Below are 57,671 nucleotides of genomic sequence, written 5' to 3'. Positions count from 1 at the left end.
CTATTGGTATGAGCCCGATGGCCGTACTGCCGAGCAACAGCGTGCGTTTGAACAGGTAGAGATCAAACCCCAGGCCGTCGAGTGGTTATTGTCGGAAGCCTGTGGCCGACGTTTTTATATCAGTACGGATAATCTCGACGGCGACCCGGTTGAGGTCGCAGCCGGACGCAAGGCGTTTGCTCTCTCTGTATGGCAGCAGGCCTGCCATTACTATCACCACGGGCTTCCGGCACGCGCGGAAGTATTAAAAAACACGCTACTCGACTATTATCAGCGCCACGAAATATTTTCAGCCGACCTTTTTGTGCTGGAACGACTCTGACTGGAGACACTTTTGTTCAAGAAAATCATCAAGGCGGTGGCAGGCAACAAGAAAGCCGACACCGGCACTGCTTCCCGTTCTGTTTCAAAAGAGCCATCCCGGGCAGCCAAAACTTCCACCAATACTCCCAAGGGTGCACCAGCCCACGAAAAACATCAACGCGCCGAGCAGCCCCATGGCAGCCGTAGCGGCAGTCAGAGCAGCAAGAGACATACGTCAAAGAATAATGGTTCAGGCCAGCGTGGTAGCAGTAGACAAGCGCCTGTTGAACCCTGGGATCCTGATACCTTCAAGGTTGAGCCGATGGAAGGGAAGACCCGTTTCCACGATCTCGACCTGCCAGAATCCGTCATGCACGCCATTTATGATCTGGGTTTTGAATATTGCACGCCGATTCAGGCAGAAAGCCTGCCGGCTTCATTACGCGGACGCGACACCATTGGTCAGGCGCAAACTGGCACGGGTAAATCGGCTGCATTTTTGCTGACGATTCTGAATCGTTTGCTAACGGTTATTCCTGACGAACGTTATGCCAGTGAGCCTCGGGCACTGATTGTTGCACCCACTCGTGAACTGGCGATGCAAATCGGCAAGGATGCGGAAGGGCTGGCGAAACACAGTGGCCTGAACGTCGTGACGGTGATGGGTGGCATGGACTATGAGTTGCAGCGGCGCAAATTGCGTGACGATGTGGTGGATATTCTGGTCGCCACGCCGGGTCGTCTGATCGACTTTATGCGTAGTCAGGATGTTTTCCTGGATCAGATTGAAGTGCTGGTGCTGGATGAAGCCGACCGGATGCTGGATATGGGCTTTATCCCGGATGTACGCCGTATTGTGCGGGCGACGCCCCCTAAAGATCATCGGCAGACCTTGTTGTTTTCGGCCACGTTCAATTTTGATGTGCGTATCCTGATTGACCAGTGGACCCGTGATCCGCTGCAAATTGAAATTGAACCGGAGCAGGTGGCAACTGATCGGGTCGACCAGAGTTTTTATCTGGTCGCTGAGAGTGACAAGTTCGGCTTGCTGGAACGCTTCCTCAAGGAAGAAAATCCGGAACGCTGTATTATTTTTGCCAATCGTCGAGATCACACCCGTAACCTGTGTGAAAAGCTGATCAAGCGTGGCTTTAAAGCGGCCTTGCTGTCGGGTGAAGTGAACCAGCAAAAGCGTCTGAAAACGCTGGAACGCTTTCGTGAAGGCCAGGTGGGTATCATGGTCGCTACCGACGTTGCCGGGCGTGGTATTCACGTTGATGGGGTCTCTCACGTGTTCAACTACACCTTGCCTGAAGATTCTGAAGATTACGTCCACCGTATTGGCCGTACTGGCCGGGCCGGTGCCAAGGGTATTTCCATCAGTCTGGTGTCTGAAGATGACGCGTTTGCATTGCCAGATCTGGAAAAATACCTTGGAGCCAAGCTGTCGTTAAAACAGCTGTAAATCGAGTTGTTTGCCAAGCCGTAAACCGGTTTGGTAACCATAAAAGAGGGACGCCGTCGGCGTCCTTTTTTATGATTCGCTAATGACTTGTTCTATGATAATTCGTTCAAGGAGCCAGTAATACTGGCTGTTTGTTACGGTCGTTATCCCTCCATTTGGCCAGCCCAAGGATTTACATGGCGTCTCGTCCTGTTGTTGCTGATTCTGCTGTTTCCTCTCGTGCCAGACCCAGACCGCTGGCTATCTCCAGTTCCCGCGCCCTGCTGGCCAATCCGATTGTGCGGGCATTCTGGCAGGTGGACGGGCACGGTTCTGAGCGTAACCAGGCCGAGATACTGGGTTGGGGGCGCAAGCGTTCAGGTCTCAGGGCAGAGCAGCAAGGAGTGCGTCAGCAGCGTCAATGGTGGTTGCTGGAAGACGGTTTTGTCCGCTCGTTAGGTCGGCAAGATCAGGCACTGTCGCTGGTGCAGGATAATATCGGTATCTATTACGATGCCACCCGGCCTTCGCGGTTGGAACAACTGATCCCACAACCTCTGACGACGGCTCAACAGCAGCGCAGTTTCGACTTGATTCAGCGCTGGCAACAGGCCGGTATTTCCAAATACAACGCCGCCCCTGACTATAGCGGGGAGCTGCCGTCGTCATTTGTGCTGGTGGTGGATCAGGTGGCCGGGGATGCTTCCATTCCATTTGGGCTGGCCAGTGCGGCGTCTTTTACGCGGATGCTGGAGGCTGCCCTGGCCGAAAATCCTCGAACAACGGTGGTAGTGAAAGTACACCCGGATGCCTTTACCCGCTCCCGAGCCGGGCATTTTGATCTGGCAGCGTTACAGTTGCATCAACGGATTCGACTGATTGCAGAAAACTGTCACCCAGAACGACTGTTAGCCAATGCCGACAAGGTCTACACCGTAACGTCACAAATGGGATTTGAAGCCTTGTTGTGGGGAAAACCGGTGCGCTGTTTTGGTATGCCGTTTTACGCCGGATGGGGGTTGACCGAGGATGATCTGGAAGCACCCGAGCGCCGCCGTCTGGCGATTGCACTGGCCGGAGCACCCGTGACGCTGGAACAGCTGGTGCATGCCACACTGGTAGGTTACAGCCGTTACTGGGATTCGGAACTGGACGCAGAAACCGGGATTGAAGCCACGCTGGATTATTTGTCGGCACAGCGGCAGCAATGGCTGCGTAATCATCAGTTCGGGCCGGTACATGCGCTGGGTTTTTCGCGTTGGAAAAAACCGATCTTGCGTGCCTTTCTTAATGGCACCGAGGTGACTTTCTGTAAAGACGCCAGCCTGATACCGGCTCAGGCTACCGTCGCCTTGTGGGGGGTGCGGCCGTTGCCGGTAGTGTTGCAAGCACCAGAGCGACAACCGGCTCGGGTGTTGCGTATTGAAGATGGTTTTTTGCGCTCATCCGGGCTGGGAGCGGATCTGATTCGGCCACTTTCCTGGGTGCTGGATGACGTGGGCATGTATTACGATGCCTCAGTACCCTCTCGTCTGGAGCAGATTCTGGCGACGGATGAATTTTCAGCCGCCGACTGTGCCCTGGCAGAGCAGCTGCGCGAGACTATCGTCGCGAACCGCATTTCCAAATATAACCTGACCGGACAAGACTGGAAGCCAGGGTGTGCCGTGGCTGAACCATCTCGCCGCGTGGTGCTGGTGCCGGGCCAGGTTGAGTCGGACGCCTCCATCCGTATGGGGGCCAGCGGCATCAAAACCAATCTGGCATTATTACAGTCGGCGCGCGCCGCAGAACCGGATGCCTGGCTGGTGTACAAGCCGCATCCGGACGTGGTGTCTGGTTTGCGCAGCAAGGATTTGCCGCTTGCTGATTATCAGGCGTTGTGTGACGAACTGGTATTGGACGGTGATTCCTCGCAAATGCTCGAGCATATTGATGCCGTGTTTACCATGACTTCATTGCTGGGGTTTGAGGCATTGCTGCGCGGTAAAGAGGTGACTTGCTACGGCATGCCGTTTTATGCCGGTTGGGGCTTGACCCAGGATACCTTGGCTTGCCCACGACGTGTTCGCCAACGTTCGTTGAATGAGCTGGTGGCAGCCACGCTGGTACGTTATCCCTGCTATGTGAGCGCTACCACCGGAACCTTCAGCACGGCACAACGTATTGTGGCGGAATTACAGTGCTGGAAGGCATCTGGCCCGTCGGTAATGCCGCTCTGGCGACGGGCGTTACGGGTGGTGCTGCGTTTATGGGTTGCCTCCGGATTACGGAAAAACGCCTGACCGGAGATTATCCGCCCGGCGCTTTCTCTGCCTGGCGTTAGCGCAGCAAATAACCAACGGTTGTTTGAATCAGCGGTTTTGCAGTCGGTTGTAGTCCAGAATCCCGGATCTGAGCGGCCATTGTTGCTGATAAAACTGGCCAATCGTATCGCTGACCTGCCAGAAATCCTTGCTGCTGCGACGTACCCCAAAGCGGTCGAGCAGGGCGCTGTAGTCGGCACTGGTTTGCATGTTGGTGATCTGTTTGACCAGTTCTGGTAATTGCTCTTCTTCAACCCGGAGCAAAACATTAGGGTAATCACCCACGGCGCCTCGCGCCAGTGTCAGGGTGTCTTCTTCCGGCCGCAGCGCATCTTCCTCATCCAGCAGACTGGAGATATTGGCATGGGCCCGGTTGTGGACAAGGCTGATCAGTTCCAGCGGTTGTTGCTGACGTGTCACCAGCAGCAGGCTGAGCTCAGGCAACTGATGCAGGCCACTGCCGCGCAAATTTTCCAGGCTATTGAGTGTGGTTAATGCTGCGCCCGACAGTGCGCCGGATTGCGGCTGATAGTCCCGGTTTAGCACCGGTGCCAGTTTGTGCTCCAGTAGACGATATAACTCCATCTGCGGCTGGTTGCTGCGATAGGGGATGGCGCTGTTAATATCGAGGCTGATCAGATCACTGAAAATGTAATCCTTGATGGTGGTGCTGGTGTCGCGATACCAGTACCGGCGCACCTTTTCGCGTTCCTCTTTGGGCAGCAGCAGCAGAAAGTTCACTTCTCCTTCCATGCGTAAGAAATCCATATACAGACGCGTCACCAGCTGGTGACCGACGTTGCCATACACATCAAAACCGGCCACCAGAAGATAGTGGATACGTTCCAGTAACGGGTAGTCAATCAGCCAGGCAGTTTTAGGGGGCTTGCCCAACAGACCCTGAACCACGGTGGCATTGTCGAAGTGGCGCATCACGGTGAGTGCGGCATTGGGATTGTTGGTGCCTGTTTGCTGATCGCCGTCCCACACCAGTTGGGTGTCCAGCAGGATATGGTTGGCCTCCATTTCCTGGCGAATAAAGGCGGATTTGGCACTCAGGTACTCTTTTTGCTGGTCTGAAAAGGAAATCCATGAACTGATTGGCAGGCTGTTACTGCTGTTTTTGGCAGGCAAGTCGAGATGATGTACCTGGCTCTCAAGAAAGTCTGACGCCTCGCTGCCGTAGTGCAGGTTCGGATTGACAAAAAATACCCAAAATTGTTCGTTAATGACATTAACAGCAACCTGGCCGTGACAGACCGGCCCCTTGATAAACGACATGATGGTTTCTAATGAGTGTTCCAGCAAAAAGCGATAGCGGGCATCAGCCGGAATATCGTGAAAGGTAATGAAAGGGTTGGAGGCAATTTCTTCATCGTAACCAGGCAAGGAGGTGACTGCGTATGGGTGGCCATAAAACAGCGAATGCCAGTTGTCCCAGCGGGCTTCATTGAGCCGGAACGGGATATAGGTTTTGGCGACACGGGACTCCTGATCGACAACCAGACGGTAGTAAGGTATGGCCACACCGGGATCATCGTAAGGCCGGCGTGTGGCAATAATGTCAATCGGTTCGCCGGGAGCCGTACGCGATCTGACCAGATGAAAGCGAGTACTGGTGTCATCGCCGAGGTACAGGCTGTAAAGGTAGATATGTTCATAAATATAGCGACTGACCAGTGCCTGGCGTTTGTACGGCTCGCTTTCCGGATCACCCTGGGCATTAAAGCGTTGTTCCCACTGTTGTAGCTGATCCTGCAGGTTTCCGTTCAAAGGTGCCGGTCGTGGTAACAGTCCTCCGCGTTGGATCCAGTCTGTCAGTGTTGAGTATTCGCTATCGGACAGGGCAGGCAAGCCGTAAGGCATGCCCCAGTCGGGATACTGGCTGGCAAAGGTCTCGTATTGTTCGGCGGTCGGGCACTGTTGATCCCGCGACAGGCCAAAGTCATAGCTGTCTGGCAGCACGGTCTGATGGAACGCTCCCTGAGTCTGGCGCTGGGTGATGGCGCGGAATAGCAAGCTGGCCTGAAGGTTGGCCTCGCTGGTATTACGGCGTTCGTTCAGGACGGGTTGAAAACCTTTTGCACGCCATTCTTCGGTGTTGTGAGCATCCAGATACAGTCGTTTGGGTGCGGTGGCCAGCAGGCGGGTACCATCGTAGACCAGCTCGGAGTGCATGCCGCGATCAATGCCCTGGGGCGACGTCAGCTTCAGCTGGCAAGGGGCATCGTAACAGGCGTGGCAATGAACGCAGCGTTGTTCCAATAGTGGTTGAACGTCCTGGTGGAATACCCGGCCCTCGAAACTGTCGGCTTCGACCCAGCGACTTTTGGGTGATGACTCACCAAACAGGTCTTCGAATTGCTGGCTGGCGAGGGCGGCGCAACCGGTCATCATGGCGGCGATGAGCCAGATCAGCGGCTTGATGGCCAAGCGGACGCGGGCAGGTGTAGTCCGATTAGCAGCTTGGTTTGTTATAGGCATTGTGTGCATCGCGGTATGGAAAGCGCCGATAATATCGAATACCGCTGGCGGCGTCAGTGAAAGCGGTCAGGATAGCGACTGGCTTTCTTGCGCTATTCGACCGGATGGGCGGGATTGTTGCTTGCAAGTCTGGTGTTTTAGCCATGCTGCCAGGGCGAGGGTAACGGCCAGCACCAGCAGGGATCCCAGTACAACACCCAACCAGTATTGCCATTGCCAGAACAGGTTAAGGTACAAGCCACCGGTGCTGGCTCCGAGATAGTAGAACACCAGATAGAGTGAGCTGGCGCTGGCTTTGGCGTGTTGAGCCGTACGGCTGACCCAGGCGCTGGCGCTGGAGTGGGCGAAGAAAAAGCCGAAGGCATTCAGCAGAAATCCGAGAACAATCGTGGCTAGCCAGGGAATCAGGGTAACGAGACTGCCGATCATCAGCAGTCCACTCCCCACCATCATACAATTGGCCTGGCCATAACGACGGCTGAACTTGCCAGACAGGGTGGAACCCCAAGTGCCGCTCAGGTAAGTGAGGAACAGCATGCCGAGAAACTGTGGCGATAATGTGTACGGATCGGCCTCCAGGACGAAGGTGATAAAACTGTACTGGTTGATAAATACAAAGAAATTCAGGCCACCAAACAGAAAGGCCGGGATAAGGAGCGGATTGGTCAGGTGACTGATAAGGTCTTGCCCCATGGATGGCAGATTGAACGGCCGTGCGATAAAACGGCGAGGGGCCGGTAACAACCAGGCGACCAGCATCCAGGTACAAGCGCCAAGCATTCCCACTACCAGAAATGCATTGCCCCAGCCCAGATGTTCGCCCGTAAAACCACCCATCAGACGACCACCAATACCACCGAGTGAATTGGCCGCAATATAAAGTCCAATGGCTGACATCAGCGCATCAGCATCAAATTCATCGGCCATATACGCCACTGCAATGGCTGGCAAGCCGCCGAGAAACACACCCTGTAATCCCCGTAGCCAGAGCAGTTGCTCAAAGGTGCTTACCTGGCTGATTAACAGTGCGGTGAGTGCAGCACCGCACATACTGCCAACGATCAGCCCCTTGCGGCCAATAACATCCGATAGCGGCCCATACACCAGCAGTGATAATCCCAATGTCAGCGTCGACAAAGTCAGCGAATAACTCGCTTGCAGTGGCGTGACACTGAATTCCGTCGCCAGCATGGGTAGCAGTGGCTGGGTGACATACAGGTTTGAAAACACCATAAAAGAGCCAAGACACAAGGCAATGGTGATTCGCCACCAGGCAGCGGTACCGGTTGTAATCATGGAGGTCTCGCAACAATGGAACGCAAAAATGAAGGAACAGCAGAACGACAAGCACTATAAAACGTTGTTTATTATCATAAAAATATATGTTTGATATATATTGTATCAATAAATATTATGATCTGGTTGGGACGACAGATTTCCAATGAGCTGAAAAAGGATCGCCGATGGACTACAAGGCACTGACCTATTTTTATCACGTGGCCACTCAGCAAAGCTTCACCCGTGCAGCCGAGGCGCTGGAGGTTGCCCAACCGGCCGTCAGCATGGCGATCAAGCGTCTGGAGCAGCAACTGCAACTGACACTATTCCATCGACATGAACGCCAGATTTCACTGACCGATGAAGGCGAGCGGCTGTACGTACAAGCTCAGCGTATTGTGCAGGTGATGTCGGATGCCGATCTGGAAATGGAAGAGCTGCGCGGGCTGGAGCAGGGAGCTGTGCAGCTGGGGACTCCCAGTATGCTGGGTTCCTATCATTTCCCGCCGATTATTATGGCGTTCCGCCATCGCTACCCGAACCTGACCTTTTCGGTTTACGAAGGCGGTGCCTGGCAACTGCAACAAATGCTGGAAAAAGGCGAGCTGGATCTGGCTGTGATTGAAGCGGAAGACATCCCCGACACGATTGAAGCGCGTACCCTGATGCGTGAGGAAATGCGCGTCGTGGTCGATAAGGATCACCCGTTTGCCAGCCGAACGGCCGTTACCTCGGCAGAGTTTCTGCAGGAAGATCTGGTGCTGTTCCGCAAAGGCTACTTTCACCGCAAGGTGATTGACCGACTGGCGGAAGAATCCGGCATCCAGCCGCGTATTAACTTCGAAACCAACCTGTTACCGCTGATACGCGCTATCGTCAAACAGGGTTTTGGTATTTCAACACTGCTGAATATGGCCACTGAAGACAACCCGGAGCTGGTTACCTTGTCGTTCGATCCACCCATTGTGCTCGATTTGTGTTTGGCCTGGCGCAAGGATGGCTACCTGTCGAAAGCCAATCAGGCATTTGTGGATTTTGTGCTGGAGCATGGGGGAAACAACGAGGCGGTATAGGCTTCTGGCAGTGGCTTTTTTGCCGCCGCCAGAAACCTTTGCTGAATAGCTGCTGACGTTTTATTTATTCAGCAAATAGTTCACCAGCAGGCTGACCGGGCGTCCGGTGGCTCCTTTCGCCTTGCCACCCACCCAGGCGGTACCGGCAATATCCAGGTGCGCCCAGGGTGTACCTTCGGTAAAGCGTGACAGGAAGCAAGCAGCGGTGGTTGCGCCTGCCAGCGGGCCACCAATATTGGCGATGTCGGCAAAATTGGAGTCGATCAGATCCTGATACTCTTCTTCCAGCGGTAAACGCCACACTTTGTCGTTGCTGTATTGTGCAGCTGTCTGCAGTTGTTCCGCCATGGCTTCATCGGTGGTGAACAGGCCTGAGTTGACTTCGCCCAGCGCGGCCATGCAAGCACCGGTCAGGGTGGCGATGTCGACGATGGAGGCAGGCTTGTAATTGTTGATACCGTAGGTGAGCGCATCACACAGCACCAGTCGGCCTTCGGCATCGGTATTGAGGATTTCAATGGTTTTGCCAGACAGACTGGTCACCACATCGCCAGGCTTGCTGGCGTTACCGGCGGGCATGTTTTCCGCACTGGTCACGATGGCCAATACGTTGACCTTGGGCTTGAGGGCGAGAATGGCTTTCATGGTGCCGAGCACGGAGGCTGCGCCACACATGTCGTATTTCATCTCATCCATCTTCAGGCCGGGCTTGAGGCTGATGCCGCCGGTATCGAAGGTAATACCTTTACCCAGAATCATGTGTGGTGCGGCGTTTGGATCGTCGGCACCACGGTACTGCATAACGATAATCTTGCCTGGCTCGCTGGAACCTTTGGAGACAGAAACAAACGCTCCGGCACCCATTTCAGCCAGCTGGTCTTCGTCCAGAATGGTGGTTTCGAGGGCTTGATCCTGAGTGAGGGTGACGGCGTTTTCGGCCAGCCAGGTAGGGGTGCAGATATTGGGTGGCATGTTGGCCAGCTCTTTGGCGAAGCTGATGCCGGCACCAATCGCTGCGCCTTTAGTGAAGGCGGCGTCCACATCACTGCCCAGCCAGATCACGCTGTCGGGCGTTTGGGTATCATCGTCTGTGGTGCTTTTGGTAGCTGTAAAACGGTACTGGGCGCTGGCGTAGGCGATGGCGGTTTGCTCGGCCAGCCAGGATTCTGTCAGTACGTCGGTTGCCATTTCTGTCAGCGCCAGGGCAATGTCACCACGGATTTTGCTGGTAAGCGTTGCAATAGCAGTCAGTACTTTCTGGGCGCTGGCGGGTTTCAGTGTTGCTTTGCCGGTACCAACCAGTAATACGCGGCCAGCGTTGATTCCGGCAACGGCTGGCAACAACAGGCTTTCTGCCAGTTTGCCGGAGATATCGCCCTGTTCGTAACGCTGGCTGATAAAACCCTGGCTGGCCTCATCAAGCTGTGAGGCGGCGTCAGACAGCTTGCCTGACTGGTCGAGAGTGACCACAATACAGCTCGCCTGAATGTCGGCGGCAGTTTGTTGGGATACCTGGTAAATCATGTCAGCTCCTGGCGGAAGGCATTGGTGGCAGACGGCCTGCTATTTGTTCTCAGCGGCTCGTTCTGAATAATGAGTCGCCCTATAATGTGACGCCATATTCCTGAAATACAAGGGCCGCACAGATAACAAAGCGTTTTGTCGTCGTTGCAGAGCAAACCGTCTCTGGGTATGGTGCGCGACTCTTGCTCCGGCTCAATCAAGGTCTAAGTCTTTTGATCATATTTCGCTACTTGGCCAGGGAGCTGGCTGGCTCACTGTTTGCTGTGACCATCGTACTGTTGATGATTCTGATGAGTGGTCGTCTGATTCGTCAACTTGCTGCGGCTGCAGCCGGTGAAGTCTCGCTGGATATCGTATTTTTTACGCTGGTATTACGTTTGCCGTCGTTTCTCGAAATGATTTTGCCACTGGCGCTGTTTATCTCAATCCTGTTGGCGTACGGGCGATTGTACGCCGAAAGTGAAATGACGGTACTGACCGCAACCGGATTTTCGCATACCCGCCTGTTGGCCTATACCGCTGTACCGGCTTTCGGGCTAATGCTGGTGGTGGGCAGCTTCAGCTTGTACCTCAGCCCCTGGGGTGCCCAAAAAATGGAAGGCTTGTATGAAAAACAGGCACAGCTGACTGAGTTTGAATTACTGGCTCCGGGACGGTTTCAGAGTATGAAAGGCGGTACCCGCGTTACCTATGCCGAGTCGCTTTCAAATGATAAAACCGAAATGAACAATGTGTTTATTACCGATGGCAATAGCTTGTTGCTGGCGCAAAAGGGCACCCAGTACGTCAGTGACGAAACCGGCTCCCGTTATCTGGAGTTACACCGCGGTAAACGTTACGACTGGACGCCGGGGAGCCTCGAATTCCAGGCGCTGGATTTTGATTTATATGGCGTCAAGATTGCCGATGAACCGGAAGAGCGCAGCAAGCTGCGCAAAGAAGCGGTGCCGACGCTGGCGTTGTTCGGTTCCGATGACCCCAAGCAACAGGCACAGCTACAGTGGCGTATTTCCATGGTACTTATGGTGCCTATTGTGACTCTGCTGGCGGTGCCTCTGTCTCGCGTTAATCCCCGCCAGGGGCGTTTCGCCCGGCTGTTTCCTGCCATTATATTGTTTATGGTTTACATCTCGTTGCTGATTGCGATGAAAGGCATGCTGGAAAAAGGAGAGCTGAATCCTGATGTGGGTTTGTGGGGTTTGCACTTCGTTTATCTGTTGATCGCCATCGGCTTGCTGATGGTACCCGAGTGGGTGCGTCAATGGCGGGTGAGGGCGCTATGAATCGTCTTGATCGCTACGTTGCTCACAATGTGATGGTGGCTACGCTGATTGTGGCTGTCATCATTGTTGGGCTGGATGCTATTTTTACGCTGGTGGATGAACTCGACCAACTTAAAGGTGAATATCAGTTTCTCGATGCGCTGCAATTTATGGGCACACGCTTGCCTCGTCGGCTGTATGAATACATGCCGATGGCGTGTCTGATCGGTTGTCTTGCAGGTTTGGGTGGTATGGCGGCCAGCAGTGAGTTGACCGTGATGCGGGCGTCGGGGGTATCGGTCGGGCGTATCGCGGTGGCGGTGATCAAACCGATGATGCTATTGATGGCGCTGAATATGGCGCTGGCCGAATACGCGATTCCGGTATTGGAGCGGATTGCCCAGTCGCAGAAAGCGGTGGCTCAAGGCAAGGGGGATTTGCTGTCTAACAAGGGGAAGGGATATTGGCATCGTGAGGGTAATACCTTTATGCGCTTTACCGCCGTCGAACCCAACGGGGTATTGCATGGGATAACCCTGTTTGATTTTGATAACGACAGCAACCTGCAACGGATCCGGTCGGCTGAGCGGGCAATTTATCAACGCTCCAGCTGGCAAATGCAAGCGGTTATTGATATGACGATCACTGACTCTGCGACCAGCCAGCAACAGCTGGACAGTCTGGACTGGCAAACTGAACTGACCCCACAAAGTCTCAGTGTGGTAATGATACAGCCACGGGATATGTCAATATCCAACTTGTTCAACTATACCCGTTATCTGGAAAAACAGGGGCTGAATGCAGACAACTATCTGTTGTCGTTCTGGCGCAAGGTTACCCAGCCACTGGGGACGCTGGCACTGGTGATTCTGGGAATTTCCTTTATTTTTGGCCCGCTGCGGGCGGTGACGCCGGGTTACCGGATTTTCTCCGGAATTCTGGTTGGTCTGGTGTACAAATACGCAGAAGAACTGCTGGCCCCCGCCAGTATTGTGTTTGGCTTTGAACCGCTGTGGGCCAGTGTGATTCCGATCGCTGCCTGTATGGGCGTTGGGTTGCTGCTGTTGCGGCGCGCCGGTTAGCAACATAATGAGCAAGCGGGGCGGCGTTAATCACCCGTTTTCGGGATAAACACAACACGGGTCAGGGATGCCATGTCATGCCAGCTGCGGCCGCGAGTATCCAGCACAGCCCAGAAGAATCCCAAGCCGAAAGCCGCCAGCGAAAAAAAGCCAATCGCGGTACGTAACATACAATGGGATAGCTTGATTGGCCCGGTATCTTCTGTGACCAGTTTGAGTTGCCAGGCTTTCATACCGATGCTCTGGCCACCACGCCGCCAGGATGAACTGAAATAGAAGAAACAGATGCAGAACATAACGGACAGGTTGACCGACGCGGGAAAGGCGCCAGGCGGTTGTCCGCCGTGGGTGGCTGCTGCAATCCCTACCAACACAAAACCAACCACGATATACAATGCGAGCAGTACCAGACTGTCATACGCCAGTGCTGCCAAGCGGCGCGTCAGGGATGCAGTGGGGTAGTTATGATCGGACATGATTGTTGCCTTTGGGTTGTGTCTGTGACAATTCGTCTGTTTGAGTGGTGTGGCTTATGTCTATGCGAATCGCACCCGGAAGCCGGGAGATGCATGCTGGGGTAAAACCGGCCGGGATGGTAGCAGATTTGGCCATGGCTGGCTTTGATGGTGGCAGGTCAATGCGGCGGCATCGAGCTGGTGACACACTGTTACTCACGGCACTTTTAATAACAGCACTTCGAATAGTAATGGCAATTGTGCCGGTTTGGATAATTATTGGAGCACATACAAGATGGTTGATCTCAGTGACATTCGCAAAGAATACACTCAGGGACGACTCGACGAAGCCAAGGTCGCCGAGCACCCGGTGGCACAATTTCACGCCTGGTTTGAGCACTACCGTACAACCGCACCAGAAGAGCCGACGGTGATGACGGTGGCCAGCGTTGATGAGCATGGCCAGCCCTGGCAACGAATATTGTTGCTCAAGTCATACGACGATGGTGGCTTTGTCTTTTTTACCAATTATGAAAGTAACAAGGGTCGACACTTCGCTACTAACCCGAAAGCCAGCCTGCATTTCTTCTGGATGAAGGTCGAGCGTCAGGTGCAGATTCAGGGCGAGGTCGTGCCGATGAGCAGGGAAGAAGCGCAAGCCTACTTCCACTCCCGCCCTCGAGAAAGCCAGCTTGGAGCTTGGGCATCACAACAGAGTAGGCCATTGGCGAGTCGTTCTGAGCTGGAAACCCGCTTTACCCAATTGAGTGTGGAATATCAGGATAAGGAGGTTCCCTTGCCGGATTACTGGGGCGGATATCGATTGGTTCCTTCCCGGATGGAATTCTGGCAGGGAGGCGAGCATCGCCTCCATGACAGAGTCGAATACCAGCTGGAACGAGAAGCCTGGACTATTCAGCGGCTGAATCCCTGACCCATTATGCAACCCGGCACCTTGCCGGGTTTGTATGATTTGCAGATACAAAAAAGCCCACGCTGAGCATGGGCCTTTTTTATGAGGGCTGGCCTCGAATCAATGGTAGCTATGGACGGACTTGAACCATCGACCCCAGCATTATGAATGCTGTGCTCTAACCAACTGAGCTACATAGCCACTGCATACTTGAGTCGTGCTGGCACATTTCAGTACTGTCTCGATCAAGTGGCGCGTATTATGCCAGTGTAATATTCTCTGTCAAATATTTATTTGCGATTTATTTCAACGGCTTAGCCAGAAGGCACGGTGGAGTGGTTGTGGTGCTGTTCGCAGGTTTTGAAGCAGTGGTGGCGTTTTTCAGGCTGGACAGGCTCTCTCTGCTGTGGGAGGCTTCGCAACAATGTAAATGTATCGGTTTTTTTTTGTGAAAGCGTTTCTGACTATCCCTATTTTTCTGGTGTTTTTTCTGGCGGCTTGTGGTGATGTCATGGGAGATCTCAGTGATCGTGACCTGAGGCATCGTCATTATGAGTGTCAGGTGGCTACCAGATCATCCGCGGCTGAGTTGCAGGTGTGCGCAAACGTGAAACGTGAGTGTGATCGCCGTGCGAAGTCTGGACATTATGCCTGTTAGGCCTTGTAATCAGCGCGCTGGGTATCTCTGCAGTGGTTTTGATTATGCAGTAATTGAAACTTTTCGACTTTAGAGTTGCCTGTCCAGCATTCATTTCAACAAACGTGAGAGACAAGCATGAGTTTTATTAAATCAGTACCTGCTGTATTGGCAGGTACTCTGTTGTTGGCCGCATGTGGTCAGGAGGAAGCTGTGAAACTGGAAAACCACATTGACCAGGCAAGCTATGGCGTGGGTCTGAATATTGGCCGTCAACTGTCTCAGGAAGATGTTGAAATGAACCCGGAGGCGATTGCGGCGGGTATCAAGGATGCGCTGTCAAAAGCGGATCAGCGTATTACTGATGAAGTTATTCAGTCTGCATTTGAGAAAATTCGGGAAGAGCAGACACGTAAGCAGGAAGCATTGAGTGATGCGGTTGCGAAGGCGGGAGAGGAGTTCTTGGCTGAAAATGCCAAGCGTGAAGGTGTTGTGGTTACTGAAAGTGGCTTGCAGTACGAAGTCATGACGGCTGTTGAAGGTGATGCGGCGAAGCCGACGGCTGCGGATACGGTGAGTGTTCATTATCACGGTACATTGATTGATGGCACTGTGTTTGATAGTTCGGTTGAGCGTGGCGAGCCTGTTCAATTCCCGCTGGGTAATGTGATTCCTGGTTGGACCGAAGGCGTGCAGCTGATGAAAGTGGGTGAAAAGTTCAAATTCTTTATCCCGGCGGAGCTGGCGTACGGTGCGCGTAGCCCGAGCCCTAAGATACCAGCCAACTCTGCACTGGTGTTTGAAGTTGAATTGCTGGAAATTGCCGACCAGTAAGTAAGGGGCGGATGATTGAAGATAAAAAAGTCGCCAGTGGCGGCTTTTTTTGTGTTTTGTTGCGGTCGGCCCTGTTTGCTATGGCCTATGTTGTTCAGGCGATGGTGTTATTTTTGGCGGTGGATTCTTCTTCTGCCAGTTCTGGCAAAGAGATGTAGTCGGCCAGGTCGGTAAGTGCCCGATTGACTCTGCGCTTTAATTGTTCATCAATGTTGAATTGGTGGTTGCAATGTCGGCAGGTGATTTTTTTTGTGTTGATCAGGTTGTCAAGGGTGTGGGCTGTGTTCGCGCCGCACTCGTGGCAGGGTACCGGATATTGTACAGATCGGGCCAGACGACTCATGTTTTGCCACCGCGCTTATCGCATTGGATTTATTGGAATGTGGCGCTATAGGCTAATAGAAAAGTATGAATATAAGAAGGCTCATTTGTTACATCTGGCACTTGAAGATGTAACAAATAAATTTTAATAACAGATAGCAGATTATTTTCGATCGTTCAGGAAGGCCCTGAAGAGTTGGTCGGGGTAGAGAGATTCGAACTCCCGACATCCTGGTCCCAAACCAGGCGCGCTACCAGACTGCGCTATACCCCGAAGTGTTGAATTGGCTCCCCGAGCTGGACTTGAACCAGCGACCAATAGATTAACAGTCTACTGCTCTACCAACTGAGCTATCGGGGAACTTCTCAACAGCGAGACGCATAATACGGACAGGTTATCTTTGTGTCAACGCCTTTTCGTAAGAAATTCCGAGCGTTGTGCTGGTATGAGAGCGATCCTTCGGGGAAGCCCCGAAGGATCGGCTGATCAGGACTTCTGGAAAATATTCTGATAGACGTAGTTGGTTGCTTCGACGAAGCCATCGATGCTGCCACAGTCAAAGCGGCGACCACGGAATTTATAGGCGATAACTCTGCCTTCTTGAGCTTGTTTCAGTAAGGCGTCAGTGATCTGGATTTCACCATTGATGCCTGCGCCTGTTTCTTCGATTTTAGGGAAGATATCTGGCGTCAGAATGTAACGGCCAATAATGGCAAGGTTGCTGGGTGCTTCTTCCTTGGCTGGTTTTTCGACCATGTTGCTGACGCGATAAACGCCCGGCTCAATCTCTTCTCCGGCGATAACACCGTATTTGTGAATGGTGTCTTCAGGCACTTCCTGCACTGCCACAACGGAACAGCCATACTTCTCGTGAATTTTGACCATCTGCGCCAATACGCCTTCGTCACCTTCATCGGCAACACAAAGGTCGTCAGCCAGTACGACACCAAAGGCTTCGTCGCCCATCAGATACTGTCCAGTCAGGATGGCGTGTCCCAGACCTTTCATTTCATTCTGCCGGGTGTAAGCAAAGTCATTTTCATTCATCAGATTACGAATGGACGAAATCAGCGTTTCTTTGCTGGTGCCCTGAATCTGATGTTCCAGCTCGAAGCTGATGTCAAAATGATCGGCGATGGCGCGTTTGCCACGGCCAGTGATAAATCCCATGAAGTTCATGCCAGCTTCGCTGGCTTCCTCTACGCCGTATTGCACCAGTGGCTTGTTAACGATCGGCAGCATTTCCTTGGGCATGGCTTTGGTCGCCGGAAGAAAACGGGTGCCGTATCCGGCAACTGGGAATAAACACTTGCGAACCATATTCGATCCTTCTTATTAACAATTAAACAAAAATTTCCGTGAACACTAAGGCTGGTTTATGTCATTTGTGAGTCATGTCACAGATCGTCAGTGATCATGTCTCAAAGGTAACTGATTGTAAACGCCACAATATCCGGGAAGACATCGACCGTTGGTCTCACGTTGCACGGCCAGTATGGGGTTCTTGGAGATGCAGATGCCATGCCTGATTGTTATGTTTATGCAGACCGGCACGATCTGTACCGGATGGCTTCCGATTGCTGCGTCGACCGAAGTGGTCATTTGCGGGCAGGTATTTGATGGTTGATTGTCGCATTGCAATCAACTTGTGGCACTCTGCCTATACTTTTTGTGCAGTCACTGCTTTTGCCTGAATTTCAGCTGAAGCGGCTGTGGTTCTGGTTTCCATTACGTAGATAGGGATCGGGGGATGTATGCAGATCAGTGCACCGTTTGAATTGGTACTCTTTGGCGGAATGGGCGATCTGGCACAACGGAAGTTGCTGCCAGCACTCTACTTGCTTCAGCGTGATGGTCGTTTGCCTGAGGGCAAAATCATCTCTGTCACCCGAAGGGAACTTGAGCACGAAGACTACATGGAGCAAGTGCGCAAGGCATTGACGACGCACGTTGCCAAGGAATATCTCGAAGAAGCTGCCTGGACTGAATTTGCCACTAAACTGCAGTGTGTCAGTCTTGATGCAACGGATGAGTCCGCTTATAGCGTGTTAGCCGATGTTTTGGCGAAAGGGGATCCCAACCGGGTTTTTTATCTGGCGACGGGGTCTGCGTTGTTTTCGCCTATTTGCAAGGGGCTGAAGCAGACGGGTTTGATTGGTTCGCGCACCAATGTGGTGCTTGAGAAACCAATAGGGCACGATCTTGAGTCTGCCCAGGCGATCAATCGTTCCGTGGGAGAGTATGTTGATGAGTCACATATTTACCGGATTGATCACTATCTCGGTAAGGAAACGGTGCAAAATCTGTTGGTGTTGCGGTTCGCCAACTCCTTGTTTGAGTCTCAATGGAACCAGAAGTACATCGATCACATCGAAATTACTATTGCAGAATCCATTGGTGTCGAGAAGCGGGCCGAGTTCTACGAACAGGTAGGCGCGATGCGCGATATGTTCCAGAATCATCTGCTGCAACTCTTGTGTATTGTGGCTATGGAGCCGCCGGCGAAACTGGAAACCGATGCGGTCAGGGATGAAAAAGTAAAGGTACTCAAGGCACTCAAACCCATTGTCGGGGAAGCCATTAACCGAAATGTGGTACGCGGTCAGTACGATGCAGGTGTGTCGGATGGTAAACCGGTTCCACCGTATCGTGAGGAACCTGGCGTGCATCACAAAAGCAACACCGAGACTTTTATTGCTGCCAAGGTTGAAATTGATAACTGGCGCTGGGCTGGGGTGCCATTTTATTTACGCTCGGGCAAGCGTTTGGCGGAACGGGCGTGTGAAATTGTCGTCAGTTTTAAAGAAATACCCCACTCTATTTTTCCGTTACAGCACAAGAGCACCATGGCCAACAAACTGGTGTTCCGCTTGCAACCGGATGAGGGTGTACGTCTTATGCTATGTGAGAAACGGGTGGGGCCCGGTATGAGTGTCCGGCCAATGAACCTGAGCCTGAATCCGGCTAATCATCGCAAGGCACGGGTGCCTGAAGCTTACGAACGGTTATTGTTTGATGCCTTGAGTGGCAATGCCACCTTGTTTTTACGTGATGATGAACTGCATGAAGCCTGGCGTTGGGTGGATCCGATTCTACAATACTGGCAAGACGTGGATCTCCGTCCAGAGCCCTATACATCGGGTACCTGGGGGCCAGCGGCATCGACCTTGCTGCTCGCCAAGGATGGACGTTTATGGGTCGAAAACAGCTAGGAGTGTATTGCATGAGCGACAATCGTTTTGAGTCATCCACTGTTCTGGCAAAACAGTTGGCTGATGCGGTCAGCCTTTGCCTGAAAGAGCGGGTTGAACAAAAGGGAAGGGCTTGTTTGGCGGTGAGTGGTGGTAACACCCCGAAGGCTTTTTTTGAAGAGTTGGGCAAGCGGCAACTGCCTTGGTCTCATATTCTTGTCACGTTGGTGGATGAGCGCTGGGTGGGTGAGTCTGACCCGTCCAGTAATGCTGGGCTGGTGCGGGAGCATCTGCTGAGAGGCCCGGCCAAGGCGGCCTATTTTCTGCCGCTCAAAAATTCGGCATTAACGCCAGCGGCAGGATTTATGGCCTGTGAAAACAGCCTTCACGAGCAAATATCACGACTGGATGTGGCGGTATTTGGCATGGGGTCGGATGGCCATACCGCGTCCTGGTTTCCGCACTCGACGGCGCTTGACCGGTGTCTGGATGAGAGTGGATCTGCCTGGAGTTGCCCGGTTATGGATACCGAACTGGCGATTCCACGCATGACCTTGACCTGGGCAATGCTGAGCCGGTGCCAGAAAATATTTTTACACTTTGAGGGTGATGAAAAAAATTCGGTGTTCAATGCTGCCTGCGATCCGGGTCAGCGCCAGAATATTGCTGCCATGCCGGTTCGAACCCTGTTGTTTCAGTCTCAGGTACCACTGAGTATCTTTCGGACTTCCTGACTGGGTTTGGGGTCGGCTACTGGTGTTGGAGAGTATGCGGGGTCTGAGGCGTTGATTTGCTGACCTGTTTCGTTGTTACTGACCGATAGTGTTTTGTTGAGCCGATCTATCATCGTATATGTCATTACGGCACAAAAATGGCAGTAAATTCAGTCTATTGCGACAGCTAACCAGGAAAGTTTATGTCAAATGACCTGATTACCAGGCTTACCAGACGTCTTCAGAATATTTATCCCGATGTCACTATGGCCGCCGATGTGGCTGCTGAAATTGAACGTCTGTGTATTAATTTTATGGAAGGCCGCAAAAACCGGTGCGGAAAAACAGCCGCTGAACAGCGTTGGAGCCAGGAAGACGTCATACTGATCACCTATGGCAACAGCGTTCAGCAAGCGGGGGAGGTACCGTTTCAGACGCTCAGTCGGTTTCTCAAGGAACACGTTGCAGATACCCTGAATGCGGTTCACATCTTGCCCTTTTCCCCTTACAGCTCCGACGACGGCTTCTCGGTGATTGATTACCGCCAGGTGAATCCAGACTGGGGTAACTGGGATGATGTCGCCAGTATTGCCGAAAATTTTGATCTGATGGCTGATCTGGTGGTTAATCATTGTTCCCGTGAAAGCTTGTGGTTTATCGACTATGTGGCGAACTGTGAGCCTTATAGTGACTACTTTATCGAAGTGGATCCGGGTACCGATGTGTCAGCGGTTACCCGTCCACGAAATACCCCCTTGCTGACTCCCGTCCATACCCACCGCGGTGTTCGTCATGTCTGGGCGACGTTCAGTGAAGACCAGATCGATCTCAACTACGCCAATCCCAAGGTGCTGGTTGAGATGATGAACATTATGCTGTTTTACGTTGAGCAGGGTGCTCGGTTTATTCGGCTGGATGCCATTGCCTACTTGTGGAAGCAAATCGGCACCAACTGCATTCATCTGCCTCAAACTCACGAAGTGGTCAAGCTGATGCACGATATTGTTGAAGCCGTTGCACCGGAAGTGGTGCTGATCACTGAAACCAATGTGCCAGTCGCTGAAAATCTCAGCTATTTTGGCCATTCAGACGAGGCGCACATGGTCTACCAGTTTGGTTTGCCGCCACTGGTATTACATGCGCTGAATCGTGGCAAGTCTGATTATCTGGCCGATTGGGCCAGTAAGATTCCGCCGTTGCCAGAAGGTTGTACCTACCTTAATTTTACTGCATCCCATGACGGTATTGGCGTTCGTCCGGTGGAAGGTATTCTGCCGGCTCACGAGGTGGAAAACCTGATTGACTGTATGCACAAGTTTGGTGGTTTCGTCAGTATGAAGGCAAACTCCGACGGTACGGAGAGTCCATACGAAATCAATATTGCCCTGTTTGATGCCTGTATGGGCACCCGCCGTGGCCCTGATCATTTTCAGGTACAGCGGTTTTTGTGCTCACAGGCAATTATGCTGGCGATGCAGGGGATCCCGGCTGTTTACATTCACAGCCTGACGGCCAGTCCGAACGATCTTGCTCACGTTGAACAAACCGGGCGCACCCGATCCATTAATCGACGCATCTGGAATCGTGAAGAGCTGGGTGTGTTGCTGGGTAACCCGGTGACTCCCCAGGCCGAGGTCTTTAATCGCTTGCGTGAAATGATCCAGATACGTCGGCGTCAGCCTGCGTTCCATCCTGACGCCCGGCAGGAGGTGATCCGCATCAATTCAGATCTGTTTATTCTCAAACGCAGCTGTGGCGATAGCGGCCAAACTGTTTTTGCCATCTCGAACGTGACGGAGCGACAGATGGAGTTGCCGTTGGCCAGTCTGGGTTTCCTGGTATTGGGGATGAGTGATTTGCTGGCGACCGGGGCCGGGCCGCTGGGAGAAACCCTGATGATGGGGCCTTATCAGACGGTGTGGTTAACCAGCGAGTGACGCGTCAGCAGCCGCTGTAGCACCAGTCACCCGCAGGCAGAGATTTCGTCGCACGGGTGACTGGTGCTGCCAAAGAGCGTCAGGCGTTGTCTTCTTCAACGGCTTCGTAAAGACGATCGAGAATATCCGGAATGGCCGATATCACTCGATTCCAGCTGGGAATAAAGGGTGTTTCCATTGGGTTTTCAAGAAAATAATCGCCCGCATGCATGATGTTTTCTGCAAACAGTTCAACGGCTTCTTCTTCCTTGTGGCGATCCAGAGCCAAGCCGTTCATGCGGGCGTCGTTATAATAGGTTTCGACAAAATCCAGTGCCACGCGAAAATAGGTTGCCTTGATGGTGCGGAACGTTTCATTGGTGAAAACCTCGCCCTGAGTGGCCAGTTTACGAAAAATGGCCTTGCAGATATCGGTACTCATTTTGGAAAGGCCCAGCGCCGCATCTTCGGCTGATAGCGGCTGATGCTTGTGATCATAGTTGTCACAAATATCCACCTGACAGAGCCGGTTGGTGCTGTAGTTGCGATTCATCTCTGACAACACGCCGATTTCCAGGCCCCAGTCACTCGGAATTCTCAGATCGTTCAGAACGTCGACGCGCATGGAAAACTCACCGGACAGCGGGTAGCGAAAGCTGTCCAGAAAGTCGAGGTACTCTTTATGCCCAAGCACCTTTTTTAAAGCCCGGATCAGAGGGGTTACCAGCAGTCGACTGACGCGTCCGTTCATTTTGTTATCAGCAATGCGGGCGTAGTAACCTTTGGCGAATTCGTAGTTGAACGACGGGTTGGCGACTGGGTAAATCAGTCGCGCCAGCAGGCTGCGATCGTAGGTGATGATGTCGCAGTCGTGCAGTGCAACGGCTTCCGCCCTGCCAGAGGCGAGTATATAGCCGTAGCAGTACCAGACGTTACGGCCCTTGCCCATTTCTTTGGGAGCCAGACCTTTTTCTTCCAGCAGTGAATCAATCTTGCGCAGTCGTGGGCCGTCGTTCCAGAGCACCCGGTGATGTTGTGGCAGGCGAGAAAACTCATCCTTAGCGTGTTTGTATTCTGCTTCATCGGCCTGATCCAGACCGATGACAATTTCATTAAGGTAAGGAACTTCACAAATTTCGTTAATGATGTGGCCGAGAGCAGGCCCTTGAAGTTCAGAGTAAAGCGAGGGCAGTACCAGAGACATCGGACGTACGCGGGAAAAGCTCAGTAGCTCTTTTTCCATTTCTTCCAGCGGACGATCGACCAGGTTGTGCAGGGTGGTGATCGTTCCGTTCTGGTAAAAGTCAGCCATGACCAGGCTCCTTGGATAATTGTTCTAATAATGTGAGTATTTCAGTATTCCAGCCGGCTGGCCCTTTGTGGGTAGCCGTTCTGGCATCGGGATGCTGCAGTGTCAGGGTCTGGTTTTCACCCGGAATAACAATCGGGTAGTCGGCAGCTTCCAGCATGGCGCGGTCGTTTTCCCCATCGCCCAGAGCAACGAGAAGGGGAGTGGTCTGCCATTGGTGTTGATAATACTGACGGAAAAACTCTAACCCGCTGGCTTTGTTGGTGGTGCCCATCACATGGTAAAAACGTCCGCCCTTGGTGAGGGTCAAATGATACTCCGCCAGTCGTTGCCGGAAGCGGTCGAGTGCCTCGTCACTGTCGTGCCACAGCAGTGGTTCAGAGGCCGCCCGTTTCTTGGCGAGCCAGGCGTTATCTTGTGTCAGTCCCGTCATTGCTGCGACTTCGGCGGCGGGCATGTCGTTAAATCCCCGGAAGCGAAAACCTTCTTTGTGCAGCTGGTGCAAGGTCTTGAGGATGTCAACGTAGCTAACGCCGAGCACTTCGCTGTTAAGGCCGCTTTCATCGGGTTTGGGGATATGGATCACGCTGCCGTTTTCGCAGACAAACGGATAGCGGTTATCCAGCTCGTGGCGCAAGCCAGTGACTTCGTCGCAGGTTTTGCTGGTATTGAACAGCACGGGTATGTGTCGCTCCCGTAACTGCTTCAGGGCCGGTTTTGCGGCCTTGGCACTGTAGCTATGATGATCGAGCAGGGTTCCATCAAGATCGGTCATAACGACCAGTGGTAAAGTCGGAATATCAAATTTGCTTGCGTGGGTTGACATAAAGCGCTCCCGGCGATGGCAATCAGTTGATGTGGTTAACAGCATGCTGGTTATTCAGTTCCAGTACCAGATCAGCATGCTCTGGCAGATCCCGCAAGGCATTTTCGGTCAGGCGTTGGTAATGCTGGATAAATCTTACCAATCCGGCGTGATCCAGGCCGCGGTCGTGATCTCCTCTGGCGTGCTTGCGGTTTTCTACTTCCTGTTGTCCACGCCAGTTTAATACGGCTTGCATACCAGGCACCTTGAGCATAATCAGTCGATCCATCATGGCAAACCAGTCGGCGTAGTCACTGGCCAGCCGTTGGTTAACCCACCGACGCCAGTGGCCATCGGGATCTTCTGTCGCTTCGAGTTGGTTGGCGGGCTCGTCGAGCTGACTGTCTGCAACGGCATGACAGCCGACGCACCAGCCCTCAAACAGGATCAGATCAACCGGGCCGACAATCTGGTGCCAGTTGGATTCTGGCAGCCGGTCGTCGGAGACCTTGTCAAAGGCAGGAATGGTCAGACACTGTCCAGGCTCCAGTTGTTTCAGGTCGGCAAATAATTGTCGACCCAAGGCGCTGTCGTGAGTGCCGGGGACACCTCTTGTGGCCAATAGCGGGTGGATAGACTGGCCCAGCGCCTTGCGCTCGTCATGACCCAAATAGAGGTCGTCAATCGATACAATGGCACAGTTCCAGCCCAGGGCGGCTTTGTATAAGCTGGCCAGTGCCTGACTCAGGGTGGATTTACCAGACCCCTGGCCGCCATGAATACCAATGACGGGTACACCACCGAGGGTATTTTTTTGCTGGGCAACCCAGGTTGCGACCGGTAGCCAGACGTCCGGCCATTGCTTTAACCATGGCTCAGGTAACGACTTCAGGGCTGAACGATTGCTGGCGAATGTGGTGCGCAGGTGGTCATCCAGAGGCCGTTTTGCGGGCCAGAGTGTCGTGGTCATGAGAGTCCTCGCAAGTCGGTCATTCGCTGACGAGTCAGCGTCTGGTTATTGGCCCCTGCTGTGGGTTTATGCTGAGATATCAGGGGCTTGCTGTATGCTTTGTTGCAGAGACCGTGCCAGAACATTTGTCAAACTGGCCAATGTCTGAACTTCGGCCCTGGTTCGGGGAAAAGTCTGTCGCTAGCCGAGTAGCACAGTGTTCTGTCTTTCGAGCTCTGTTGGGCTGAATTTTTGACAGGTCAACAGATTAAGATGATGTTGTATTTAATTGGTGCGTAAAGCGCTCTTTTTTGGTGCCAATGGTCGTCATTGGTGCGAAATATCGGGTTTCGTCTGTGATGGCCGGAACAGGAATTCAGGAGAAAATCATGGCTGGCCGTGTCGCTTATCAAGGTACTGCGGGTGCTTATTCTCACCTTGCTTGCAGTCGGGTTTTTCCGGATTGGGAAGCCGTTGCCTGTGAAGACTTTCAAACGGCATTGGAGCTGGTCAGTGCGGGCCATGCCGATCGTGCAATGATTCCGCTGGAAAATTCCACTGCGGGTCGGGTGGAAGAAATTTATCGGATTATTCCCCGTACCCGTCTGTGCGCCATTACCGAGCACTTTGAACCAGTGAATCACTGTTTGCTGGCATTGCCGGGCGTACAGCTAATGGATATTGATGCCGTCGCTTCTCACCCTCAGGCGTTGGCTCAATGCCACCAGCGTATCGTTAATCTGGGAATGAAGGCGTTGCCAACGATGGACACGGCCCAGGAAGCCCAGCGTCTTGCCGCAGGTAACGATCGGCATCGGGCGGCGATTGCCTCCGCTTTGGCGGCAGAGTTGTATGGGTTGGAAGTCGTGCATGAAAACTTTCAGGATGTGATGGGTAATACTACACGTTTTCTGGTTTTTGCCCGTGAACATGAACACGAAGTGCGTCAGCCGGATATCACCTATATTACCAGCGTGTTGTTTACGGTACGTAATATTCCTGCATCGCTTTACAAGGCATTGGGCGGGTTTGCCACCAACAGTATTAACCTGTTGCGGCTGGAAAGTTATATGGATGGTGCCAGCATGGAAGCCAGTTTGTTTCATGCGGATATTCTTGGTCATCCCGAGGAAGCCAATATGCAGCGGGCACTGAATGAGCTGGAATACTTCGCCCGCGATATCCGAATATTCGGTATTTATCCATCACACGCTTATCGTGACCAGTTGTTTGCAGGTCAGCGCTAAGCGGTTCATGGCGCAACCGAGGCCCGGCGCGGAAAGTCCGGGCTGATTTCCAGTATCAGTGCTTGTAACGGTCGGAGTAGCAAGGATCCGTTGCGAAAGAGCGGGGCGTCCAGCTGGCTGTTGGCGAGACACTGATCAATCGCATGGCGATGTAGGTTAATTGGCTGTGCCTGGCTGGAAAAATTCAGCAGTATCAGCAAGCGCTGCTGATCGCAGCGCTCATAGGCCAGTACCTCGTCGGGGCTACCGATGAGTTTGAGCTTGCCCTTGTGTAAGGCCGGGGTGCGTTTGCGCAGCCACACGAGCTGCCGATACCAGCTGAGCAAGCTGCTGGGGTTGTGGCTCTGATCGGCGACGGTCACTCCTTCCGAACGGGTTTCTGGCAGCCAGCTGGTGACGTTGGAAAAGACGTTGGGCGAGTCCCACATCATGGGACGTCGACAGCCATCGCGGCCAGGGTGCAAGGGCCAATAACGCTTGCCAACCGGGTCTTGTAATTGGCGTCGGGAAACCGCTTGCTCCGGCATGCCGATTTCTTCACCGTAATAAAGAAACGGCGTACCGCGCAGCGTTAACAGCATGGCAGCCAGCAAGCGCGCCCGATCAAGGGTTTGTTCATGGGTGGCGTAACGGCTGATATGGCGTTTGACGTCATGATTGCTGAGGGTGTAGTTCGGCCAGTTCTCGTGGCCGAGCAAATCGATCCATTTACGAATCACACTTCTGAAGGCGGCTGCCGAAAAAGGAGCGCGCAAAAATTCCAGGTTAAACGCCAGATGTAATTCATCCCCGTTACCGCAATAGCTGGCGGGCAGGCTGGCGTTATCGGAATCGGCGATGAAAATCTCTCCCACCATCATACGGTTTGGATACTGATCAACCCACTGACGCATCTGTTTGAGCAGGGTATGCATTTCTGGTTGGTCACGGTCATGGATATGTCTCTGACGGTCGTAAGGGCGGGCTGGTTTGAACCAATCAGTGGGGTTGTTTTTGAGATCGATCGCCTTGTAAAACAGATTGACCACATCAAGGCGAAAGCCGTCTACACCACGTGCCAGCCAAAATTCCATGACCTCCCGGATCGCTTGCTGAACCTGCGGATTACGCCAGTTCAAATCGGGTTGTTGCGGCAGAAAGGAGTGGTAGTACCAGGCTTTACGGCCTGGGTGCCAGCTCCAGCCGGAACCGCCAAAACAGGCTTGCCAGTTATTCGGGCGGGTGTTTTCCTCATGCCAGAGATACCAGTCGGCTTTGTCTGAACCGGGTTGGCAGCTGTCGATAAACCAGGGGTGCTGATCGGAGGTATGGTTCGCCACCAGATCAAGAATAATACGAATATCGCGCTGGTGGGCCTGTTGCAGCAGCTGATCAAAATCGTCGAGGGTGCCAAATACCGGGTCAATATCCCGATAGTCCGTGATGTCGTAGCCGAAATCGGCCATCGGCGAGGGATGAATGGGGGACAACCAGATGGCATCGATACCCAGTGACTTGCTGGTACCATCGTTAAGGTAGTCGAGCCGGTCGATCAGACCTCGCAGATCGCCAATGCCATCGTTATTGGAGTCCTGAAAACTGCGTGGATAGATTTGGTAAACGACTCCATGTTGCCACCAGTTCATTCCGTTGCTCCCATCGTGAAAACCTGAAGGTAGATTCCTGCCATGACAGCGGTGTGACGACAGTTGTGCGAAAGGACGGAGTGAGAGAGAGGTCGAATAATTTCTCTGTATCACTCGTTAGATACCGCCATCGTGATTGCTGTGTCGAACGGCGAGCAATAGACCCTTTATTCCGAGGATGGTTTTTCATAAACCTGAATAACATGATCCGGGTCGGAGTGCTCGGCCGGAATGACACTTTTGGCAGCGTCAAACCAGTGGGTGACGGTGGCAAATCCTGGCCAGGCTCGGGCAATTCCGGCGTGAAGGTTGACACTGCTGTGATTGCTCATTTGTCTTGCTAGCATTTTGCGCACCCGTTCGGCAAAAAAACGGACGTCGCCCTCATCACTGGCAGGTAATAATACGGCCAGATGCTGGTCATCAATGCGGGTCGCCAGGTCGGTTTGCCGTAACGTTTTCGTCAGTACCTGAGCGATGTCCTGGCATTGCTGTGGGGTGGTTGTGCCAGCCGGGTGCCGCAGCAGGGCAATGCAACTGGGGGTTCCGGTGCGCTGGCTGCGCGATAATTCCCGTTCAGCTTCGTTGTTCCAGGCATCGTGCTTGAGCAATCCGGTATCTGGATCAATCCGGGTCAGTTTGGTTAACTCGGCACTGAGACGATGCGACTCTTCATTACCGAGTGCGGTATCGGTAACGTCATAAATAATCACACAGATATGGTCGATACTGCGGTTCACCGATTCCAGCGGGATAATGCTGGTGTTCTGGTACATGAAGGTGGCGCGCCCGGTAATAGGACGGTAGTTCTTGAAATGAAACAGGTAGGGGCGTTGTTCCCAGATGGTAAAGGTGCGGGTTTTTAATTGAAAAACCGGCTCTGCTTTCTGGCGAAACCATTGCTCGGGAATATCCGGAAACAAGCTGAACAGGTTCTTGTCTTTGGCCAGCTGGGGGCTGATGCCGCTGTGGCTTTCCATAAAGCCGTTCCAGAGGCGAATCTTGTACTGCTGATCCAGCACCACCAGACCCACATCGATGTTTTGCAGGATATCCATCAACCAATGAATATCGCCCATCTCAATATTGCCATTGCTCATAGTTAATCCAGCAGATAGTCGATTTTCTGATTAAGGCGTACGACTGAGTCTTCGGTGAACAGCAGCAGCAGATCGCAGTCGATATTGACGGCTTCCATGGTGTAGTGAATTTCAATTGCCAGCGTTCGACGCCAGTTCTGATGGCTGATCTTGAGAATGTCACTGACGTTGCAATGTTGCCCGAGGATCACCGGATGTCCCTGATTAAAGTGAATTTCGAGTTGCTCGCCAATGCCCTGAATACAGGCACCAATCAGGATCGAGCTGACATCCATCAACAACTCCAACTGGGCTTGATGATTCGGCTCACCTTGATAACGTGTCAGTCTGGCGAGGTCAGAAAAACTGGTGTCGTTAAACAGCAGCAGGGCTTCACCGGCGATGCCCGAGCCGATAAACCCCTGGCATACTGCAGAAATAGCGTCGTCGTCGCGGGCTCCTTCGATGGCCATGCGCAGGTCACTGATTTCTATCAGATTGACCTTGGGAATAGGAAGTACCACATAGGAATCCAGCAGCCGTGCCAAGCGATCGGCGGCCTGACCCATCGCGACGTTGGTCAGCTCCTGGTAACAGTCACGTTGATCGTCGGTCAGTGATACGAGTGTCAGAGGAATAGTCATATCAGGTCCGGGTCATAATGCCGTATTCGGTCAGTACGGCGGTGGCTTTGGCGGCGTCGATCGGTTTTTTGACAAAGGCCATGGCGCCGAGGGCCATGACGCGTTGCTGGGCATCAGGCTGAATGTCGCCGGATACCACAATCACCATCGCTGGCAGGTCTTCCTTGCGGATCGCCTCCAATACGCCATAGCCGTCGAGGTTTGGCATGGTCAGATCAAGAAAGACTACCTCACCCTTGCCTTCGCGGATGGCTTTCAGTCCCTCGGCACCGTCACTGGCAAAGTGAACATCCACTTCCCAGTCGGAAGGAATCGCACGGGCCATTTGCTTGCGGGCAAAACTGGAGTCGTCACAGATCAGTATATGGGTGGCCATAGAGTCAGGTCGTCAGTTGGCGGAATGGAAATAATAGTTTTAAGTAATAGTCGCCATCTGGCCATTGAGCAAATCGGCATGCTGCACGGGACCCCGGTGGGACGTACGATGTTACGGCAGCAAATGGCAACCGGACGGCGCTTGCGCGAAAACACAGCTTGGGTATGATTCCAAAAAGTTAATTATAAAAAATCACGAGTGAATTATGGGCAACAATGAAACTCCCGAGCCAATTTCCGATCTCGAACGCTGTGAACGTGCGACACGTTTTATCTCGGTGCTGCGGCATTGCCAAGTATTGGGGATCTCGTTGGTCTCCGCAGATGCGGATGGCCTGGTGATGAAGTTGCCGTATGCGCCGGAGCTGATTGGCAACCCGGTCACGGGGGCCTTGCATGGCGGCAGTCTGACCACCCTGATGGATACCGCGTGCGGCACGGCGGTGGTAAACGCCTTACCCGGCTTTGAGTTGTGTCCCACGCTGGATTTACGGGTCGACTACATGCGCTCTGCCCGTAGCGGTCAGAATCTGTTGGCTTATGCCAGTATTCAGCGGGTGACGTCTACCGTCGTGTTTGCTGATTGCCGGGTAATGCAGGAAAACGACGGTGAATTAATTGCCAAATGTTGCGCTACTTTTATGCGTTTGACGCATCTGCAGCCCGCCAGTGCCTTGGCCAGTGGAGTTCGTGGAGGTAGCCTGTGACGGCCTTGTCTGTTTTACAGTTTGCCGATGTTGTCCAGCGTGCCCGGATACAGGGTGACTATCAGGCATTGATGTCCAGCATTCCTTATGCCGGTGTTATTGGTGCCGAAGTGAGTCTGCAAGAGGGGGAATTATTGTTCCGACTGCCGCAAAATCCGGACAATATCGGTAACCCGTTATTACCTGCGATCCATGGCGGCGTCATCGGTGGTTTTATGGAACTGGCGGCCTCGATTCAGGTGCTGGTTCGGTCAGAACCGATGGGATTACCCAAAATGATCGACTTCTCGCTGGATTATCTGCGCGCCGGACGTGATCAGGATACCTTTGTGGATTGCCAGATCTGGCGTCAGGGTGCCCGTGTCGCCAATGTCGCTATCACCGCTTGGCAGAATGACCGTCAACAGCCGATTGCCACTGCCCGTGCACATTTTCTGCTCAGTTCGTCTTTTGGCGATGAAGGCTTGTCGGCGCAATAAATAGCGTTTAATCTGCTTGGGTAAACATTCTGTCGGGGTGCCTCACTGGAGGCTGAGATCGCAATTGCGGATCCCGTTGAACCTGATCTGGTTAGTGCCAGCGTAGGGAACAGAAAAGTCACGTAATGCTGGCCTGCGGATATTCTTGTCCTCGTTGGTGCAAGGCAATCAGCCAATTACTGGCTGAGCGGTCGGACGCCAGATTACGTGATCGGCAATTTCCCGCCTCTTTTCTTTCTTGTACTGCTTGCCCGCCTGATCCTTTCCCTTTTCAAGAGAGGTATCAAGTATGGCTTCCGCCAATAATAATTCGACTGACATCGCATCCAGCACTGGGTCACCACTGACTCAGGCTCAGCTTGATCGTTTGAGTTACCCCGCATCCAGCAAGGTCTATATCACCGGTTCCCGCGCAGATATTAAGGTGGGGGTTCGTGAAATCGAACTGACGCCAACCCAGTTGACCAATGGTGAAACCGAGTATAATCCGCCGGTGCGGGTATACGACATGTCTGGCCCTTACAGCGACCCGGCGTTTACTCTCGATCTTACCCGTGGCCTGCCTGCGTTGCGTCAAGGCTGGATCGAAGAGCGTGCAGATAGCCAAGCACTGCACCAGCCCAGTTCCCATTTCAGCCAGACCCGCGAAGTTGATTTACGGTATGAACCATGGCGGATGAAGGTTGAACGCAAGCCACGTTGTGCCATGCCAGGAAAAAACATCACTCAGCTGCATTATGCCCGTATGGGCATTATTACTCCGGAAATGGAATATATCGCCATTCGTGAAAACCTGGGGCTGACTGAACCGTCGTTAGAAGAAGCGGTGCGGCAGCAACATCCGGGGCACAGTTGGGGAGCCAGTATTCCTGCTGCCATTACCCCGGAGTTTGTGCGTTCTGAAGTGGCCCGTGGTCGCGCCGTGATCCCGAATAATATCAATCATCCAGAAAGTGAACCGATGATTATCGGGCGCAATTTCCGCACCAAGGTAAATGCCAATATTGGCAACTCGGCCATCACCTCCTCGATTGCCGACGAAGTAGAAAAACTGGTCTGGGCAACCCACTGGGGAGCCGATACCATTATGGATTTGTCGACCGGGCAAAATATTCATGAAACCCGCGAGTGGATTTTACGCAACTCGCCGGTGCCGGTCGGAACGGTGCCGTTATATCAGGCGTTAGAGAAGTGTGGCGGCGTGGCTGAAGACCTGACCTGGGAGTTGTTCCGCGACACGTTGATCGAACAAGCCGAGCAGGGCGTGGACTATTTCACCATTCATGCCGGGGTGCGACTGGCGCATATTCCGCTGACCGCCAAACGGGTGACGGGGATCGTCAGCCGGGGCGGCTCCATTATGGCGAAATGGTGCCTGGCGCATCACCAGGAAAGTTTCCTCTACAGTCATTTCGAAGACATCTGCGAGATCATGAAAGCCTACGATGTCTGCTTTTCTCTGGGGGATGGTTTACGTCCCGGCTCAATCGCCGACGCCAACGATGCTGCCCAGTTTGCCGAATTACGGACTCTGGGTGAGTTGACTCAAATTGCCTGGAAGCACGACGTCCAGACTTTTATTGAAGGGCCGGGTCATGTGCCGATGCATATGATCAAAGAGAACATGGACGAGCAGTTGAAGCACTGTCAGGAAGCGCCGTTTTATACCCTGGGGCCACTGACCACCGATATTGCACCGGGTTACGACCATATAACCTCCGGTATTGGTGCCGCCATGATTGGCTGGTATGGCTGCGCCATGCTGTGTTACGTCACGCCAAAAGAGCATCTTGGCTTACCCAACAAGGAGGATGTCAAACAGGGAATGATGGCCTATCGCATTGCCGCCCATGCGGCAGATCTGGCCAAGGGTCATCCCGGTGCTCAGCTCCATGATAATGCAATGTCCAAAGCGCGGTTTGAATTTCGTTGGCAGGATCAGTTTAACCTGGCGCTGGATCCGGAAACTGCCCGCGCTTATCACGATGAGACAATGCCAAAAGAAGGCCATAAAGTGGCGCATTTTTGCTCCATGTGTGGCCCCAAATTCTGCTCCATGAAAATTTCCCAGGAAGTACGGGACGCCGCCGCAGCCGATGAGGCGCAGCAGGCGATGGTAGAAAAAGCCAGGGAGTTCCGTCAGCAAGGCAGCGAAATCTACCACCCGGCAAGCAAGGGGGAGGCGTTGGACAATGCATGATGGGGCCAAGGCAGGTTTGCTGGCGTCACTGACCTCCAGCGACGAGATATGTATTGCCGGTGCCGGGTTGATAGGGAGCCTGATTGGCTGGCGGCTGGCCCGTCAGGGCTATCGTGTTTGTCTGTTCGAGGCCGACGCTGCTGAGGTGTCGACAACGATGTCGCATACGACGGCGGTTCATTCTGCAGCGGCCTATACGGCGGCGGCGATGGTCGCACCGTTCAGCGAATTGCCGCTGTGCAGCCCGGCTGTCTTTCGTATGGGCAAGCAGTCGTTAGCATTGTGGCCAAAGCTGCTGCAGGATCTGGCGGCCGATACCGGGGCAAGGATAGACTTTCGTGCTGATGGCACGCTGATGGTCGCGCACCCAGCGGATAACGGGTTGCTGGACGAAATGGAACGGTGTTTTACGCGCCATAATATCGGCGTAAAACAGGGTATTGTCTGGCAAAATCGTCAGAAAATAGCCGCACTGGAGCCCTTGTTGGCGGAGCAATTTCAGCGTGGTATCTGGCTGAAGCCGGAAGGGCATCTGGAAAATCGGCGACTGCTGGTTTTGTTGCACCAGGCCATTATCGCTGTGGGTGGGCAAATTCGCGCTAACAGCCCGGTGAATTACGATGCCTCTGACCCTGTGTGTGGCTGGAGAGTTAACCAGCAACGCCACCCTGCGACCTTGTGGATTGACTGTTGTGGTGTCGGTGCCCGTCCCTGGCGTCCGCAGTTGCGTGGCGTCAGAGGCGAAGTGATCTGGATTGAAGCGCCGGACGTGGTTATTCAGCGGCCAGTGCGGTTGCTGCATCCCAAATATCACCTGTATCTGGTGCCTCGGGAGCAGGGCCGCTACATCCTTGGCGCCACCGAAATAGAAACACAAGATCGCTCACCGGTCAGCGTCCGTTCCGCACTGGAAATGCTCAGTGCCTTATATGCCTTGTCACCGGCGCTGGCGGAAGCGCGGGTTCTGGAACTGTCGACCAATCTGCGTCCGGCATTGAGTCACCATGAACCTGAAATTACCGCCACCGCAGGGAATCTGGCCATTAACGGCTTGTATCGCCATGGTTTTCTGTTGTCCCCGGCGTTGCTGGGCAGCTTGCAGCAAGAGCATCAATTACCGTTGGGTCTGGCGCTGCCATCGCCCTCTGACGCTGGGCATATGGCCTGGACGACAGCTCGCCCGGAGGTCTGCTGATGCAAGTGTGTCTGAACGGTGACTGGCTTGAGGTGGCGGTATCACGACTGGATGAGCTGTTGCAGCAGCAGGGATTTGGCCCTGCGACTGACGGCAATTTTGTGGTCGCGGTTGAACAGTGCTTGATCCAGCCAGCTCAATATCATGAGCTGGAACTGGCCGATGGCATGCGTATTGATGTGTTGGGCGCAATGACAGGAGGTTGAATCATGACAGCGCGAACAGAAGCAGAAGGACAAACAGTGGCATTGGCCGGGGAAAATATTGCCGGGCGATTGTGGTTGGGCAGTTCCCTGTATCCGTCTCCAGATGTAATGGCACAGGCGATCAGGTCTGCCAGTCCCGGTTTTGTGACCGTGGCTTTACGCCGCCAGACGGCACGCAATATTGAAGACAATGGCCACTGGGCGCTGCTGCAGGAGGCGGTAGCGACAACCAAAGCACGTTTGCTACCGAACACCGCCGGGTGTTTTTCCGCCAAGGAAGCCATTTTGATGGCCAATTTGGCCCGTGAGTTATTTGCGACCTCATGGATCAAGCTGGAAGTGATGGGCGATGACTACAGCCTCCAGCCGGATCCGTTTGAGTTGCTGGACGCGGCGCGGGAATTGGTGAGTCAGAGTTTTAAGGTTTTGCCCTATTGCACCGAGGATCTGGTGTTGTGTCAGCGTTTGCTGGACGCCGGTTGTGTCGGCGTCATGCCCTGGGGAGCACCGATTGGCAGTGGCTGTGGTTTGCAAAACCTGGAAGGTCTGAAACGCTTGCGCCAGCGCTTGCCACAAGCCTTCATGGTGATTGATGCCGGGCTGGGCAAACCCTCCCAGGCAATGCAGGCGATGGAACTGGGGTTTGATGCGGTGTTGCTGAATACCGCTGTCGCCAAGGCGGAGCAACCCGTCGCCATGGCCGCTGCCTTTGCTGCAGCGGTGCAGGGTGGGCGTATGGCCTATGACGCCGGTTTGATGGCAGAACGGCCACAGGCCAGCCCGTCAACACCGCCGGTTGGTCTGCCGTTTTGGCACCAGCCAGAGCCTGCCGTGCCGCACACTACGTTATCCAGGGAGGTAAACGAGTCATGAAAATGCTTTTTTCGGCGGGTGACTGCGATGCGCCAGCAGACCCCCTTGAACGTGTCAGACTCTGGTCACTCACTGCGTCCGATTGTTCGGCTGGCGCTGGTATGCAGGCGGATGTGGCGGTGGCGCAGGCCATGGGCGTGGATTGCGCCACACTGGTCATTGCGATGACCGCGCAAAGCAGTCTGGGAGTTCGGGCTATTGAGCCGATGACGCTGTCAATGCTGGATGCCCAATGGACAGCATTGCTGGATGATGGCTGGCCACAGGCGGTGCGGTTGGGCTGGATACCGCCCGATGTTGACCTGTTTCGCTGGCTGCTACAACGACTGAGGTTGTTGCAGCAACGGGCCATTCCGATAGTCTGGGATCCGGTGTTGGGGGCAACCGGGGGCGGGCTGGCGAGCTGGCATCGCCTGGCAGACTATGCGGCGTTGCTGGCGCTGGTCGATATTGTCACTCCCAATAGCACTGAACTGTTACGACTGACCGGCAGTGTTGATCATAGTCGGGAGGGGATTTTTGCTGCGGCTCAAACGGTGCTTGCAGCGGGTGCGAAAGCGGTATTGATAACAGGTATTGATGCTGCGCAACTGGATTTGAAAGACAGTGATGGTCAATGTTACCGTCAGGCTGATCCGCCGTTGGTCGACTGGTATATCTCACCGCGTGCGTCCTCGGTAGGGGGGAACGGTGACGAGGTAACGGATGATATGATCATGGATGATGTGATCGTGGATGAAACCGATCCTGAACAACAATTGGCCCCCTCGTTTATGCTGCTGCACTCACGGTTGCCCTGGTCTGCGCACGGTACGGGCTGCCATCTGGCGGCGGCGCTGGCTGTCGGGCTGGCTTCCGGATGGCGTCGATACGACAGCGTTGTGCTGGCGGTTGCCAATACCCTGGCCAGCCTTGCTACGGCCAGTCGTCGCGCCTCTGGCTATCACCAGTTATTCGCTACTGATGTCCGTCACCGTACGTTTAAGCAACAGGGAGTGCGGTTGTTACCGGTAGCCACGGCCAGCGCGTCGCCCGTAGTTTTTACCCGGTCTTTTCCGCCGTTGCCAAAACAGCTCGGTTTATATGGGCTGGTTGACAATCTTCCTCATTTGCGTCGCTTGCTCAAACTGGGCATTGACAGTCTGCAGTGGCGGGTGAAGGAGCCGGGGCCGGATTACCACGCCGATACCTGGGAAGCCATTCGTGTGTGTCGTCGTGCCGGAGTGATGTTATTTATCAATGACGACTGGCAACTGGCGCTGGAACTGGGTGCCGACGGGGTACACCTGGGCCAGGAAGATTTGCTTGAAGCCGATCTTGAGCGGTTGGCGGAGGCTGGTCTGATGCTGGGCATCAGTACTCACAGCGAGTGGGAGATACTGCATGCGTTGCACTATCAGCCGTCTTATATTGCGTTTGGCCCGGTATTCAAACCACTCTCCAAAATACTCAAATATCCGCCGCTGGGATGCACAACACTGGCTCGCTGGGTACAGCGCAGCGGCTCGGTGCCGTTAACCTGTATTGGAGGTATTACCCCCGAGACCATTCAGCAGGTTGCTGCCACGGGCATACGCTCGGCGGCGATCGTCACTGCGCTGGCCGATGATGCCGAGCTGGAGCAACGGCTGCAGCAACTTCGTTGCTGGTTTCCGCCTACTGTTCAGCGCTTTGGCCTTGAAATGCGTCGTACTGTCCCCACCTTGTAGCCATGACGTGTTGCGACTGCCAGAGATAATCGGTGGTCGCCGTTTTTTTGATACAGGTAACGAAGTGCACCAGGTTCGGGTGTACTGAGACAGGAGACAGACATGACCGTAGCCAGCAAAGAAACGCTTGGTTTTAAAACCGAAGTAAAACAACTGTTGCATTTGATGATTCACTCCTTGTATTCCAACAAGGAAATTTTTCTGCGTGAGCTGATTTCTAACGCCTCGGATGCGTGCGACAAATTGCGTTTTGAAGCGTTGCAAAACGATGCGCTGTTTGAAGGGCAGAGTGAGCTTGCTGTTCATATCAACTTTGATACCGATGCCCGCACCCTGACCATTGAAGACAATGGTATCGGTATGAATCGGGAAGACGTGATCAGCCACCTGGGTACGATTGCCAAATCCGGCACCGCTGAGTTTCTTGGCAAGCTGACCGGGGATCAAAAACAGGACTCCCAACTGATCGGTCAGTTTGGTGTGGGGTTCTACTCAGCCTTTATTGTCGCTGACAAGGTGGTGGTTGATACCCGTCGTGCGGGCGAGTCGGCTGAGCAAGGTATTCGCTGGGAATCCGCTGGTGAAGGTGAGTTTTCACTGGAAACCATCGACAAGCCCGAGCGTGGCACCCGTATTACCCTGCACCTGAAAGCGGATGAAGCCGAGTTTGCCGACAACTACCGTTTGCGTTCGCTGATCAAAAAATATTCTGATCATATTGCTGTCCCCGTGTTCTTGCCGCCAGAAATCAGCGCTGATGACGACGCCGATGAGACTGAAACCAGCAAGGCACCAGAAGCCGTCAACCAGGCCAAGGCGATGTGGACGCGCTCGCGCTCGGAACTGACTGACGAAGAATACCAGGAGTTCTACAAACACATTTCCCACGACTGGAATGAGCCGCTGACCTGGATGCATAACCGGGTGGAAGGCAAGCTGGATTACACCAGCCTGCTGTATATTCCGTCGAAGGCTCCGTTTGATATGTGGAATCGGGATACAGCCCGTGGTCTGAAGCTGTATGTGCAACGTGTCTTTATTATGGACGATGCCGAGCAGTTCCTGCCGCTGTACCTGCGCTTCGTTAAAGGTGTGCTGGATTCCAATGACCTGTCTCTCAACGTCTCGCGTGAAATCCTGCAGCAAGATAAACAGGTCGACAGCATGCGCTCGGCACTGGTCAAACGTATCCTGGATACTCTGACCAAACTGGCGAAAAACGACAGTGACAAATACCAGCAGTTTTGGGATGAATTTGGCGATGTGCTGAAAGAAGGCCCGGCTGAAGATTTTGCCAACAAGGAAAAGATTGCCGCGTTATTCCGTTTTGCCACCTCAACCAGTGGCAGCGAAGCCCAGACGGTTGGTTTGGCAGACTATGTTGCACGGATGCAGGAAGGCCAGAAAAAAGTTTATTACATCACGGCTGAATCCTACGCCGCTGGTATGGGTAGCCCGCACATCGAGTATTTCCGTAAAAAGGGTATCGAAGTCCTGTTGCTGACGGATCGGGTAGATGAATGGATGGTCGGCCATCTGAATGAATTTGATGGCAAATCCTTCCAGGACATCACCAAGGGTGAGCTGGATCTTGATGAGCTCGCCGATGAAGACGAAAAGAAACAGCAGGAAACGCTGCAGGAAAGCCACAAGAACCTGACCGAACGGCTGGAAAAGGTATTGCCTGAGGTTAAATCTGTGCGTGTAACCTCTCGTCTGACGGATTCACCGGCCTGTTTGGTGGTTGGCCAGTTTGATATGGGCGGTCACATGCGGCGGATGCTGGAAGCGGCTGGCCAGAAAATGCCTGAACCGGAAATTACTCTGGAAATCAATCCGACCCATCCGTTGATCGAGCGGCTGGACAATGAGCCGGATGAAGATCGTTTTGCCGAACTGGCAGGTCTGATCCATGCTCAGGCCCAGTTGGCGGAAGGTAGCCAGCTGAAAAATCCGGCTGAATATGTCGGCAAGCTGAACAAGCTGCTGCTGGATCTGATGAAATAAGGCTGTCAGAAAGAGCGTCTCGACACCATACCATCGTGTGGTGTCGATCTTCCCCGTATTCCGTCAGTTTTTGTAATCAGTGCATGTTACCGATTGCCGGGCACTGCTAAGATGCCCGCACTTGTTCTTTGATGTCCCGGCCGCCGTTCTGCGGCTCGGGTTTTACTTTTTTCGGGGGAATTATGAAGGGAATTGCTCAGGCCATGCGTCGGGTTATTACTGGTTCCACATTGGCATGTCTGGCGGTCTCTGCCCAGGCTGGTGGGGCGTTGGATCTCAGTTTGGCAGACGATGCCGTACGGGTTGCTTACGATGCCACCCAGGCCGGTTCCGGTTTGCACATCAACCTGTCAGCACTGCATCACATGGATGATGGCAATATGCTGGGAGCCGGTGTGCATGTGGTCGATTTACGTAAACCTCACAGTAATCTGTATATCGGACTGGGCACCAAGGCGTTCGCCTTTGATACTGATGACTACAGCGGTGCCGCGCTGGGTGTCGGTGGTTTCTTCCGTGCAGCGCTACCGACTCAGCCGGATGTCAGTGTTGCCGGTTATGCCTATTACGCGCCCCCGGTTGTCTCTTTTGGCGATGCGGAAAATCTGATCAGCAGTGACTTGCGTGCCCAGTACGCCGTTATTCCTACCGCCCGTATCTATACCGGTTATCGTTACAACGGTATCCGGATGGAGGGTATGGATAAACGTTACAAATTGGGCGATGGCTGGCACTTTGGCCTGACTCTGGACTTCTGATCAATGGCCGCAATCAACTGGGTTGGCCAGACCAATCAGCGCTTGTATCAATGCCGACTGTTGCAGGAGCAAATCTGTACCGGGCAGGAGCCTGCGTTGCAGCAGGCGCTGGACGATGCGGCCTTGCTCCAGCTGTTCGCGGCTTATCGTTGTTATCTTAATGAGCTGGCGCTGGCTGCCGGGGTAACAAACCGGGTTGACTCGCTGACTCAGTTATTGCAACAAACCGCGCTGGTCACTGGGGATATGCGTCAATGGCAAGCATTGTCAGTGGATACGTTCAGTTGGTTTTGTCGTTTTTTGCAGGTCGTGGAGCAGCTCGGCTGGCCGGATACGCAGGCGGTGGATTCGTCGCTGGCGACGGAAGTGTCCGGGTTGATTGCGTCGTCAGCTAGCAGTGATGAAGACGATAGTGTGTCTCACTGGTTGGCAAGTTTTCATCGGTTGATTGATGAGCAGCGCGCCAATCAGCGCGAATCCTGATCTTTACTCGGTTTCCACGGGTGTAGTCTGCCCGGATTTCCTGTTTGATGTGATGCTTGTAACGACGAGCGAGTGTGCCGCAATACAAGGGTGGCACGCTATGTTTCGCGTGTGTTCGCTCCGGTTATGTTAAACTCGTTGGCCATTTTTCGTGAGACGGTATATGGCACGCTTTTTCGAGATTATTGAGCTTTCCAATGGGGATGTTGCGTTGCGTCGGGCTGATGAGCAAGACGGCGATGCACTGATGCGGATTCACTTTTCAGAGGATGCCAAGGCCAGCTTGAGTGAGCACCATATGGATGTTGCACGTGTCATGCTGGAAGCGGGTGTCCGCAAGGTCAGTGAGCTGTCTGGTATGGATGTCGACGATGACTTTGATGTAGCAGAGCATACGTATTCGCTGCATTAAGTCACGTGCTGATGATCGACCATAAAACGGGTAGCCTTGCTGCCCGTTTTTTTTTTGCGCTGAATAATCTCAGGGGTTTTGGCGAATCTGTACCAGCACGACATGACTGCCACTCTGGCGTGCCAGCTCACGGAGTTGTCGACGTTGATGTTGTTTTATATTACCTTGCCATTCGATGATCAGATGGCTGTTGCCGCTGGCGAGGATCCGTTGGCACAACACTTTCTGGGTATCTGCACACAGATCAATATGAACCACGGGTGCCTTGTCGAGATTCATACTGGCCAGCCATTGTTTGTTCAGCGTCCGGTTCGGGCTTAGCCACATCAGCCAGCGATCGCTGGAATTGCAGTGGGCCAGCATGGGCAGTAACTGCAGCGGCTGAATGGTGCTGTCATCCGATACAATCACCTCGGTCAGGCTGCCAGACGGTCTTGGCCTGGTCTCCACTGGTGCGGCATTCGTAAACGGCAAAGCGGGCTGACGATCGACTGGCAAGCTGAGTTGACGCATACAAAACCTCGTGAATGGTGACTACCCTGTGGTATCTGGCTGGGATGTACAGTTAGTGATTGCGACGAATAACGCCGACATACAAACCTTCGATATAAAACTCTTGCTGGCGCAGGTCGACGATAATCGGGCCGTAATGTTCATTTTCTGGGTGCAACAGCACCTTGTGACGATTTTTTTCAAGACGTTTGACGGTGACTTCGTTTTCGACTCGGGCGACGACGATCTGTCCGTTGCGGGCGCTTTCACATTTGTGAACGGCAATCAGGTCGCCATTAAAAATACCGGCGTTTTTCATACTGTCGCCTTGTACTTGCAGCAGATAGTCAGCGGCCGGTTTGAAAAAATTGGCGGGCAGGTTGCAGTACTCTTCAATATGTTCCTGGGCCAATATGGGCTCACCCGCTGCCACGCGGCCAACAATAGGCAACCCTTCCTGCTCGGAGCTGAGGATCCGAATGCCTCTGGACGCGCCAGGCATGATATCGATAGCGCCTTTGCGAGCCAGTGCTTTCAGATGTTCTTCCGCCGCATTGGGGGATTTGAAGCCAAGCTCCTTGGCGATTTCTGCTCGGGTAGGTGGGAAGCCGGTTTCCTCCAGTGCGGATTTGATCAGGTTGAGTACCTGCTGCTGTCTGGCGGTGAGCTTGATCATAAAGTTTCCATGTCTGTTTATCTGTACAGTGGGTGTGAATATATACAGTAAAAAATACTGTGTAAACCCACAGTGGTTGATATTTGCAGTGCCGGCTTGTTGTCGGCGGCATCGGCTGTGGGTCATTCTGAGTTCCTCTGGCAACTGCTGGGTTCCAGTGGGAGTGACCCGGCAGGCTTGCAAACCGGCTTCGTGATTCGACCCCATCCGAAAGTCCCAGCGGGCACCGAATTAAATAGATGGCACCTTCAGCAACGCTCGCGCAGCGCTGTGCAGGATTAAATAGATGGTTCCAAACGGCTGCTGATTAGGTATTCCCAAATTAATTCTCATTTTGCGAATCAAAACTGCATTTTCGGTTTGAATATGAAAAGTGAATTTGAAAACACGCAGGCTTGTTACGAAATAATATCTTTGGAATCTCTCTGGTTAAATATTTATCTAATTTTTTTATTCCTTATAAATCAATTAGTTATAGGGGTTTTAAAGGTTTTTTTGTCATTGAATTTAATGCTGTTGTTGTTTTTTTGAAAGTTGGCACACCCACTGCAATACCTCTTGTAACCCCGAAACAAATGCTGATTGCAAATCGGTCGTTCATGGGGGGTGGCTCAAGATGAAATGCTTTAATGCTTTTCCCAGCTAATAAAAAACTAATATTAAATGCACTGAGGATTACCTTATGACCACTTCAATCAAGTCGCGTAAAACCAAGCAAGGAGGTTTCGTTATGACCTCGGAACTGGTACTGCTGGTGACCACCATGGTCGTCGGTTTGACGGTTGGCCTGGTGACGATGCGCGATGCACTCACCGCAGAAATGGAAGATGTTGCCGAAGCCATTGGCAGTCTGGATCAAACCTATGCCTTTAATGGCATTGTCAACGGTGAAAAAACGGCCGTAATTGAAGGTTCTGTTTATGGCGATGCACCGGATGTAAATGCTGGCGACAATACCGAGTTCACCTTTGTGACAGCAACACCTCTGGAAGGTGGTACCACGACTGCCAGCACCGGCTCGAGCTCTTCCGCTTCCGCTGCGACGCTGACCGCACCTTGATCATCTGACCTGTCTGGCTCTGGTCTCCTGACCAGGGCCAATGTTCATTCGGCTATTGCTGAGGAGATTGGTTATGAAACGTACATTAAATGGCAGTGCTATTATCGGTCTGACGGTGTTTGCAGTATCGTCCCTGCTGACAGCAGTATTAGGATATCGGCAGGTTGATAAACTGAATTATCACGCGGTTCTGGTGGCTAATACTCCCATGGTTGCTGGCACCTTGATCACAGAAAAAAAACTGACTTCCAAGATGGTTAAAAAATCGGATCGGCAGGAGCTGGATATGAGTTTTGTGCTCGGAAAAGTTCTGACGGTCGATAAAAATAAGGGGATGCCTTTCTACTTCGGTGAGCTTGCTGACCCTGAAGTGCCTACTTTGTCGGAAAGACTGGATGATAATCGTGTCTTATATACATTAACGATCAGTAGGGGATCGATTCCTGTTTCTCAGATAAAAGCAGAAGATCGCTTTGATGTGTTGGTGAAAAACTCCCAGGGTGTTCGCAAGGCGGCTACTAATATCCGTATGGTCGGATCAATGAAGGCGATTCGGTCAACCAATGGCAAACCGGGTACGCAGTTGTCTTACCATGGAGATACCACTTTGGTGATTTCGATCTTGCCGGAAGAAGTGTATCCACTGGCGGCCATCAACCCGTCTGATACGGTCAGTCTGGTATTACATAACCCTGACACCGCAGCGATGACAACCCGTGCCATACAGATGCCCGCCGCCCCCCAGGATCATTCCATCGATATCTATTCGGGGTTGTCGAAAAAAACCATTATTGTGCGCCGTTAAGCCGGAGCCTGACTCCGGTTCCTCTTGGTTCTTTGTTGGTTCTTTCTTGCTCATTTTTTCTTGACCGTCTCTTCTCCTCTGCTTTCCTCTGCGGTGATTTCCTCCTCGCGACAGCTGCCTGTAACGCTACTGGCGAAGACCGTCACCGGCGGCCAGATCTTGCGGCGGCACGTCCAAACCAGGCACGACCAGGACGAAGAGCGGAATATGATCGATAGTCTGGTGCAACCGGTGTTCGTTTTTGTCGACGTTGTGGATCTTTCCCGGTTTTGGTTGGTTAGCCCCATATGCATATTGCAACTCGGTCTGAGAGATTTCGCATTTTGCAAAGCAATTCGAGTCGTTGCCGAGGATCAATCTTTTTTTGTTTTCAAGTTGTTGATTTATATGAATAAAAATAATTTTCCAAGTTGGTATGCCAAATGCAAAACAACCCCTGACTACATTCAACAGAAGGGGGTTGATGTGCCGAATTTTATTCAAAGGGCGATGGTGATCGGGTTAGGCGTTTTCTCCGCCAATGCCGTCAGTGACAAGTCCTATTCTCATTATCCTGCGACGGTTCCGGCTACCGGGCATCGCGACATGGTGTCTGTACCGCCACATGAACTGGATTGCCGCCGTTCCGAAGGGTTGCAGATATGTGACGTCCGACTGGACGAGGATCCCGTGACAACGCCAATGGTTTATTGCTCGGTACATTTGCCTGGCCAGGAAAATCCATCGAGAACGACCGCGGTAGAAATACAACGGCTGGTGTATCTGGGCTACGACGCATTTGCTACGGCGCAGACCGAACTGAGGGCTGCGGAGGTTGAGCATTTGACCGCTTGGGCCAAGCGCAACAGGGCTGATATTGAATCGATATTGATTGTTGCAACTACTGATGTGCGTGGCGATAAACAATACAACCGGGAGCTGGCGTATCAGCGCGCCTTATCGGTCTATCGCCACCTGTCTGCATTAGGGGTATCTCGTCTTCAAATCAGCATTCAGGGTAAGTCATTTACGAGCAGCGATGATTACTATTATCCGCAACAACATGCTCGTTTACGCCGGATTGAACTGTATCAGGGCGGGGCTTCCTGTCATTCACTCATGCTGCCAGGAGGCTCGTCATGAAATTTTTCCCCATTCTGTTAACCATGCTGGTGCTGGTTTCATTACCCGTTAATGCCAATACCGATAATCCATTAAGCTATATTGAGTTGGCCAATGGCGAGCGTTCAGCAGATGTCGATGAATTACTGCGCTGGACTCATGTCCGGTTTGTATTTAACCGGAAACTGCGCCGTGTTGCGGTGGGACAGGAGTCGATTGCTGAGGTCGATGTACTGAACGAAAAAGAGTTATTGGTACTGGCTAAAAATGTCGGCAAAACCAGCATGATGGTGTGGTTTATGGATGGAACCAGTCACGCCTATATGTTGAGTGTTGCAGCGGATCTGTCGTTTCTGGAATCGGCGTTAAAAACCATCGATCCCTATATCCGTATTGATTCGGCACCGGATCGTCAGGTGTTATTACTCACCGGTAGTGTCGGCTATCAGCATCAGAAGATAGCGGCGGAACAGGCGGCATTAAGTTATTTGCAACGACAAGGCAAGGGTGTAGCCAGCAGAAGCACGGCCAGGGATGTGCTGAAGTCGTTATCGACCCCTGACGATGTCAAACCGGGTCAACCGCCGTTGATTAATCTGATTCGTGTGCGTCACCAGGCTGAACGCATCGAAGACCGTATTACCCGTGCCTTGAACGAGATAGGAACCGATACCGTCAAGGTACGCCGTATCCGCCAGGAAGCTACTCTGAACAGCAACGCCGACACCTTGATGCTGGAAGGCGAGGTGCAGACCCAGGCTGAACTCTCCCGAGTGCTGGCAGTCGTTTCCCGTCTTTTTGTTCAGCCTGGTGCGGATGTGCCGTTGAACAGTCTGGTTCAGGTCTATGCCGATGAAGCAGGTCGGGTTGTCTCTTCAGCGCAGGGCAGTGGATCCGGACAGCGGGCGGTGCAGGCCAGTACCGCCGAGCTGTCCAGAGCGAATGTTTTGTCGATCGCCGGTGGAAGCGTGTTGTCGATGATCAGGGTGAAGGATATTCCGCAGTTGCGGGTGTCGGTACAGATGTATGAAGTCAGCCTGAACCGTCTGAAAGAGTGGCAGCCAGGTGTTGGATTGAGCACCAATGCGGCGGGTTCTGCTTCCCTTGGCAACAATAATCTTGAAGCTGCCCTGAGTTTGTTTAATGGCGCACTGGCGGGGCAATTACAGATTGCCGGTCAACAGGCATCACTGAATGCGCTGTTTTCGATGCTGGAATCGGAAGGTATTTCCCGCACCTTGTCGAAGCCGACCATTACGCTGATGTCCGGTGATTCCGGCACGATTCAGGTTGGTGGCGAAGTGCCGATCCGCTCGACCTATACCCGCCTGGGGCAGGAGTCGGATAATCCCGATACGTTGGGCGATACCTTGCTGAGTCGTACCGAATTCAAGCCTTATGGTATTCAGCTCAAAGTAAAAGCGGTCGTCGATGAAACTGACCATATTGCACTGCAGCTGAACCCCCGTGTCTCGACCCCGGATACCCTGTTGTCCAAGCACATCACTGACAGTACCGGTTCGACGTTGGCTACGACCGCGTTTGACGTACGCAGCATCAATACCTCGACCCGACTGCGTGATGGTCAGCCGCTGATCATTGGCGGACTGGTGTCGCGGGATCAGTCGGAAAGTAATCAGGCGTTGCCGTTTCTGGCCCAGATCCCTTTTATTGGCAAACTGTTTCGCTCGGATTTGTCCAGTTATCGCGACCGCGAACTGGTGATTGTCGTCACACCAACGATCGTGCGTGAGCCGTTGCATCAGACGGCACTGTGGGAGTTTGCCGACACCAACGAGTTGCTGCGCTGGTCGGTTAACCCCCGTCCGCTGAGAAATCGCTATTCTTTCACTGAGGAGGCACGACCATGAAGCATTGGAAGCCTGTTATTTTGGCCCTGAAGCTGGTGATGATCGGTCTGCTGCTGACTGGCTGTGCGTCGCTGTCATCTGGCCCCCAGACAGAATACTCACCGGAAGAGGCCTTGACCCGGCAATTAGACGCGCTGCAGTCATCGGCTGATTTCAGCAGCGGTTGTATCGATCCAGCGCGCCAGCATGTCGGTGTGAGTGATTGCTTGCGGCACTTGCGAGCATTGGACGAACTGGTGCTGATTCATCCTTATCATGAACGCATCCGTATGGCCGCAGCGGTAATGCACTACCGCATCGGTGATGTGAATAAAGCCCAGGAATTACTGGATCAACTGGTGTGGCTGCCAAGCCCTCGGCCTGAAGCCCGAGTGCTGCGCAGTCGTATTGCGCTGGAGCAGGGAAATTTGCGACTGGCGGGCAGCCTGCTGGAAGAGGCCCTGGTACAGTCGCCGGATTACCCGGAAATACGCGAGGGCCTGGCGGCAGTACGTTATGTCTCCGGTGATTATGCACAGGCTGAAATACTGCTGGAGCAGGCCGATCGCCTGGGGTCTCCGGCTTGGCGTATCCAGTATCTGCAAGGTCTGGTGCAGGAGGCGCAGGCGCATCCAGACCTGGCTTGCAGCCATTACAGTCGGGCATTGGCCATCAATCCGGGTCACAAGGCATCCAGCGGCAGGCTGATGGGGTTGGCATATCATCCGGTCTGTTACCAGTATTTGCAGGCGCAAAGGGAGCAGGAGGTACCATTATGAACCGTGCCGAGGTTATGAATGAGCCGTTGATTACGCTGGAGTCGGAGGAGTACAACCACCTGCGTCGCCGTTTGCATCGTCGGGTGCTGGAGGGTCTGGAAGGCGTTACTGAACACTCCATCGTTGACCGGGCCGTACTGGCCGGACAGCTGGAACACCATCTGGATGACTTGCTTAATTGCCATAGCCGCGCCTTGGCCCCCGAACTGCGCAAACGGTTACTCAATGCCATTTGTGATGAAATTCAGGGGCTGGGGCCGATTGCTGAGCTGATGCTGGATACGCGGGTATCCGATATTTTGATTAATGGCCACGACGATATCTGGGTTGACCGCAGTGGTCGTCTGGAACGTACGGACGTGGCCTTTGATGGTAACGATCATCTCCTGCGTTTTCTGAACCGGATTCTGAGTCAGCAGGGCCGCCATATCGATATGGGCAACCCCATTGTTGATGCCCGGCTGAGTGATGGCAGTCGGTTGAATGCTGTTATATCGCCGCCTTCGCCACGGGGGCCGGTGATCTCCATTCGGCGCTTCCGCGCTGACCCCTTTAACCCCGGAAGATTTGATTGAGCAGGGTTTTATGACGGCGGAGATGTGGCGTTTTCTGGCGGATTCTGTTCGTCAGGGGGCGAATCTGGTGATTGCCGGTGGCTCTTCTGCCGGTAAAACCAGTTTGCTGAACGTGCTTTCCAGCCAGATACCGTTAACTGAGCGGGTCATCACCATTGAAGAGACTCAAGAGTTGAGACTGAATCATCCCCATGTGGTGACGCTCGAATCCCGCCTGGGTAATGGCGAGGGACTGGGCGTGATTACCCTGACAGATTTGCTGAAAACCGCGTTACGGATGCGGGCGGACCGGATCATTGTCGGTGAAGTACGAGGCGATGAAGTGTTCGACATGCTGCAGGCGATGAATGTCGGCCATGATGGCAGCATGACCACGGTTCATGCCAACAGTCCCAGGGATGTTCTCAACCGCTTTGAATACCTGGCACTAAAAAGTCTGCCGACCATGCCACCGTTGATGATCCAGCAAATGATCGCTTCTGCCATTGATGTGATTATTCATCTGCAGCGGGGCGGGGATGGTCGCCGCCGTATTGCCAGTATCGCAACATTGACCCAGTCGGATACCCGTACCGAACTGGATATCCGGTTTCAATCATCACAACCGAGGGCTGATGAGGCGGTAGCAGCCCAGCGGTCGAGTATCTAGCGGAGGTGGAAAGATGATCGATTATCTGGGCGTGTTGCTGGCGGCATTGGTCAGTCTGATCTCTGGTGGTCTGTTTTTCTTCCTGCGCGATCGGGTTTGGGCCGAATCCTATCTGGAAATTCGGGCAACCGAGCAACGTTCTGGCTTCAAGCGCTGGCAGCAGCGGATGAATCAGCGCCTGAGTACATTAGGCATACGCTTTGGCATTATTTTGCTTTGTGGTGGTATTGCCTTGGTCGCTGCGGCTGTTTTTCTGGCAGTGCTGACGTTGTTTCCCGAGCGCTACCTGACCGCGACAGGATCGGCCACCGGCGTGATTATTCTGGCCGTGATCGTGACCAAGGATGGTTTGGCCTTCCAGCAAAACCGCTTTGAACAGCAGTTGTATGAAGCGATGGAGCTGATGGCGGCTTCGCTGATGGTCGGGGTACCCATTACCGACAGTTTGCGTACGGTGGCTCAGTCGTCCAAGGGAGCTTTTCGGTTGGAAATGCAGCGAGTGTTACACCGGCTGGACGGTGGTCTCAGTGCGGATCAGTCATTCAGTCTGCTGAATCAGCGCTACCCCAATGAAGGCGTTCGGGCATTTACAGCCGCCGTCGAATCCAGCTGGAATACCGGTGGTGACCCGTTAACCCTGATTCGGTCCGTCCGTAATTTGCTCAAGCGACGGTTGGATACACGGGCTGACGTTCGGGCCGGGCTGTCCAGTATGTTGGCGGCGGCGGTTTTTATCGGCCTGTTTCCCTACGTACTGATTGCTGTTTTTCAATGGAAAGATCCTACCTGGCTAACACTGCTTGCTGAGCACCCAAAGGGGCCAGCCCTGGTCGTACTGGCGGTATTGACCCAATTGCTGGGGTTCTTCTGGCTGCGTTATCTGGCGAGGCAAAGCACATGATGGATGTTAACCTGATCGATGGCTTACTTTTTGGCCTGTTAATGATGCTCTTGCTGGGTTCTGTGGTGATTTGGGGTATCCCCTTTCAGAGTAGAACCAAGCCTGATATTGATCACTCCCTGACGTATACCAATACTTGGCTGGCACCCCGCCAGTTGGTGCTACAGGCGGGGTTTTCGCCCGATAGTGTTGCGCTCTGGTTTTTACCGGCCAGTCTGATGCTGATACCGATGACCTTCTTGCTGGCCATCAGTGAGTTTCATCTGGCCTGGCCGATTGCTCTGGGGGCCGGGCTGCTGATGGCCTGTTTGCCATTGATCGTGCTGTTGCTGCTGAGAGGTCGACGTTTAGCGGAGGTGCGGCAACGGTTGCCCTTTTTTATCGACATGCTGGCAGCCTATTTGTCTGCTGGTGTCAGCCTGCCGGTGGCATTAAAAACCAGTATCGATGTCTGCCACCGTAGGGACGATGTACTGGTGCTGGAACTGGGGCTGGTGATGCGGGAAATAGAGCTGGGAGTCGCTCAGGAAGAAGCCTTTGATGCACTCAAATTTCGTTTGCCATGTCATGAAATTGAACGGCTGGCCGCCCTTATTCAGATGGGTAGCCGTATGGGGGTGCCCTTGTGTGAGAGTCTGCGGGCCTTTGCTGAAGCCATGAGTACGCGTCAGCAGCAGTGGGTACGCAAGCTGATCGCCCGGCGCAGTCTGGTGTCTTTGTTTCCCATGTTGCTGGTCGCGTTTCCTGTGTTTGGTGTACTGGTGGTCTTTCCCGCCGTGCATAAAATCTACGGCCTGTTTCAGGAACTGGGCTTATCTCTTTAATTACGCAAACATTGATGCGCCATGATGACATGGGCCTGATGAATAGGGAGCGAGTTATGAATCAGTCATCGTTAAATCGGCAACAGGGTTTTGTGATCACGATGGAGTTGTTACTGATCACTACCATTTTGATCTTGGGGTCTATTGTTGGGCTGGTCGCAATCCGCGATGCAATGTTCAAACATAAAGTCCAACAGCAAAACCTGACCCCGAAAGTCCTCGACCAGCAGGGCCGGGTATTGGGCGAACCCGTCAGCTACGACGAACATGAAGCGCCGCTACTGGCTTATATCGACCGTTCATCAGACCCGGCAGGTCGAGTACTGATCGGCATCCGCGATGATCGTTTTTCAACCCGTGAAGCGGTCTACTTCAATACCGCCAGCTGTCAGGGAGACCCCTGTATCAAGGGGGTCAGCGACGAACTGAGCGACAGTCAAGGGGCTTCGCGGTTGGTCGCAACCGGTAATGTCAGCTATTTGAATGCGCTGCAGGGTGGGCCAAATTACGCCGTTGGGCCTGGTACTAACGGCCTGCCGGGCTTTTTGTACAAGGAAAGCCCGCAACAGTGTGGTTTTGATGTTGATGAGGTGCAATCACGCTGGCATTCCCAGAGTGTGGTCAGCGGGTTGCCGTGTGAATCCATAACGGTGGACGATTTGAGTGTGCCAGCCTATACCGGGTGTTTGTTGAATGTAGCGCCAGTGCTGGATGATCCTCGCTTATCCGATGATCCATTCAGAGACCCCAGAGACCACAGAGACCACAGAGACCACAGAGACCACAGAGACCACAGAGACCACAGAGACCACAGAGACCACAGAGACCACAGAGACCACAGAGACCACAGAGACCACAGAGACCCGCGATTCTCTGATACGCTGACGGATCCGGTAAATACCAATCTCAACTGCTCCTGTCCCACTGGCACAACGGATCAGATTGATCTGATCCAGCAGGTTGCTCCCCAGGTGGGGGTTGTGTACGAACAGACATTAGCCACGCTGGGGTTGGTTGCCGCGCCATTTGACAGTCAAAGTCTGGGCACCATCTGCTGTCAGAACACCACCGCGCTTAATGAAAATGACCTGGTAGAGACATTGGCCTATCTCGCCTTGAACGAGCAATTGACCCAGCTGGGACTGACGGCCCTGCAGCAGGCTGAAGTGGAATCCCTGCTGACCTCCTTGCTGAATCCTGCTGAGTTAAATTGCAAGCCGACATTACCTTTACGTACCGCCGAATCCGTTGCCAGTGCCGACGATTCAAATCTGAATGCGCTGGAACCGTTTCAGCCGCCATTTCAGGTAACCCGACCAACGGCAGCTTCCGATACCTGGATCAGTACACCACCGGATGGGGTTGAAGGACGTCCATAACCCTGTCTCGGCGTGTAGTTCTGCTTGGCATTTTGATTTGCATTATGCAAAGCAAGGTAGGAGTTGTAACAGGCGTACATTGATATTTTTTAATGAAATCAATATCTTATGTTTTTTGGAGTGGCAATTGCAAAGCAAGAACATATTTCTAAAAGAGTAAAAATCATGGAACAGTTATTCCGCTGCTGGGTGTTATGGCTGATGTCCGGTTTCTTTGCCACAGTCGCCGCTGAGACACTGACCTTTGGAGTGGTGCCGCAACAGTCGGCGGTTAAGTTACTGCGGGAATGGGCGCCTTTGCTGGATGCCGTCAGTCAAAAGTCGGGCATTGAACTGCATTTCGCGACGGCACCCAATATCCCCACGTTTGAGCAGCGGGTGCGTGATGGCGTTTACGACATTGCTTATATGAATCCGTATCACCTGACTGTATTTGCCGATGATCCCGGTTATGTTCCCTTGGTCAAAGCAGAGCACAAGGTGATTAAAGGGATTATGGTGGTTCGTAAAGACGCAACCTTGGCTCAACTGGATGAGCTGGATTCTCAGACATTGGCGTTTCCTGCCCCGGGGTCGTTTGCGGCAACCCTGCTGACCCAGGCTAGCCTGACTTTGAAAGGCGTCCGTTTTACGAGCCAATATGTCGGTTCGCACGATGCTGTTTATCAGGCCGTGGCTGCCGGGCTTTACCCTGCTGGTGGTGGAATTATCCGCACTTTCAATTTGCTGGAGTCACCCATCAAAGATCAATTACGGATACTGTGGACCTCACCAGGCTATACCCCGCATGCCATTGCGGCTCACCCGCGCTTGACTGGTGAGCAGCGGCAACGACTGACAGACGCTTTTTTCCAGTTACGGCATCAGCCAGGTATTGAGACGATTCTGGCCAAGCTGGGTATGCAGGGTTTTGTACCGGCAGACTATGCGGATTGGGATGACGTCCGGGCGTTACATATTCAACCTTCCGGCGAGTAAATGACGATGTCTTTTAAAATGAAAACGATTGTTGGTGTCGCTGCTATCGAAGCCGTCTTCCTGATGCTGCTGGTATGGCAGGCCATGCACATACTGACGATCTCCAATCAGCAATCACTGGAGGCGCGAGCTCAAGAGACTGTTGGTCTGTTTGGCACCCAGATTGAGAACGCCCTGATTGCGACTGACCTGGCGACGTTAAATGAAATGGTGAACCAACTGGTGCATCAGGGAAGGGTTGCCTACGTCAGAGTGCTTGATAAACGAGGTGTGCTGGCCAGCGCCGGTGTTCCAGCTGGCAATGACTGGTCTTATCAGCGGGATGACAACTTTGATGATATTCGCGATGGGATGTTTGATACCGACTACCAGGTGATTGAAACAGGGATTTATCTGGGTACCGTGCAACTGGGTATTTCGACAGCAGGGCTGGATTTTCTGATTATCGAATCCAGAGTGCGGCTGGTGGGTATTGCTCTGGCTGAGCTGATCATGGTGGCTCTGGTGTCATGGATGTTGGGTTGTTATCTGACTCGAACCTTGTCGCGACTGACTCAGCAAGCACGATGCTTATCAAGAGGTGAGGCGGTAAAACCATTGCCAGTGAGCGGGAATGATGAGCTGGCCGTAACGGCACAGGCGTTTAATGAAATGGTTAACAAGTTGTCTCAGGCCAGGGATATAGACGCGATAAAATCTGCCATCTATGACGCCAGTCTGGATGCCATGATTACGCTTGACCAGCAGGGTAATATTATTGAATTCAGCAGTGCCGCCGAGTCCATTCTTGGCTGGAAACGAGATGAAATCATTGGTAAAAAAGTAGAAGAAGCTCTTATTCCCGAAGAATTGGTGGCCAGTCATTTGGCGCGTCGTAATGCATTAATGAATGAACGGCAATTTTATGGCCAGGAAGCCCGGCGTGAAGCTGTGATGCTCACCCGGCAAGGTACACGAATACCGATTGAGGTTTCTTCTGTCGTTTTTAATAGTCAGGATAAAACCTATTTTACGGTCTTTTTCCGCGACATTACCGAGCAGAAAAATAATCAGGCTCAGCTGGTGGCGGCCAAAGAGGCCGCTGAAAATGCCAGTCAGGCGAAATCGCGCTTTCTGTCTCATATGAGTCATGAGATACGCTCCCCTTTAAACGCTGTGATGGGCGCACTACAACTGTTATCGAGTGACACTTTATCTGTCAATCAGCGGCGTTTGATGGCAATTGCTGATACCGCCGGTGGCAGCTTACTGTCTGTCATTAATGATATTCTGGACTTTTCACGGATCGAATCGGGTAACCTGCAAACCGTTTACGACACGATCGAACTGGACGACACGATCAATCGGTTGCTCACAACATTGGGTAACAAACTGAAGGACGATAACGTTGAGCTGCTTTGTCAAATAGATGATACGGTGCCCAGTACGGCAGAGTTCGATGTTGTTCATACCATGCAGGTCATCCGTAATTTGATGGATAACGCCATCAAATTCACAGACAAGGGGCTGATTTGTCTCCGTATCGACTTTATTGCTGACGCTGGCCAGCAACCCTGTCTGGCGATATCGATCACCGATACTGGTCGTGGTATTCCACCGTCACAACTGGAACAAGTATTCCAAGAATTTGAACAGGTGAACGCTCGCGAAGATACCAAGGCGGGCGGAGCTGGGCTGGGGCTGGCGATTGTCAAGCGGCTGGTGGACTGGATGGGCGGCACGCTGGATGTTAGCTCGACTTATGGCCAGGGCTGTGTCTTTCGTTTTACTGTGCCACTGCGTAGCTACAGCGAATCAATCACAGAGGTTATGCCAATACGCTACCAAACGATCGCGCTGGTCTCTGCCAATCAGGCGCTGCTACAGGCATTCGGTGACTATTTGGGGCTAATGGATGTCTCACTGCAGACGTTTGATTCATTAGCTGATTTCAAAGCAAATGGGCAAGCAATCCAGCAAAACAAGGATGCCATACTGCTGATAGATGAAATTGAATTACTGGCAGCAGATGCAGATTTTTATTGGTATCGCTGTTTGGCCATGCCAAAAGTGCGATTGGCTCGATTAGGTAATAATCGGGACGCCATTCCAACGGCTAATAATGAAACCACGCTTTATAAGCCCTTGTCCTGTAAAAATATTAAACAGCTGATATGCGGTCAAAAAGACGGAAAACCTGCAGCGATCGACTATTCTATCAAACCCGTGAACAATAACCGGATTCTGATTGTAGAAGATGTCGGCGTCAATCAGGCAGTCCTTCGTGAAATACTCACAAAGGCGGGCTATGTGGTCGACAGTGCTGAAAATGGCGCTCAGGCTTTGCAAATGCTTGTAGCACAGCCTTACGATGCTGTGTTAATGGATGTACATATGCCTGTTATGAATGGTATTGACGCAGTAATTCAGCTCAGAGCCAGCACTGGGTTAAATCAGCATGTTCCTGTGATAGCGTTAACGGCCAATGCAGAAAAATCAGAAATGGAGCGCTGTCTGAACGCAGGCATGAATGACTTCATCAGTAAACCGTTTTTTGCCACTAATTTACTGACTGCCATCGGTCGACAAATTGACAAAGAAGCGGCACATGCAAAACAAGCAGCCCTTTCTCAGGGGTCAAAAAACCCAACGGATCAACGGCCAAACGCGAATGAATTGTTAAATGAAGCCGCGTTGCGGAAGCTGGTTGCAGAAACCTCAGAGCAGGCGCTGCCCAAAATGCTCGACAGTTTTATTGCCGAGCTGGCACGTCGGGTCGGTGATCTAGAGGATGCGGTGGAGCATGAAAATACACAGGAACTCGGGGGCCAGGCTCATGCGCTGAAGAGTAGTTCAGCGTTGTTTGGTGCCCTGGCGGTACAACAAGCTGCTCAGCAACTGGAGCAGATGTGCCAAGTTGACAGCCCTGTCTTGACCGATGTGACAAAGCAGGCGCAGGAACTCATACTGCTGGTCAGTCAGACCCTGGAACGTTATCGCGCCTATACGCAGTCTATGGCGGCAGAACAGAGAGAACATGAATGACCAAGTCGACACAGCTCGCCAAACTGTTATTAGTGGAAGACAGCCAATCGACAGCGATGGTTTATGCCGCATATCTCGATGGCCTATTTGACGTGACGGTGGTTTATACCGGTAACGACGCCATTGAAGCGTTGAGTTGTCATCATTTTGATTTAGCCGTCCTGGATGTGCAGTTACCTGATATCTCCGGGCTCGAAGTCTTGAAAGTTCTACGTGCTCAGGATCAGGCTCTTCCTGTTGTTGTTATTACTGCCCACAGTACGGTTGAAGTCGCGGTTGAGGCCATGAGGCTGGGCGGCAATGATTTCTTGACCAAGCCGTTTGATAAAACCCGTTTTCAGCATACATTGCGCCAGGTGATGAAAACCGTTCAGCTCAGTTCACTGGTTGAGACCTATGAAAAGACCTTCGAACGGAACCATTTTTACAGCATGGTGGGCTCGTCTCTGCCGATGCAGGCTGTTTACCGGATTATCGAAAGCGCTGCATCCAGTAAAGCGACCGTATTTATTACCGGGGAAAGCGGTACCGGTAAAGAGCTGTGTGCCGAAGCGTTGCATCGTGAAAGCCCAAGGAACCAGAAGCCTTTTATTGCCCTGAATTGTGCGGCGATTCCGATGGAACTGATGGAAAGTGAGATCTTTGGGCATATCAAGGGTGCTTTTAGTGGTGCCAGCCAGAGTCGGGAAGGAGCCGCCCAGCGCGCTCATGGCGGAACGCTATTTCTTGATGAAATCGGTGAAATGCCGCTGGCCTTACAAAGCAAGCTGTTACGGTTTATCCAGCTGGGCACCTTTCAGGCGGTTGGCTCCAATCAGGAAGTCACTGTCGATGTGCGTTTTGTCTGCGCCACCAATCGTGATCCACTGGAAGAAGTCAGAGCGGGTCGTTTTCGTGAAGACCTGTTTTATCGTCTGAATGTTATCCCGATACATATGCCACCTCTGCGGGAGCGTGGGCAGGATATCTTGCGTATTGCCAATGCTTTTCTGCAGACGTTTAACGAAGACGAAGGCAAATCTTTTCAAGGCATCAGCCGTGAAGTAAACGATCGCCTGATGAGTTACCAATGGCCGGGTAATGTGCGAGAACTGGCGAATGTGCTGAGAAACATGGTTGTTCCAAACCAGGGACAACAGATTGAAACGAGCCATCTGCCTGATTTTTTTCAAAAACAGGAAAATGCACCGGCTCTTGCAGCAGTACTGAAGCCAGTGGTCGTGGTTGCAGACGAACCGGTGGCTGCGGATACCCCCATTTTGCCGTTATGGCTTGAGGAAAAACGGATTATCGAAAGAGCAATTGATCACTACCAGGGCAATATTCCCAAGGCGGCTGCCATGCTGGATATCAGTGCCTCAACGATTTATCGCAAGAAACAATTCTGGGCGGCGCAGGACGCAAAGCAAGCAGGCCGTTAATACGCCTGCGCCCTGGTGTGGGCAAGGCACAGGGGCACTCTGATGGTGCTCAAACTCGAAAGATTCCCTTCTCTCTGACCCGTAGCAGCAAACGGTATGACGCCTTGATCCTTCTTTGGCGGGTCGTTTATATACGTTTGAAATATGTAGAAAAAACGAATGTTGCCTGAAACTATTGAGTGAATTTCCAATAGGTATTAATGACTTACCTGTCTTTACCTTGCATGGATAGTGTTTTAAACGTATGTTTGAAACACTATTTGTATACCGGGGTTACTGGTACTATGGCTCAAAAAGACACGGCCAGAAGTATTCTTGATTCTGCCGAGGAACTGTTTTCCGAACGGGGCTTTGCAGA

Annotated in this window: 52 protein-coding genes, 3 tRNA genes and 1 riboswitch (2 of these 56 cut by a window edge); of the genes, 37 read left to right on the top strand and 18 right to left on the bottom strand. The window is 52.9% G+C overall.

What is annotated here, in order from left to right:
- The 3 genes from WG929_RS05885 to WG929_RS05875 form a co-directional block, all read left to right on the top strand.
- Positions 1–322, top strand: the 3' portion of a protein-coding gene (locus WG929_RS05885) for an elongation factor P hydroxylase (protein WP_416205284.1). It extends 260 nt beyond the left edge of the window; 322 of the gene's 582 nt are visible here — the last part of the coding sequence; its start codon lies beyond the left edge, outside the window; the stop codon is at positions 320–322.
- A gap of 12 nt (positions 323–334) precedes the next feature.
- The gene (gene rhlB, locus WG929_RS05880; RefSeq protein ID WP_416205283.1) at positions 335–1,768 is read left to right on the top strand and encodes an ATP-dependent RNA helicase RhlB; all 1,434 of its coding nucleotides are present in this window, start codon (positions 335–337) and stop codon (positions 1,766–1,768) included.
- Positions 1,769–1,944: 176 nt separating this feature from the next.
- Positions 1,945–4,032, top strand: coding sequence for a capsule polysaccharide biogenesis protein (locus WG929_RS05875; RefSeq protein ID WP_416205282.1), 2,088 nt, complete (start codon positions 1,945–1,947; stop codon positions 4,030–4,032).
- A gap of 69 nt (positions 4,033–4,101) precedes the next feature.
- On the opposite strand, the gene WG929_RS05870 is transcribed toward WG929_RS05875, so the two are convergent.
- Together WG929_RS05870 and WG929_RS05865 are read right to left on the bottom strand one after the other, a co-directional pair.
- A complete protein-coding gene (locus WG929_RS05870; protein WP_416205281.1) occupies positions 4,102–6,537 on the bottom strand; it encodes a fatty acid cis/trans isomerase in 2,436 nt (811 codons plus the stop codon).
- 66 nt (positions 6,538–6,603) lie between these two features.
- Entirely contained in the window at positions 6,604–7,833 is a 1,230-nt protein-coding gene (locus tag WG929_RS05865; RefSeq protein WP_416205280.1) for an MFS transporter, read from the bottom strand.
- Between the two features lie 167 nt (positions 7,834–8,000).
- Between WG929_RS05865 and WG929_RS05860 the strand changes: the two genes are divergently transcribed.
- A complete protein-coding gene (locus WG929_RS05860; protein WP_416205279.1) occupies positions 8,001–8,888 on the top strand; it encodes a LysR family transcriptional regulator in 888 nt (295 codons plus the stop codon).
- 60 nt (positions 8,889–8,948) lie between these two features.
- Here the strand turns inward: WG929_RS05860 and WG929_RS05855 are convergent, their stop codons facing one another.
- Positions 8,949–10,412: a leucyl aminopeptidase gene (locus WG929_RS05855; protein WP_416205278.1), complete on the bottom strand. Its 1,464-nt coding sequence runs from the start codon at positions 10,410–10,412 to the stop codon at positions 8,949–8,951.
- Between the two features lie 212 nt (positions 10,413–10,624).
- Here WG929_RS05855 and lptF point away from each other — a divergent pair, with 212 nt between their 5' ends.
- Positions 10,625–11,695 carry an LPS export ABC transporter permease LptF gene (lptF, locus tag WG929_RS05850; protein WP_416205277.1) on the top strand — a complete coding sequence of 357 codons (1,071 nt, stop codon included), beginning with the start codon at positions 10,625–10,627 and terminating at the stop codon, positions 11,693–11,695.
- Positions 11,692–12,756 (top strand): LPS export ABC transporter permease LptG, encoded by a 1,065-nt coding sequence (gene lptG, locus WG929_RS05845; protein ID WP_416205276.1) that lies wholly within the window; start codon positions 11,692–11,694, stop codon positions 12,754–12,756. The genes lptF and lptG overlap by 4 nt, the downstream gene beginning before the upstream one ends.
- Before the next feature lie 26 nt (positions 12,757–12,782).
- On the opposite strand, the gene WG929_RS05840 is transcribed toward lptG, so the two are convergent.
- Entirely contained in the window at positions 12,783–13,232 is a 450-nt protein-coding gene (locus WG929_RS05840; protein WP_416205275.1) for an RDD family protein, read from the bottom strand.
- Positions 13,233–13,506: 274 nt separating this feature from the next.
- Between WG929_RS05840 and pdxH the strand changes: the two genes are divergently transcribed.
- Positions 13,507–14,145, top strand: coding sequence for a pyridoxamine 5'-phosphate oxidase (gene pdxH / locus WG929_RS05835; RefSeq protein WP_416205274.1), 639 nt, complete (start codon positions 13,507–13,509; stop codon positions 14,143–14,145).
- A 103-nt stretch (positions 14,146–14,248) separates the two neighbouring features.
- On the opposite strand, the gene WG929_RS05830 is transcribed toward pdxH, so the two are convergent.
- Positions 14,249–14,325 (bottom strand) — tRNA-Met (locus tag WG929_RS05830).
- A gap of 574 nt (positions 14,326–14,899) precedes the next feature.
- Between WG929_RS05830 and bamJ the strand changes: the two genes are divergently transcribed.
- A complete protein-coding gene (gene bamJ, locus WG929_RS05825) occupies positions 14,900–15,595 on the top strand; it encodes a BamJ family beta-barrel-assembly machinery protein (RefSeq protein WP_416205273.1) in 696 nt (231 codons plus the stop codon).
- Between the two features lie 94 nt (positions 15,596–15,689).
- On the opposite strand, the gene WG929_RS05820 is transcribed toward bamJ, so the two are convergent.
- The 4 genes from WG929_RS05820 to galU form a co-directional block, all read right to left on the bottom strand.
- The gene (locus tag WG929_RS05820; protein WP_416205272.1) at positions 15,690–15,938 is read right to left on the bottom strand and encodes a hypothetical protein; all 249 of its coding nucleotides are present in this window, start codon (positions 15,936–15,938) and stop codon (positions 15,690–15,692) included.
- Between the two features lie 175 nt (positions 15,939–16,113).
- Positions 16,114–16,190 (bottom strand) — tRNA-Pro (locus WG929_RS05815).
- Positions 16,191–16,201: 11 nt separating this feature from the next.
- A tRNA-Asn gene (locus tag WG929_RS05810) sits at positions 16,202–16,277 on the bottom strand.
- A 126-nt stretch (positions 16,278–16,403) separates the two neighbouring features.
- Entirely contained in the window at positions 16,404–17,237 is an 834-nt protein-coding gene (gene galU, locus WG929_RS05805) for a UTP--glucose-1-phosphate uridylyltransferase GalU (RefSeq protein WP_369857777.1), read from the bottom strand.
- Positions 17,238–17,671: 434 nt separating this feature from the next.
- Between galU and zwf the strand changes: the two genes are divergently transcribed.
- The 3 genes from zwf to WG929_RS05790 all read left to right on the top strand — a co-directional run bounded on the left by zwf (position 17,672) and on the right by WG929_RS05790 (position 21,758).
- The gene (gene zwf, locus WG929_RS05800; RefSeq protein ID WP_416205271.1) at positions 17,672–19,129 is read left to right on the top strand and encodes a glucose-6-phosphate dehydrogenase; all 1,458 of its coding nucleotides are present in this window, start codon (positions 17,672–17,674) and stop codon (positions 19,127–19,129) included.
- A gap of 11 nt (positions 19,130–19,140) precedes the next feature.
- Positions 19,141–19,842, top strand: a complete 702-nt coding sequence (pgl, locus tag WG929_RS05795; RefSeq protein WP_416205270.1) for a 6-phosphogluconolactonase — start codon at positions 19,141–19,143, stop codon at positions 19,840–19,842.
- 182 nt (positions 19,843–20,024) lie between these two features.
- Positions 20,025–21,758 carry a sugar phosphorylase gene (locus WG929_RS05790; RefSeq protein ID WP_416205269.1) on the top strand — a complete coding sequence of 578 codons (1,734 nt, stop codon included), beginning with the start codon at positions 20,025–20,027 and terminating at the stop codon, positions 21,756–21,758.
- A 79-nt stretch (positions 21,759–21,837) separates the two neighbouring features.
- Here WG929_RS05790 and WG929_RS05785 read toward each other — a convergent pair whose 3' ends face one another.
- The 3 genes from WG929_RS05785 to WG929_RS05775 are packed head-to-tail and all read right to left on the bottom strand — an operon-like array spanning position 21,838 to position 24,821.
- On the bottom strand, positions 21,838–23,049 hold the full coding sequence (locus WG929_RS05785) for a glycosyltransferase family protein (protein WP_416205268.1): 1,212 nt from the start codon (positions 23,047–23,049) through the stop codon (positions 21,838–21,840).
- Positions 23,042–23,872, bottom strand: coding sequence for an HAD-IIB family hydrolase (locus tag WG929_RS05780; RefSeq protein ID WP_416205267.1), 831 nt, complete (start codon positions 23,870–23,872; stop codon positions 23,042–23,044). Before WG929_RS05780 ends, WG929_RS05785 begins: the two co-directional genes overlap by 8 nt.
- 22 nt (positions 23,873–23,894) lie before the next feature.
- Complete coding sequence (locus tag WG929_RS05775; protein WP_369857783.1) at positions 23,895–24,821, bottom strand: hypothetical protein; 927 nt, start codon at positions 24,819–24,821, stop codon at positions 23,895–23,897.
- Positions 24,822–25,189: 368 nt separating this feature from the next.
- Between WG929_RS05775 and WG929_RS05770 the strand changes: the two genes are divergently transcribed.
- Entirely contained in the window at positions 25,190–26,047 is an 858-nt protein-coding gene (locus tag WG929_RS05770; RefSeq protein ID WP_369857784.1) for a prephenate dehydratase, read from the top strand.
- A 5-nt stretch (positions 26,048–26,052) separates the two neighbouring features.
- Here the strand turns inward: WG929_RS05770 and WG929_RS05765 are convergent, their stop codons facing one another.
- From WG929_RS05765 to WG929_RS05750, 4 genes are all read right to left on the bottom strand, one after another.
- A complete protein-coding gene (locus WG929_RS05765) occupies positions 26,053–27,672 on the bottom strand; it encodes an alpha-amylase family glycosyl hydrolase (RefSeq protein WP_416205266.1) in 1,620 nt (539 codons plus the stop codon).
- Between the two features lie 167 nt (positions 27,673–27,839).
- Positions 27,840–28,772, bottom strand: a complete 933-nt coding sequence (locus WG929_RS05760) for a GGDEF domain-containing protein (RefSeq protein WP_416205265.1) — start codon at positions 28,770–28,772, stop codon at positions 27,840–27,842.
- A gap of 2 nt (positions 28,773–28,774) precedes the next feature.
- Positions 28,775–29,395 carry a histidine kinase gene (locus tag WG929_RS05755; protein WP_416205264.1) on the bottom strand — a complete coding sequence of 207 codons (621 nt, stop codon included), beginning with the start codon at positions 29,393–29,395 and terminating at the stop codon, positions 28,775–28,777.
- 1 nt (position 29,396) lies between these two features.
- Complete coding sequence (locus WG929_RS05750) at positions 29,397–29,771, bottom strand: response regulator (protein ID WP_416205263.1); 375 nt, start codon at positions 29,769–29,771, stop codon at positions 29,397–29,399.
- A 205-nt stretch (positions 29,772–29,976) separates the two neighbouring features.
- Between WG929_RS05750 and WG929_RS05745 the strand changes: the two genes are divergently transcribed.
- The 11 genes from WG929_RS05745 to WG929_RS05695 all read left to right on the top strand — a co-directional run bounded on the left by WG929_RS05745 (position 29,977) and on the right by WG929_RS05695 (position 40,799).
- The gene (locus tag WG929_RS05745; protein ID WP_416205262.1) at positions 29,977–30,477 is read left to right on the top strand and encodes a PaaI family thioesterase; all 501 of its coding nucleotides are present in this window, start codon (positions 29,977–29,979) and stop codon (positions 30,475–30,477) included.
- The gene (locus WG929_RS05740) at positions 30,474–30,956 is read left to right on the top strand and encodes a PaaI family thioesterase (RefSeq protein WP_416205261.1); all 483 of its coding nucleotides are present in this window, start codon (positions 30,474–30,476) and stop codon (positions 30,954–30,956) included. Before WG929_RS05745 ends, WG929_RS05740 begins: the two co-directional genes overlap by 4 nt.
- A gap of 23 nt (positions 30,957–30,979) precedes the next feature.
- Positions 30,980–31,082, top strand: a riboswitch (TPP riboswitch).
- A 163-nt stretch (positions 31,083–31,245) separates the two neighbouring features.
- Entirely contained in the window at positions 31,246–33,156 is a 1,911-nt protein-coding gene (gene thiC / locus WG929_RS05735; protein ID WP_416205260.1) for a phosphomethylpyrimidine synthase ThiC, read from the top strand.
- Entirely contained in the window at positions 33,149–34,351 is a 1,203-nt protein-coding gene (locus WG929_RS05730; protein WP_416205259.1) for an FAD-dependent oxidoreductase, read from the top strand. Before thiC ends, WG929_RS05730 begins: the two co-directional genes overlap by 8 nt.
- Positions 34,351–34,557 (top strand): sulfur carrier protein ThiS, encoded by a 207-nt coding sequence (thiS, locus tag WG929_RS05725; protein WP_416205258.1) that lies wholly within the window; start codon positions 34,351–34,353, stop codon positions 34,555–34,557. The genes WG929_RS05730 and thiS overlap by 1 nt, the downstream gene beginning before the upstream one ends.
- A 3-nt stretch (positions 34,558–34,560) precedes the next feature.
- Positions 34,561–35,430, top strand: a complete 870-nt coding sequence (locus WG929_RS05720) for a thiazole synthase (RefSeq protein ID WP_416205257.1) — start codon at positions 34,561–34,563, stop codon at positions 35,428–35,430.
- Entirely contained in the window at positions 35,427–37,139 is a 1,713-nt protein-coding gene (locus tag WG929_RS05715) for a thiamine phosphate synthase (RefSeq protein ID WP_416205256.1), read from the top strand. Before WG929_RS05720 ends, WG929_RS05715 begins: the two co-directional genes overlap by 4 nt.
- Before the next feature lie 102 nt (positions 37,140–37,241).
- Positions 37,242–39,146, top strand: a complete 1,905-nt coding sequence (gene htpG, locus WG929_RS05710; protein WP_416205255.1) for a molecular chaperone HtpG — start codon at positions 37,242–37,244, stop codon at positions 39,144–39,146.
- A 182-nt stretch (positions 39,147–39,328) separates the two neighbouring features.
- Complete coding sequence (locus WG929_RS05705) at positions 39,329–39,904, top strand: YfaZ family outer membrane protein (RefSeq protein WP_416205254.1); 576 nt, start codon at positions 39,329–39,331, stop codon at positions 39,902–39,904.
- 3 nt (positions 39,905–39,907) lie between these two features.
- Positions 39,908–40,387, top strand: a complete 480-nt coding sequence (locus WG929_RS05700; RefSeq protein WP_416205253.1) for a DUF6586 family protein — start codon at positions 39,908–39,910, stop codon at positions 40,385–40,387.
- A gap of 163 nt (positions 40,388–40,550) precedes the next feature.
- Entirely contained in the window at positions 40,551–40,799 is a 249-nt protein-coding gene (locus tag WG929_RS05695) for a hypothetical protein (RefSeq protein WP_369857799.1), read from the top strand.
- Between the two features lie 69 nt (positions 40,800–40,868).
- On the opposite strand, the gene WG929_RS05690 is transcribed toward WG929_RS05695, so the two are convergent.
- Both WG929_RS05690 and lexA read right to left on the bottom strand, forming a co-directional pair.
- Positions 40,869–41,312, bottom strand: a complete 444-nt coding sequence (locus tag WG929_RS05690; protein WP_416205252.1) for a cell division inhibitor SulA — start codon at positions 41,310–41,312, stop codon at positions 40,869–40,871.
- Positions 41,313–41,364: 52 nt separating this feature from the next.
- Entirely contained in the window at positions 41,365–41,967 is a 603-nt protein-coding gene (gene lexA, locus WG929_RS05685; RefSeq protein ID WP_416205251.1) for a transcriptional repressor LexA, read from the bottom strand.
- Between the two features lie 682 nt (positions 41,968–42,649).
- Between lexA and WG929_RS05680 the strand changes: the two genes are divergently transcribed.
- The 14 genes from WG929_RS05680 to WG929_RS05615 form a co-directional block, all read left to right on the top strand.
- On the top strand, positions 42,650–43,027 hold the full coding sequence (locus WG929_RS05680; RefSeq protein WP_416205250.1) for a hypothetical protein: 378 nt from the start codon (positions 42,650–42,652) through the stop codon (positions 43,025–43,027).
- A 73-nt stretch (positions 43,028–43,100) separates the two neighbouring features.
- Entirely contained in the window at positions 43,101–43,832 is a 732-nt protein-coding gene (locus WG929_RS05675; protein ID WP_416205249.1) for a CpaB family protein, read from the top strand.
- A gap of 207 nt (positions 43,833–44,039) precedes the next feature.
- Complete coding sequence (locus WG929_RS05670; RefSeq protein ID WP_416205248.1) at positions 44,040–44,954, top strand: OmpA family protein; 915 nt, start codon at positions 44,040–44,042, stop codon at positions 44,952–44,954.
- Positions 44,951–46,804: a secretin GspD/PilQ domain-containing protein gene (locus WG929_RS05665; protein WP_416205247.1), complete on the top strand. Its 1,854-nt coding sequence runs from the start codon at positions 44,951–44,953 to the stop codon at positions 46,802–46,804. Before WG929_RS05670 ends, WG929_RS05665 begins: the two co-directional genes overlap by 4 nt.
- Positions 46,801–47,562 (top strand): tetratricopeptide repeat protein, encoded by a 762-nt coding sequence (locus tag WG929_RS05660; RefSeq protein ID WP_416205246.1) that lies wholly within the window; start codon positions 46,801–46,803, stop codon positions 47,560–47,562. The genes WG929_RS05665 and WG929_RS05660 overlap by 4 nt, the downstream gene beginning before the upstream one ends.
- On the top strand, positions 47,559–48,137 hold the full coding sequence (locus WG929_RS05655; protein ID WP_416205245.1) for an ATPase, T2SS/T4P/T4SS family: 579 nt from the start codon (positions 47,559–47,561) through the stop codon (positions 48,135–48,137). The genes WG929_RS05660 and WG929_RS05655 overlap by 4 nt, the downstream gene beginning before the upstream one ends.
- 10 nt (positions 48,138–48,147) lie before the next feature.
- On the top strand, positions 48,148–48,786 hold the full coding sequence (locus tag WG929_RS05650) for a TadA family conjugal transfer-associated ATPase (RefSeq protein ID WP_416205244.1): 639 nt from the start codon (positions 48,148–48,150) through the stop codon (positions 48,784–48,786).
- A 13-nt stretch (positions 48,787–48,799) separates the two neighbouring features.
- Positions 48,800–49,687 (top strand): type II secretion system F family protein, encoded by an 888-nt coding sequence (locus tag WG929_RS05645; RefSeq protein ID WP_416205243.1) that lies wholly within the window; start codon positions 48,800–48,802, stop codon positions 49,685–49,687.
- Positions 49,684–50,511 carry a type II secretion system F family protein gene (locus tag WG929_RS05640; RefSeq protein WP_416205242.1) on the top strand — a complete coding sequence of 276 codons (828 nt, stop codon included), beginning with the start codon at positions 49,684–49,686 and terminating at the stop codon, positions 50,509–50,511. Before WG929_RS05645 ends, WG929_RS05640 begins: the two co-directional genes overlap by 4 nt.
- Before the next feature lie 56 nt (positions 50,512–50,567).
- Positions 50,568–51,890, top strand: coding sequence for a hypothetical protein (locus WG929_RS05635; protein WP_416205241.1), 1,323 nt, complete (start codon positions 50,568–50,570; stop codon positions 51,888–51,890).
- 165 nt (positions 51,891–52,055) lie between these two features.
- A complete protein-coding gene (locus WG929_RS05630; protein ID WP_416205240.1) occupies positions 52,056–52,868 on the top strand; it encodes a phosphate/phosphite/phosphonate ABC transporter substrate-binding protein in 813 nt (270 codons plus the stop codon).
- 540 nt (positions 52,869–53,408) lie between these two features.
- Positions 53,409–55,892: a response regulator gene (locus tag WG929_RS05625; protein WP_416205239.1), complete on the top strand. Its 2,484-nt coding sequence runs from the start codon at positions 53,409–53,411 to the stop codon at positions 55,890–55,892.
- On the top strand, positions 55,889–57,313 hold the full coding sequence (locus WG929_RS05620; protein WP_416205238.1) for a sigma-54-dependent transcriptional regulator: 1,425 nt from the start codon (positions 55,889–55,891) through the stop codon (positions 57,311–57,313). The genes WG929_RS05625 and WG929_RS05620 overlap by 4 nt, the downstream gene beginning before the upstream one ends.
- Positions 57,314–57,597: 284 nt before the next feature.
- Positions 57,598–57,671, top strand: partial view of a TetR/AcrR family transcriptional regulator gene (locus WG929_RS05615; protein ID WP_369857804.1) — the beginning only. 568 nt of this gene lie beyond the right edge of the window; the window shows 74 of its 642 coding nt (coding positions 1–74); it begins with the start codon at positions 57,598–57,600; its stop codon lies beyond the right edge, outside the window.

The organism is Oceanobacter antarcticus, assembly GCF_044962685.1.
Taxonomy (GTDB): Bacteria; Pseudomonadota; Gammaproteobacteria; order Pseudomonadales; family Oceanobacteraceae; genus Oceanobacter; species Oceanobacter antarcticus.
The sequence above is the reverse complement of the archived record's forward strand: the minus strand, read 5'-3'. Positions and strand labels throughout refer to the sequence as shown.

Coding starts and splice junctions, on each gene's coding strand:
- WG929_RS05875 (WP_416205282.1), top strand. CDS start 1,945: ATGGCGTCTCGTCCTGTTGTTGCTGATTCTGCTGTTTCCTCTCGTGCC.
- WG929_RS05870 (WP_416205281.1), bottom strand. CDS start 6,537: ATGCCTATAACAAACCAAGCTGCTAATCGGACTACACCTGCCCGCGTC.
- WG929_RS05865 (WP_416205280.1), bottom strand. CDS start 7,833: ATGATTACAACCGGTACCGCTGCCTGGTGGCGAATCACCATTGCCTTG.
- WG929_RS05860 (WP_416205279.1), top strand. CDS start 8,001: ATGGACTACAAGGCACTGACCTATTTTTATCACGTGGCCACTCAGCAA.
- WG929_RS05855 (WP_416205278.1), bottom strand. CDS start 10,412: ATGATTTACCAGGTATCCCAACAAACTGCCGCCGACATTCAGGCGAGC.
- lptG (WP_416205276.1), top strand. CDS start 11,692: ATGAATCGTCTTGATCGCTACGTTGCTCACAATGTGATGGTGGCTACG.
- WG929_RS05840 (WP_416205275.1), bottom strand. CDS start 13,232: ATGTCCGATCATAACTACCCCACTGCATCCCTGACGCGCCGCTTGGCA.
- pdxH (WP_416205274.1), top strand. CDS start 13,507: ATGGTTGATCTCAGTGACATTCGCAAAGAATACACTCAGGGACGACTC.
- bamJ (WP_416205273.1), top strand. CDS start 14,900: ATGAGTTTTATTAAATCAGTACCTGCTGTATTGGCAGGTACTCTGTTG.
- WG929_RS05820 (WP_416205272.1), bottom strand. CDS start 15,938: ATGAGTCGTCTGGCCCGATCTGTACAATATCCGGTACCCTGCCACGAG.
- galU (WP_369857777.1), bottom strand. CDS start 17,237: ATGGTTCGCAAGTGTTTATTCCCAGTTGCCGGATACGGCACCCGTTTT.
- zwf (WP_416205271.1), top strand. CDS start 17,672: ATGCAGATCAGTGCACCGTTTGAATTGGTACTCTTTGGCGGAATGGGC.
- pgl (WP_416205270.1), top strand. CDS start 19,141: ATGAGCGACAATCGTTTTGAGTCATCCACTGTTCTGGCAAAACAGTTG.
- WG929_RS05790 (WP_416205269.1), top strand. CDS start 20,025: ATGTCAAATGACCTGATTACCAGGCTTACCAGACGTCTTCAGAATATT.
- WG929_RS05785 (WP_416205268.1), bottom strand. CDS start 23,049: ATGGCTGACTTTTACCAGAACGGAACGATCACCACCCTGCACAACCTG.
- WG929_RS05780 (WP_416205267.1), bottom strand. CDS start 23,872: ATGTCAACCCACGCAAGCAAATTTGATATTCCGACTTTACCACTGGTC.
- WG929_RS05775 (WP_369857783.1), bottom strand. CDS start 24,821: ATGACCACGACACTCTGGCCCGCAAAACGGCCTCTGGATGACCACCTG.
- WG929_RS05770 (WP_369857784.1), top strand. CDS start 25,190: ATGGCTGGCCGTGTCGCTTATCAAGGTACTGCGGGTGCTTATTCTCAC.
- WG929_RS05765 (WP_416205266.1), bottom strand. CDS start 27,672: ATGAACTGGTGGCAACATGGAGTCGTTTACCAAATCTATCCACGCAGT.
- WG929_RS05760 (WP_416205265.1), bottom strand. CDS start 28,772: ATGAGCAATGGCAATATTGAGATGGGCGATATTCATTGGTTGATGGAT.
- WG929_RS05755 (WP_416205264.1), bottom strand. CDS start 29,395: ATGACTATTCCTCTGACACTCGTATCACTGACCGACGATCAACGTGAC.
- WG929_RS05750 (WP_416205263.1), bottom strand. CDS start 29,771: ATGGCCACCCATATACTGATCTGTGACGACTCCAGTTTTGCCCGCAAG.
- WG929_RS05745 (WP_416205262.1), top strand. CDS start 29,977: ATGGGCAACAATGAAACTCCCGAGCCAATTTCCGATCTCGAACGCTGT.
- thiC (WP_416205260.1), top strand. CDS start 31,246: ATGGCTTCCGCCAATAATAATTCGACTGACATCGCATCCAGCACTGGG.
- WG929_RS05730 (WP_416205259.1), top strand. CDS start 33,149: ATGCATGATGGGGCCAAGGCAGGTTTGCTGGCGTCACTGACCTCCAGC.
- thiS (WP_416205258.1), top strand. CDS start 34,351: ATGCAAGTGTGTCTGAACGGTGACTGGCTTGAGGTGGCGGTATCACGA.
- WG929_RS05720 (WP_416205257.1), top strand. CDS start 34,561: ATGACAGCGCGAACAGAAGCAGAAGGACAAACAGTGGCATTGGCCGGG.
- WG929_RS05715 (WP_416205256.1), top strand. CDS start 35,427: ATGAAAATGCTTTTTTCGGCGGGTGACTGCGATGCGCCAGCAGACCCC.
- htpG (WP_416205255.1), top strand. CDS start 37,242: ATGACCGTAGCCAGCAAAGAAACGCTTGGTTTTAAAACCGAAGTAAAA.
- WG929_RS05705 (WP_416205254.1), top strand. CDS start 39,329: ATGAAGGGAATTGCTCAGGCCATGCGTCGGGTTATTACTGGTTCCACA.
- WG929_RS05700 (WP_416205253.1), top strand. CDS start 39,908: ATGGCCGCAATCAACTGGGTTGGCCAGACCAATCAGCGCTTGTATCAA.
- WG929_RS05695 (WP_369857799.1), top strand. CDS start 40,551: ATGGCACGCTTTTTCGAGATTATTGAGCTTTCCAATGGGGATGTTGCG.
- WG929_RS05690 (WP_416205252.1), bottom strand. CDS start 41,312: ATGCGTCAACTCAGCTTGCCAGTCGATCGTCAGCCCGCTTTGCCGTTT.
- lexA (WP_416205251.1), bottom strand. CDS start 41,967: ATGATCAAGCTCACCGCCAGACAGCAGCAGGTACTCAACCTGATCAAA.
- WG929_RS05680 (WP_416205250.1), top strand. CDS start 42,650: ATGACCACTTCAATCAAGTCGCGTAAAACCAAGCAAGGAGGTTTCGTT.
- WG929_RS05675 (WP_416205249.1), top strand. CDS start 43,101: ATGAAACGTACATTAAATGGCAGTGCTATTATCGGTCTGACGGTGTTT.
- WG929_RS05670 (WP_416205248.1), top strand. CDS start 44,040: ATGATCGATAGTCTGGTGCAACCGGTGTTCGTTTTTGTCGACGTTGTG.
- WG929_RS05665 (WP_416205247.1), top strand. CDS start 44,951: ATGAAATTTTTCCCCATTCTGTTAACCATGCTGGTGCTGGTTTCATTA.
- WG929_RS05660 (WP_416205246.1), top strand. CDS start 46,801: ATGAAGCATTGGAAGCCTGTTATTTTGGCCCTGAAGCTGGTGATGATC.
- WG929_RS05655 (WP_416205245.1), top strand. CDS start 47,559: ATGAACCGTGCCGAGGTTATGAATGAGCCGTTGATTACGCTGGAGTCG.
- WG929_RS05650 (WP_416205244.1), top strand. CDS start 48,148: ATGACGGCGGAGATGTGGCGTTTTCTGGCGGATTCTGTTCGTCAGGGG.
- WG929_RS05645 (WP_416205243.1), top strand. CDS start 48,800: ATGATCGATTATCTGGGCGTGTTGCTGGCGGCATTGGTCAGTCTGATC.
- WG929_RS05640 (WP_416205242.1), top strand. CDS start 49,684: ATGATGGATGTTAACCTGATCGATGGCTTACTTTTTGGCCTGTTAATG.
- WG929_RS05635 (WP_416205241.1), top strand. CDS start 50,568: ATGAATCAGTCATCGTTAAATCGGCAACAGGGTTTTGTGATCACGATG.
- WG929_RS05630 (WP_416205240.1), top strand. CDS start 52,056: ATGGAACAGTTATTCCGCTGCTGGGTGTTATGGCTGATGTCCGGTTTC.
- WG929_RS05620 (WP_416205238.1), top strand. CDS start 55,889: ATGACCAAGTCGACACAGCTCGCCAAACTGTTATTAGTGGAAGACAGC.